Below are 50,500 nucleotides of genomic sequence, written 5' to 3'. Positions count from 1 at the left end.
TGTTAGATCCCCGGCGGGCTTTCGCCCGGCCGGGGATTTTTCGTATCCACCACCAACAGGCACCCCTGCTACATTGGCGTGGGAGAATTGGTGGAATCCGCCATCCAAGGTAAACGGAGGGCAGATACGCGGTTACCATTCGTGGTATGCATACGAAGAATAGGACCGCCGCTGTAGTGATCGCAACGGCCATACTGTGTGGCCTCGTACCGATGATCGGCATTACACTGCGGAATTCGGCAATCGTAACCACGCGTGAAACACGCGTGCTGCAGGCACTGTCCACATGGCCGGAATATTTACATGATTGCTCGACGGTACTGGCGTACATGTTTTCCACCATAGGGTGCATCATGTTGTTGGCCATTCTGGCAGCCATCGATATGCGCATCACCGGCAACAAAAGAATCGTCATCAGAGACATCGTGGTATCGGCCACGCCAATACTGTATGTGACCGGCATCAAGTGGATTGTCGAAAGACCTCGTCCCGTGACCTCTATCGGATCAGGCCTATTGCCGGGCGATCCCAGCTTTCCAAGTGGACATACGGCCGCGGCGGTCATCGTATCCGTCATGATGATTCTGACAGTACGCAATTGGGCCTGTAAACGCTTCTCAGACGCTGAATGGGATCGAGTGAGAGTGTTCCATCGCAGATCGGCAATCGGTGCCGTAGCGCTTGTTTTCGTGGTCGCCTGCTCGCGACTCCTTCTCGGCTTGCATTTTCCGACCGATGTGATTACTTCGGCGGTGATCTGTCCGCTGATCTCATACGCGGTTTGGTGCGTATGGGATGAGATGACTGCATGAGGAAGATTAAGAAGCATTGCAGATTATGCCCGGATAACGACAGGTTATCCGGGCTTTTTGTTGAAATGCCTGAACCGTGGCCGATCAAGAAAAGCTGGCAACGCTTGAAAATATTGAGTTAGATGGACTTGCGAGAAAATGTATCTGATTTTTGCATGATGATTCGTATGATTTTCAGATTGGTTTGCGATTTCCATTTTCCAGACAATGGAGCCATCAAGCCGTCCGCACTGTGGCGGAAGGCGTGGGAACAGAGAAACCTAGGAAGGAATCGCCATGCTGGAAATCAACATGGATGACGTCATCGCGGTAATTCAATCCATCACAGCGCAACTCATAGCTGTTGCCGTGGCGCTGATGCTCGGCATCATCGTGACCATCGCAATCAACAAGAAAACCGTAACGAATCAAGGCATGCGTAAGTTGGTGCGTTCGACCAGCTGGGTCGTTGTAGCGACTGCGGCAATCGTATCGATCTCCATGGCCCTGACCGGTCCGCTTAACAACATGTTGACCATGGCCACCGCTACCAAGCATGAGCTGACACAGGAAACCATCGACAAAACCAACAAGCTCGCCGTAGACATCGAACGAGAGGGCATCACCCTACTGCAGAACAATGACGGCATGCTGCCGATGAACGATGCCGGCAACATCAATGTATTCGGCTGGGCGTCCACCAACCCAATCTATGGCGGTACGGGCTCCGGTGCGCTGTCCGACGCCTACGACACCACGACGTTGCTTGCTGGTCTGCATGATGCCGGCTTCAAGACCAACGAAGAACTGACCAAGTTCTATACCGACTATTCCACCACCCGCGGCGTCATCGCCGTGACCTCAGCCGACTGGACCCTCCCCGAACCGGCGGCTGGCACCTACGCCGACGAACTCATCGGCAATGCGAAGAACTTCTCCGACACCGCAATGGTAGTTATCGGACGTGTGGGAGGCGAAGGGCTCGACCTGCCGACCGATATGAAGGCCGATGGCGTAACCTACAACGACAATTCCAAGGATTACGAGGACTTTCCAAAGGGTACGCATTATTTGGAACTCAGTCAGTCCGAGAAAGACATGATCGACTTGGTTACGAAGAACTTCGAGAAGGTTGTGCTGGTATACAACGGCGCCAACGCCTTCGAGTTGAACTTCGCGAAGGACTATCCGCAAATCAAGTCCGTGCTTTGGGTGCCGCATCCCGGACAGGCCGGATTCGAGGCACTCGGTGAAGTGCTTGCCGGCAAGACCAATCCATCCGGACGTACCGCGGACACGTTCCTGACCGACCTGACCGCCAATCCGACGTGGAACAACTTCGGCAATTTCGAATATGACAACGTCAAGGAATTCGAGGTCGACTCCGCTCGCGGCGTGCGTTTCCCGCACTTCGTGAACTACAACGAAGGCATCTATGTCGGCTACCGGTACTACGAGACCGCAGCGGACGAAGGCCTGATCGACTACGATTCCGTGGTACAGTATCCGTTTGGTCACGGGCTGAGCTACACCAGCTTTGATGAGAAGATGGGGAGCGTCGCGTACGATGCGGAATCCGGCACGATCAGTTTCGATGTGACGGTCACCAATACCGGTGATGTTGCCGGCAAAGACGTGGTTGAAGTCTACTACAATCCTCCATACACCAATGGCGGCATCGAAAAAGCCAGCGCGAACCTGGTTTCCTTCGAAAAAACCAAGGAACTCGAACCTGGTGAATCCGAAACCGTCTCCATCGAATTCGACGATGACGATATGGCGTCATACGATTACCGGAACGCCAAATCCTATGTGCTGGAATCAGGAGATTACCGAATCTCCGTACGTACCGACTCGCACAGCATCGTTGACGAAAAGACCGTGAACGTGGCTTCGACCATCACCTACAACAGTGAAGACAACACTCACAACGACGATGCCATCGTAGCCACCAACGTGTTCGACGATGCGAACGGTGGGCTCAACTATCTGAGCCGCGCCGACCACTTCGCCAATGCGAAGGAGGCGCTGGCAGGCCCGGTCAACTATTCCATGTCGGATAAGGATAAGTCCACCTTCTACAATGTCGGCAACTACGATCCGACCAAGTTCGACAACGACTCCGACGACATGCCAACTACCGGTGCAAGGAACGGTCTGCGACTTGTCGACTTGCGTGGCGTCGACTACAACGACGCCAAGTGGGACCGGTTGCTCGATCAGCTCACCTTCGATGACATGGACAACCTCATCGCCAACGCTGGCTATCAGAATGCGGCCATCAAGTCGATCGGCAAGGTGCGTCTGTCCGATGTGGATGGTCCGGCAGCCCTGAAGGACAACTTCACCGGCGTGAGCTCCATCGGCCTGCCGTCCAATATCGTGCTTGCCTGCTCCTGGAACAAGGACCTGGCCCGTGAATATGGTGAAACCATCGGCGACATGGCTCACGAAATGCAAGTCTCCGGTTGGTATGCGCCATCCGTGAACCTGCATCGCTCACCGTTTGCAGGCCGCAACTTCGAATACTTTTCCGAGGATCCGACCCTGTCGGGCGACCTGTCCGGCGAGCAGGTGCTCGGTGCCGCCGACCGTGGCGTATACGCGTTCATCAAGCACTTCGCGCTGAACGAGCAGGAAACCCAACGCAACGGCCAGCTATGCACTTGGGCCAACGAGCAGTCCATCCGCGAACTGTACCTGAAGCCGTTCGAAACCGTAATCAAGGCCGACGGCGACGCCCAGGCCGTGATGGGATCGTTCAACTACATCGGCAACACATATTCCAGCGCCCACACCGGACTCAACCAGACCGTCCTACGCGGCGAGTGGGGTTTCAGGGGCTTCGTGGAAACCGACTACTTCTCCGGCTCCAACTACTCCTATCAGACAGCCGATCAGGCGATCCGTGGCGGCACCGACGCAATGCTGGCCACCACCGAAACCACCAATCACATCACCGACCACAGCGCCACCTCCGTTAAGGCCATGCGTGCGGCTACGCACAACATCCTCTACACGGCGGTCAACAGCTGGCGCTACGCGGACGGCGAGCCAGCCGATCCGATGCCGGGTTGGAAGGTGACCATGATCGTGGTCGACGTGGTGCTGGGCGTCACTCTGGTAGGTCTCGAAACACTTGCTATCAAGCGTTTCCTCAGCCGACGTAAGACGGCAGCGGCCAAGTAGCCATCGCCATCCCCCTAGCCAAGACTTACAACCAACTGCCCCATGGCGACGCTTCACGACAAACGTGGGCGTCGCCTTTGTGATTGCACGTGAAAGGCACGTCCTCGACAACGGCGTTCCAGGGCAATGGGTGCAGTCCGCAGACTGATTGTGCGGGTAAAACGACAGGTTGTGTAATACGGGCTTCGCAGGCTGCCGGCGGCTGGTTCAATCAAACTAGCGGCGGATTTCGTATGCGGTGCAGCAGAAAGGATTCGCGAAGAGCGGCATGGCTCGGGAGAGAGCCAGGCGGTTTGCGTACGAGTTAGTGCAAGGGAGAACCAATGGAACTCGAAGAACTTTCGGTTGTCGAAAAGGCTGCGATGCTTTCCGGTGGGTCGGAATGGGATTCACGAGGCAACAGCAGGGCCGGCATCCCCAGCTTTGTAATGAGCGATGGCCCTCACGGTGTACGTCGACAACTCGGCGAAGGCGATCATCTCGGCATCGGGGCATCCAAGCCGGCCACCTGCTTCCCGACCGCTGGCACCGTGGCCAATTCCTGGGATCCGGCACTCGCCGAGGAAATGGGCGAAGCGCTCGGCAAGGAAGCGCACGATCTTGACGTAAACGTACTGCTCGGTCCGGGCATGAACATTAAACGCAACCCGTTGTGCGGTCGTAATTTCGAGTATTACTCCGAAGATCCGGTCGTCGCCGGTCGTATGGCGGCGGGCCTGATTCGAGGCATCCAAAGTAACGGCGTTTCCGCATGTCCGAAGCACTTCGCCGTCAATAGTCAGGAACTCCGCCGCCAGGCCAGCAATTCCGTAATCGACGAGCGTACCATGCGTGAACTGTACCTGACCGGCTTCGAAATCGCAGTGCGCGAAGCCGGGCCGATGACCATCATGACCTCCTACAACGAGATCAACGGCGTCTATGCGCACGAAAACAAGCATCTGCTACAGGAGATTCTACGCGACGAATGGGGATTCGACGGTATGGTCGTTTCCGACTGGGGCGGTTCCAACTCCGCGGTCGCAGCAGTCAAGGCCGGTGGGTCGCTGGAAATGCCGTCTCCGGGCTTCACTTCCGTGCGAGAGCTGGAAGGTGCCGTCAGAGCCGGAACACTGTCCGAAGCGGATCTTAACGCCCGTGCGGCGGAAGTCGCCAAAATCGCGGTTGCCACCAAACTGGTCGGCGTTGGGCGTGATGACCTGCTCAAAGACGATATCGCCGCCGCACATCACGAAGTGGCCCGCAAAGTCGCCGAAAACGCAAGCGTGCTGCTCAAGAACGACAATGCGGCCCTTCCGTTCAAACCGGGTACCCGCGTGGCCGTCATCGGCGATATGGCCGCCACGGCGCGCTATCAAGGCTCCGGCTCCTCCAAGGTGAACGCCACTAGGGAAGAAAACATTCTTGAGGAAGTCAAGAACGCAGAGGGTCTGCATCTTGCCGGCTATGAACCAGGCTATGACCGCCAAGGTGCGATTGATCGAGGACTTATTGAAGATGCCATCGCGCTCGCCGGCAAAGACAGTGTGGATGTGGTGCTTGCCGTGATCGGTCTCGACGAGCGTAGTGAATCCGAAGGTCTCGACCGTTCCACCATGGCGATTCCGCAGGTGCAGAATGACTTGATTGCCGCCCTAAAGGGAACGGGCAAGCCGATTGTGGTGGTGCTCGTCGCCGGTTCTCCGGTCGAATTGCCCTGGATGGATGACGTTGTCGCCGTACTGTATGTCGGCCTTTCCGGACAGGCAGGAGCCTCTGCGACCGTGCGTGCACTTACCGGCGAGGTCAATCCTTCCGGTCATCTGGCCGAAACATGGCCGCTCGTATACGGGGATTGCCCGAGCGCCGGCTGGTATCCGGCGATCGGACGTGATGCAATCTACCGCGAGGGTCCGTTTGTCGGTTACCGCTATTACGAGACCGCCGATGTTCCAGTGCGTTTCCCGTTCGGTTATGGTCTGAGCTACAGCGATTTCATGTTCTCCGATCTCAGCGCGGACGATAATGGTGTGACGTTCACCGTCACCAACGATTCCGATATCGCCGGTGCAACCGTTGCACAGCTCTACGTGCGCGGACCGCAGGGAGGCGTGTTGCGTCCGGATCGCGAACTCAAGGGTTTTGTCAAAGTGTGGCTTGACGCGCATGAAAGCAAGAAGGTCACCATTCCGTTCGACCGTTACACCTTCCGTCATTTCGACGTTGAGGCCAACGTATGGCGGACGGAATCCGGCACATGGACGCTGCTGGTCGGCGATAGCGCCGAACATCTGCCACTGTCCGTCGCATATGCCGTTGTGGGCGACATGGGGGTTACCCCGGCAAATCCTGCGCTTGGCGGTTATCTGACCGGTCATGTCAAGGATGTGACCGATATGGAGATGGCGGTTCTGTTCGGTCATGAGGTAATCGCCCCGGGCAAGCCGGTGACGTTCGGTGTGAATGATCCGATCATGTCTTGGGCGGGCTCCAAGGGTTTCGTCGCGCGCACCATCGCCAAAACGCTCACCAAGCAGGAAGCAAAAATCAGGCAGAAGACCGGTTCTCCGGATCTCAACACCTTGTTCGTGCTGAACATGCCACCGCGTGCCATGAGCAAGATGACCCAGGGCAGAATCGACTCGGCGATGGTCGACGCCATCGTAAAAATCGCCAACGGCCATACTTTCCGCGGATTGGGTGGCGTGATCGCCGGCTACTTCCGCAACCAATCCGCCAACAAGCGCACCGCAAAGGAGCTGAACAATGACTGACAACAACGCGATGCAGCCTGCCGAAAAGGTCGGCCCGATCCGCCGGTGGATCAAGGATCATCCGAACATCTGGGAGTTCATCCTGTTCAACGTGTTGTCGAACATCTCCACCATCACTCGTTTTGTGGTGACGTGGATCGGTACCGCCATCTTCATTTCCGGCATGGGACTCACGCAGCCGTTCCACTTCCTGATTTTCAACTACGACACCAAAGGCAACGGTTTGGGCGGATTTTTGACCTTCCTGCTCGCTGAGGTGCTCGCGCAGGTGGTGAACTTCTTCGTACAGATGAAGTGGGTGTTCAAGTCCGACTCCAGCTTCAGGGACGCCGCTTGGAAGTATGTGATTCTCGCCGTGATCATCGTGGTCGTGAATCTTGTACTGCCGGGCTATATAACCGGTCTGTGCCAGGGATGGGGTATGAATGCCGGCGTCGCGGGCACCATCGCCTCCGTGGTCAACACCTTGCTTGCCGTGGTCGTGAGCTATCCGTTGCTCAAGTTCTGGGTCATGCCGAAAAGCGAGTCCAAGGAGACGGCCAAGAGCGAGGAGGCCGCCAAGTAGCCCTATTCTGAATTCCTTTCTTCCTTCCTGCCCGTCCGGGTTTTCCGGGCGGGTTTTCCATGCCTGCTTCGCGCCTGATGTCGTTGGAAGGCGTAGCGTACCTTGCAAATAAGAAGGGTGGTGACTCAGTCGATGAGCCGCCACCCTTTGTCATGCCGTGCTATCTAGCGATCAGGCCGGGAAAACGACCTGGCAATTCACGCAGGTGATTACCATGGCCAAAATCGCGTTGATGATGCCACCGAGGTACGGATTGCGGGTCTTGGAATAGATGCCGCGAGCCGTCAGCGGAGTGATAAACAGCAGGAATACGGTGAGGAACATGCTGTCCGGAATGCGGGTGTAGGCCGCGCCGAACAGGTCATTGACACCGGTGAGCATGAACTTGGCCCAGCCTGCGCCGGACACCAGTGCCGGCACGGCGGCGGTGACGAGAGCGAGTACCAGGATGTTCACGATCTTGTTCTTGCCATAGGAAGTGTTGTAGTTCATGCAGTTGATGAAGATGGAGGAAATCACGTAGCCAATCAGGAAGATCGGGAGTACCTTAAGCATGTCCACGATCTTGAAGGAGCCGAATGGCATGATGCCCCAGTACAGGAACGAGAAGTTCGTCTTGAAGAAGTACTGCGCTCCCCAGACCAACAGCAGAGTGCCGCCGGTGACGGTGAGAGCCAGCATGATGGTCTTGAACACGCTGAAAGCAGATGTCTTCAAATCGATTTCATCGATGTTCATACCATTCTTCTTAGCGAAGCAGCGGTACCAGATGTAGGTGACAATGGCGGTGAACACGGAGGAAATCGCCAGCATGGAGCCTGCAAACAGTGCCTGCCCCTGCCTGAAGAACGTGCCGATATGGGTGTCGACGCCGTTGTAGTACAGGAACAATGTGCTGACGGTGGCGAACAGGGTGTTGACGATAAGGCAGCCCCATGCCCAAGCCTTGGTTCCCGGATGCGATTCCGCGATACGCATGACGGCATTGCCACGAGAAGTTCCCCTGAAGAGCGGCATCTGGGAGAGCCACAGAGCGAAGAACACGGCGAACATGAACATGCCGATGAAACCGATGGTGCTGCCGATCATACGCCACTGGTAGATCTGGTCGCCCGACTGCAACGAGGTGTTCACATTGAAGGCTTTGACCATGAACTCCATGGCAGCTGCGGTAGAAGACGACTGGAAGAGCTGCGAGGTGTGGAAGCCGTTTTCCAGATAGATGACACGGAATGCTTCCTTGCCATCGACCTTCTTCGTATAGTACTTGCCGCTGACGCCGTCGGCAGTCGAAGAGTCAGGCGTGATACCGAAGTTCAGGAACGATTTGGCGTTATTGTGCTTGAGATAGTCCGGATTCGGCAGCATCTTGCCGGTCGTCTTGTCGGTCTCCTTGAAGGAGTACTGGTCGAATTTGCCGGCGATGATGCCTACATTGCGATTGCCGTAATAATTGAAGTACTCGCCGTTATTCTTGGAGGCGGCCTGGGCTGAAGTGGTCTTGCCTGGCACATAGCCGAATGACTGAGTTTCGTTGTCTTTGTAGACGGCGTCGCGGCTGACGTACAGCACGGCCTTGATCAGCTGCTTCTTGGCCTTGTTGTCAAGAAGGATCGTCTCGTGAATGGTGTTGCCTCCGCGGGACTGGCCGGATACGGCGATCTGGTCCTTGTCCACGAATGGAAGTGTGGTCGCGTACTTTACCGTGTCATACAGGCCACGGCCGTTGACCAGCCATTCGGTGTTGTTCAGAATCTCGGAGTCGCCGTGTCCGTAAAGATCGAAGGAGAACACGACGAAGCCTCGACGTGCCCATTCGATCTGGTATAGATCCCACTTTTCCTTGAGACCGTTGCCGCCATGCGCGAACACGATGGTGGGTGCCGGCTTGTCGTTGGTGGCGGTCTTGGGCTTGAGCATGTTGACGCCGAGCCTATGTCCGGATGATGTTTCGATGGTCAGATTCTCTTTGGTGACGTTGCCGAAATCCGTCTGTGCCAGATTCGCGATGCAGCTGCCCAGAATGCACAACAACACCGTAACGATGGTGAGTGCGCCATACGCATGCTGCTTCAAGTATTGCCATACTTTCGACATGGTATTTTTTCTCCCTCTGTTCCTTCCGCGTCACCCGAAGATCACCCTTCGGTAACGCGGGGCCCGGTTCTTCCTTGAGCCGGTTATAGACTAATTTGAGGGTGAAATGGCATTGGGATGTGAATGAGAATATGTGCAGTTCGCCACACTGCTGGTTTACCGGAGTATCGGCTGATGATGGGCTCAAAACGTATGCTTATCGCGCATGTTCGTATGGGCGTTGGAGATAATATGCACATATGTTCAAAGATTCCGCGCTTGCGTCGATGCAGACCAGACAGCATATCGAAGAGCTGATTCGTGTATCGCAGATGTATTATGACGAGGGACTCAATCAATCACAGATTGCCGGAGAGGTCGGCTATTCGCGGTCATCGGTGTCACGCATGCTCACCGAAGCACGGGAAACCGGAATCGTACAGATTACCATCGGGCACCCATTGCAACGATTGCAATCCCTTGAGGAGAATCTTCGGAACAAATACGGATTGAAAACGGTACGCGTCGCATATTCATACGATGACAACATCGCATCGGCGCTAGTGCCTCAATGTGCGGCGCAGCTGCTGGTGGAAAACCTCAAACCGGATTCGTTGATCGTTACATCGACCGGGACGCCGATGGCGGCGACAATCAGAGCCTTGCCTCCCCTTGACTACCCTCGTGCGCATGTGACTCAGATGCTGGGTTCGTTGTCTTCCGCCAACTCGTTGACTGATTCTCCGGAAATCTGCCGAATGATGGCAGAACGTCTGGGATGCGCCTACTCGTTGCTTCCTGCGCCGCTGATCATGGGATCCGCGGAAGTTGCTCAGGCTGTGCGTTCGGAGAAACTGATCGCCATGACTTTGGCTTTGGGTAACCGAGCCGATATCGCCATTGTCGGTGTGGGGGCGATTCGGCAGGGGCATTCCGGAAGAATCTTCCATTCGTTCGAAGACGCTGCAGTGGCACGGGAGTTGCAGGAAAAGGGAGTGGTCGGGCATATTTGCGGACATCATATCGATATGCATGGCAATCATGTGCGAACCAGTCTGTGTGAGCGCACCATCAGCATCGATTTCGAACGGTTTCGTGACATTCCATTGGTCATTGGAGTCGCTTGGGAGACGTGGCGTGCGCGGGCACTGCACGCATGCCTGGTCGGTGGACTGATGTCGGCACTCGCTACCAATCAGGGAATGGCTGAGTTGTTATTGGATATGGACTAATCACCGTTAGGATGCCGGAAGGATTGGGTATGCCCGTGCGCCACCGTGATGATTGCAATTGCTGCCAGCACGTACAACAGCACGTTGAGCGTCAATGACGCTCCATATCCGCCGGTCATGTCGAAAATCAATCCATGAACTGTGGTAGCGATGGCTACGGTCAGCTGGCCGGTGGCGTTGATGACGGACAGCGCGCGGGCATAATCATCTCCCGGGAATACGCGGCGTATGCTCCAGGGAAGTGCAATCATGAGCAGGCATTGGCCGATTCCCGCCAGAAAACTTGCAGTGATCGCAACTTCCAGATTGGCTCCGAAAAGCAGACTGAACCATCCTGTGGTTCCGATGGCGGCAAACAGCGTGATTGCGAATTGCGGTCTGACACGGTCCAGCGTCGAACCTATGGCAAGTTTGCCGACGCTGGCTCCGATCATGCGGGCCGTGACCACCCAAGCGGCCTGTGTAAGCGTGAGTCCGATGGAAATCCCGTACGCGGGAATATGCTGATTGATGCCGGATACGATTTGCAACAAAATCATGGCGGCTGACAGCAGCAGAAACGCCGGTGAACGAAGCATGCCGATGAGATGCCCGCTCTTCGTCCGTGTATCATGCGCAGGTTTGGCGTTTGGTGCAGACGCAGTGTCGAGCTTGCCATGTGGATATGGTTTAAGCAGGTAGGAGCAGGGGAGTAGCAGCACCATCAGCATCACACCGGTCAGTAGATATGCCGATCGCCATCCATATGACGCGATGACGTGCGAAATCAGAGGATTGAATATGGCTCCTCCCAATCCTGACAAACAGCCGGTTATGCCAAGGACCGTGCCGAAATGAGTGGGAAACCATGCCGCAAGCAGAATGGGTGGCATCAGCGTTATCGGAATAACATAGGCGAGTCCCATCACAGCGAATGCGAGATAGAACTGCCAGAGGGCATACGCCCGACTGCAAAGCAGGAATCCCACGGCGCAGATACCAATGCAGCCGATAAGTGTGGGGCGCAAGCGAATGCGATGTGAAAAGCGACTGAACACGGCCATGGAGATGGCACTGCAAATCAATCGAATCGATACGGTTAGGCTGACCTTGGCTCGACCCACATGTAAATCACGGCTGATAGCGTCGAAATACAGCCCTGAAGTGTTGGTGATGAGAGCGAAGCCGATGAAGGACATGGCGCAGCAGCCTACGAATACTGCCAGTGAGGAGCGGGTGGAGCGAATCCGTTCTTCCATGGCGTCCTTTGCGTCCTTTCCTAGCTGGTCGTTAGGCGGTACCGTTTGAAGAACGTCGCCGCCTCTTTTACGATTTGCTGTGATTCCTCATTATGCTCCAGGCCGACCTCCTTGACTGCGAAGTCGTGTACGAGAGCGTGGTCAAGACCTTTCGGGAGTAATCGCAGTTCATAATCATGATGGCGGTATTGCAGGATTCTTGCGAATTCCAGAGTGTTGTCCGCGAGGTAATCCTCGGTGCTGGTCTGCAGATAGAAGGGCGGAAGATTGCCGTCAACTACAAGGCGATCGACATCAAGATAGGGGGAGATGCGAATTCGTTCCTTCAGCGTTGGAAAGTAGCCTTCCGCATAGTATCCCATCGCAGTTCCATGCACGCCGCCTTCGAAGCGATACATGCCGCTGCATCCTGCAATGGCAAGGATGTGGGCGGTTCCGTAGGCTTCCTTCATGCCAAGCTGTGACGCGACGACCGGTGAATGGAGTACGGCGGTGAGGTACAAGATAAGCAGGGTGGCCGCGGAATCTCCAATCAGAAACAGAGCATTCGTATCCATGCCATAGTCATGCGCGTGCTCATTCGTCCAGATAATTGCGTCAAGCGCATCGTGTAGTTGGTCTTGGAATCCAATTTGCGGGACCAGCCGATAGTTGGCATTGACCACGGCGAACCCATACTTCGCTAAATGCATATCGCGACACATGGTATTTTGTTTGTCGCCATGGTAGAGACCCCCGCCATGGAAGTCGATGATGACCGGAAGAGGTTCATGTTGCGTTTCCGGACGGTACAGGTCCAATTTGCGCAGTTGGTCCGGAATGCCATATGGGAGATCCGTCAGTATATGCACTCCGTTCGGCTTATGCTCTTTGGCGAGTCTGTCTGCGTCGCCGGCATGACGGGCGTTGGTGTTGGACTCAAATAATGCTTTCACTGGTTCGCTGAGCATATGTCACCACCTTGGTTGCGCATGATACGAATACTGTATGCCTGTATCTGGAGTGAACAGTCTAGGGGTTGCACATATGTGCAACCTACGGTTCAGACAAGTATCCCAACTATTTCGTCAGTACGTCGAACGGCGGATTGCCTATGCGCCCATGACAGTGTAGACGTTGTCATGGGCTCCGATTTCACGCGCCATTGTGCACGGCTGGTCATTCGAATAGCTGGGAGTCCATCCCCCGTCCAACGTGCCGCCGTTTCATCGTATGACTTTGTTGTGTATGTTTACGATTATACAAATCGTAAACATACACAACAAAGTGGGTGAACGCGACGAAGGATTGGCATGCACCTGACGGCGTCAGCGATTCCTCTCCGCAAAATCGCGCATACGACGCAGTCCCTCACGCAACTCATCCGCATCGCCGGCGTACGATAACCGCACAAAACCGCGTCCCTCCTCGCCGAATGCCTCGCCGGGCACCACGGCGACGTGCTTGTCCTGCAACAGTCCGCGGGAAAAATCGTCGGAATCCAAGCCGGTAGCTCGCACATCGATGAACGCGTAGAACGCGCCCTCCGGCTCGATCAGACTGAGTTTGGAACAACCGGCCAGCTCGTCGACGACAATCTGGCGTTTGACGAAATACTCCTGGCGCATGTCTTCGACCAGTTCCTGCGGGCCGGTCATTGCGGCCACGCCGGCATACTGGGATACCGAATTGACGGAGGAATGCACCATTTCTGCGATTTTGCTGGTCTGCTCGATGATGCATGTTGGTGCCAGAAGATAACCGATGCGCCACCCTGTCATGGCGTACGTTTTGGACAGGCTCTCGACGACGATGGTGCGTGCCTTCATACCCGGCACCGCCGCAATGGATGGTGCGGTGGCAGGTCGGCCATCCTTGCCCTCGCTGTAGACGATCGAATGGTAGACTTCGTCGGAAATCGCCCAAATATTGTGTTTCTTGCAAACTTCGGCAACCTGTGCCAGCTCTTCGGCTGTGGTGACGGCGCCACTCGGATTGCCGGGTGAGTTGATGATGATGGCGCGCGTTCGGTCGGTCACGGCCGCCTCAATGTCAGCGGCGTTGAGGTGCATGCCGTTTTCCGGACGCAGTGCGACGGGAATGGCTACGCCTCCGCACATCATGATGGACGATTTATATGATGCGAAATACGGTGATGGCACGATCACTTCGTCGCCGGGAGCCACCACCGTGTTGATGGCCAGAAACAGGCCGATGGTGGCACCGTCCACGGCTTGGATTTCGGTTTCCGGATCGTAGTCAAGCCCTTTTACGCGGCGTGAATAGTCCGCCGCGGCCTTGCGAAATTCCGAAATGCCGAGGATATTGCTATACCGAGTCTTGCCCTCCCGAGCTGCTTCGGCCGCGGCCTCCACGACATGAGGGGCGGCCGTTCTGCTAGGTTCGCCTACGCACAGTGAGATTACGTCGTCGATTCCAATCACACGGTCGAACACGTCGCGGATACCGGAACGTGGCACGGCCCGTACGTTCGCCGAAATCGGCATCATCGTATCGTCTCCCATGAAACACCTCTCTTTTGTATCGGGAAAACACTGACACAAAAGAGCTATCACCGAATTGCTAACGGGAAAATCCGAATATGACGAAACGGTTTCCGATTCGAGGAATTTCGTTGCGTAAAGGTTGCCTGATGTGCGTAGGCTCAACGTCGATTCGACTACTCCGGCAGTACGTCGAACGGCGGATTGATCTTGCGGTCGTGCCAATAGTAGACGTCGTCATGTTCGCCGATTTCACGCACCACCTTGCACGGTTGGCCATACGCCACCACGTTTGCGGGGATGTCCCTGGTGACGAGCGAACATGCGCCGATCACTGAATTCTCGCCAATCGTCACACCCGGCAGTATGGTCACGTTCGCACCGATCCATACGTTGCGGCCGATGGTGACCGGCAGCGAATACTGCGTCGCTCGCTCGCGCAGGTCCGGACGAATCGGGTGGCCGGTGGTGGTGATGGTTACGTTCGGACCGATCATCACCTTCTCTCCGATGTGTACTTCGCCATCATCGACAAGCGTGAGATTGAAATTTGCATATGCGTTACGTCCGAAATACGTGTTGCAACCCCAGTTGGCATGCAACGGCGGCTCGATCCACGCGCCCTCCTCGTACCCGCCAAGCAGTTTTTCCGCGATGGCGCGGCGATGTTCCGGCTCGCTCGGTCGACTGGCGTTGAACTCGTATAGCAACTCCATCTGATCAGCCTGCGCCTGCAGGATCTCCGGATCGTCGAAGGCATACACTTCACCGGAATTCATGATGTCCAACACCCGTTGTGGTACGGTCATGGTTCGCTCCTTGCCTTAATACTGTTATTATCTTTCTTTCATTCTGCCGTATGTCAGGTTTTTCCGTGGGAACGCGGGCGGAAGTTTTTTCAGCTGGCAAGGGCGCTGACGTCGTGTACGTCGGCAAGGTGTCTTTTCATAGCGTGTTCGGCACCCTCAGCGTTGTGTGCGGTAACCGCCTCGAAGATCAACTGGTGTCCCAGATGAGAGATCCGTCTGCCGGTGGCGGTCTGGTGGGAACGTTCGCGGACATGTTCGGTGCACTTGAAGGCGAACTGCAGCACTGTGAGCAGTAGTTTGTTGCCAGTGGCATGGGCGAGCAGTAGGTGGAATTGGATGTCGAGTTTCATCGATTTTTCTTGACTGAGAGATTCGTCGGTCTCTTTTTCGAGAATACTTTCCAAGGCCGCAACATGAGTTGGTAAGGCTCGTTCGGCTGCCAAGGCGGCGATGTGAGGTTCGACCGATTCTCGCAATTCCGTGGCATTCTGAAGCTCCATGTCTGAGGCCTCCAGCATCGTGGCCAGTTTCCTAGTGTTCGACATGGGATCCAGAATGGTACTACCGCGTCCCTGAACCCGTTCAATAAGATGTTTCGATTCCAGTTCGGACAACGCTTCGCGCACGGAAGTCCGAGATACTTTGAATTCCTCTGCGAGGCTACGTTCGGTAGGCAGCCGTGTTCCCGGAACCAGAGTGCCGGTCATGATGAGGTTCTCCAGATGGTCGGCTATTTGCGCGCTGATATTTCGACTAACCAATGCGAGCGGCGGTGTTGAGGCCTGCATGGAGTTTCTAGAAGTGTTTGTATCTGCTTGCTCGGTTCGCATATTGCTATTTTGGCACAATGGACATACCAATCTACTCAGCAGATAGCGGATTGGTCTGGTCAGTGTTGCCCTTTTGTTACAAGTGAGTAACCGACTATTTCCATATGGGAAACTGACATATCGCCAGTTTATTCTTACCTCAATATGAAATTGGTCATACCAAAAGGTGGTGTAGGGAATGAAGGATACGAAGGCTTTCGGACCGCTGTTGCAAGGGCTAGGGCTCGATGAGGCAGCGAGGCTGTCCGACCGCTATGTTCCCGCATCCGTGCAGAACACGTTTTGGGGTGTTCTCCCTTCTCGTTCCGACCGGCCGGTGCTGACCATAGAATCAGGTGAAAGCATCGTGATAGATACTGTCAGCCACGAAGGCATCATGCCGGATCAAGGCTCGGATCCAATCACTTATTTCGGCGCCTACGGTCTTGATCGTAGCGAATTGCTCGACGATACCGTTGCTATCCCAGCATGCAAAACACGAAATATGACGGATGGTTCGCACGTAATCACCGGACCAATCGAAGTTGTCGGAGCTCACCCCGGAGACCTGCTCATGGTTACCGTTGAAAAGTTGGAACGACGCGCTCCGTATGGAGTCATCTCAACCCGGCATGGCCGTGGAGTGATGACAGACACCGCATTGGAAGGTGACTACGGCACACTGTGCAAAGTAATCTCTGTGCATGGCGAAGCATACGGGCAACTAGTCCCTGAAGGCATGGACTTCCACGACCGGGCGTTGGACAACTGCAGTTATCCAAGCTTCCCTTTGCATCCTTTCATCGGCATTATGGGTGTTGCCCCGGATACGGACGCACATCTGTGCTCAATTCCCCCATATGATTTCGGGGGAAATATTGACGTCAATGACATGACCGAAGGTAGCGTACTCTTTCTACCCATCCAGGTTGAAGGTGCGAAATTCTTCGTGGGGGACCCGCATTACGCTCAAGGCGACGGAGAAGTGTCTTTGACTGCACTAGAGGCACCTCTTCGCGCGACATTAACCCTTTCCGTCATTCCGCAACAGCAAGCGGATGCGCTGTTTGGCGAACGGAAGGGACCATTTGGCTACGCGCATGGCAGACTCTTGGCCCTTGGCTTGCATGAGGACCTCGACGAGGCGCTACGCCGTAGCGTCGATTACTCCGTCAGCTTGCTTTCGTCACTATTCCATCTCCCCGCAAAGGTCATTTACCTGTATCTGTCTGCGGCAGCTGACTTTGACGTCTCTCAAGCTGTCGATCTAGTGCGAGGGGTGCATTCGCGGATTCTTCTCTCGCATTTTGAGGGATCCGCTGCTCAAGATTTCGTAAATTTTGTTACAGAAACGATGAGATGACGAAATTCAATAGATTTTTTCCTTCACTACAAGAGACAACAAGAGAGGAAAGGAAAGAAAAATGAATATGAACATGTTGAAAAAAGCCGCATCCATTATGGCTGTAGTGGCACTTTCCGCCACCGGAGCCGTTGGCCTGTCAGGATGCAGCACCGGAGAGCCAAGCCACGATTCCGCAGCTGGTGATTCATCCTCCAAAACTATCCGCGTAGCTACCCAACGCCAGCCACACCTGTTCGCCGCGTACGAATGGTCCAAGTACGTTCCCGATGGCTATGACGTTCAAGTTGTGCCGATGGACAACTCTAACGACGAGAAAGATGCCCTTCTTTCCGGAGATGTGGACTTCGCCCTGATGGGCGTCCCCACCGTCATCTCACAGGCTGCACAGGATGGCGGCATTAAGGTCATCGCTGGCGGTGCCGATGGAGGCTCTGGACTCATGGCTCAAAGTGATATCACTTCCGTAAAGCAGCTCAAAGGCAAGAAAATCGGATATGTACCAAATTCCTCCCAAGAAATGGCTTTGCGTCTGCTCCTCAAATCCGAAGGACTTGATCCTGACTCTGATGTCGAAATGGTGAATATTGGCTACTCCGAGATGTCCGAAGCTTTGGAAAGAGGTGACGTTGATGCCTTCGCGGGCGCAGAAATGGGTGTCTCTCTTGCCAAACTCGCCGGAGCGAGTGAAATCGACTCCATCTATAACACTGAGATCGGCAAGGTCAATATCGCGCTTGCGGCCAGCAGCGAGGTGATTGATGGCAATCCCGATTTAGTGAAGGTCGCCATCGAAGCACATAAGAAGGCCACGGAGTCGCTGTCCAAGGATAAGGCCACTTGGAAGTCAGGAGTGATGAAGCAGTTCACTTTTGACTCTGACGCCCTCGATAAGGCGCTTGACAATATGTGGTTGCACTGGGATCTCAGTGCCGATTATCAAAAGCAGTGCAAGGAGCTTGCCAATCAGATGGTCGAGATTGGCTCCATCGAGGCTGCGCCAGATGCGTCCAAGTATCTCGACGACCAGTTCGTCAAGTAATAGCAGCCAATTCGTCGGAAAGGATCGATGATCATGCCCCGCGTCAAAAAGATTGTCCCGAAAGTACTGCTTGCGTTGCCCGTTCCGGTTCTCGTCGTGATTCTGTGGAGTCAAGGTGTGAAATACGGCTGGACGCTCCCTTTTGACATCCGCTTGGCGCGGGTTCCCTCCCCAACGACAGTGATGAGGCGCATCGCTGACTTAGCGTTTGGCGGTTATTTTGATGATCCGTATTCTGCGATGTTGTGGAAGCATACGTACGCCAGTTTGGTACGTGTGTTTAGCGGCTTTGGCCTAGCCGCGCTCATCGGTGTTCCGTTGGGTGTGTTGATGGGCCGCTCGAAAATCGCTTCGGCGATGTTGGAGCCGACTATCAACCTGATTCGTCCGATTCCGGTCACGGCTTGGGTACCGTTGACGCTCATCATGATCGGCATTGGAGATCGTTCCACAATTTTCCTCGTTTTCCTTGCTGCTCTGTTTCCCATCATCCTGAATACCGTCACCGCTGTGGAACAGGTTCCGGAACGTCTTCTGGAGGCGGCTGCAATGCTCGGCACGTCAAAGGGAAAGGCGCTATGGAAAGTGGTGTTTCCGGCCGCTTTGCCAGGCATTATCGGAGGCTTGCGAGTCGCGGTCGGTTTGGCTTGGGCGCTGCTGGTCGTCGGCGAGATGACGGGTATCACGGTCGGTCTGGGTGCCATGATTACGGAGGCCAAGAACGTTTCGAAGACCGACTTGATCGTCGCCGGCATGTTCATCATTGGCATCCTCGGTTTTCTCAGCGATCGACTCATCGTCTGGATCGTCAAACTTGTGGCGCACGGTCGCCCGATCCTACCTACTGCCAAGTGACTGTTAAGGAGAGTGAACAATGCGCATCGGAACCATTCAGCGTCATGCCGGCATGATTGACATCCAAGGGGTCGGCAAACAGTATGGCAACGGAACCTATGCGGTCAAAGATGTCGACCTGCATATCGACTCCGGCGAATTCGTCGCCATTGTTGGGCCGTCCGGTTGCGGTAAGAGCACCCTGCTTCGTATGATTGCGGGCTTTGAAAACATAACCGAGGGCGAGATTAAGGTCGAAACACGACCGGTAACCGGCCCAGGGCCTGACCGAGGCGTCGTATTCCAGGATTATGGTCTTTTCCCTTGGCTAACAGTCGAGGAGAATATCGCCTATGGCCCCAAGGAGGCGGGATATCCACGCCCTGAAGTGGAAAGGCTGGTCGATAAGTACATTAATCTGGTCGGACTCAAGCTTTTCGCCAAGAAATTTCCTAAGGAGCTGTCCGGTGGTATGCAACAGCGCGTGGCGATTGCACGAGTACTGGCGAACACTCCTGCCGTGATGTTGATGGATGAGCCTTTTGGCGCGTTGGATGCTTTGACCCGTGAACAATTGCAGAACCAACTATCGAAGATCCAGAAGGAGCTAGGCATCACGGTGGTATTTGTGACGCATAGCATCGAAGAAGCGGTATATCTTGCCGATAGAGTTGTGGTCATGGCCGATGGCGCTGCCAGTGGTGTCGCTGGAAACATCAAGAAGATTGAGAGCATCGAACTGGAAGATCCAAGAGATAACACATCCGTTGCATTCAACCGATATCGTAGGGAGATTTCCGAGCTGATTCACGGTAAGACGGAGAAGGAGTTGGAGCACGCATGATATGTCACAGCCAGAAGGATGTTCCTCGGGAACTCATGGATGCGGTGGAGCGATATGAGGATGCGTTGATGCGTAATGCGACGGACATTCTTGCGGAATTATTCGCGGACGATCCGTCCGAATTGCCTGTGACTCGTGCCGATAATGCAGGTTTGCTGAATGGACATCAGCAGATTACCGAATATCGTGCGCAACGCGGAACGGCACCAAGTCGGGTTCTGCGTTCCCGCTCATACCGTATGCTTGCGAACTGTGCCGCGACTGTTGTTGCCACGTTTGATAAAGATTCTGGCGGTGTTGTAACGCAAACGCAGGTGTGGCAGTTGATTGACGGCTCATGGAAGATTGTGTCGGCTCACCTTACTTACCCCGTTCCTGCCATGGATTCCCGAATCTGGCGAGTAGTCGGTAGCCCTCTGAAGCAAGGGGCTCGTACTGAATCTTCGACGGATTTGCCCCTACGAGGATTAAGTGTGGCGGTGAAGGATCTCTATGGTGTGGAAGGATATGCCATAGGGGCTGGAAGTGAGGCCTTTCTGGCGGAAGGGATTCCGCAACAGCATAATTCCTGGCCTGTTCAGCGTCTGCTTGATGCGGGCGCTGATGTGCTAGGCATTTCAAGGACGGATGAGTTTGCCTATTCCCTTGCCGGTACGAATGCCCATTATGGGACTCCGCCGAATCCGCAGGCTCCGGGCCGGATTTCTGGAGGATCTTCATCGGGGTCCGCTTCCGCCACCGCTTTAGGTCAAGTTGATATAGGTTTGGGAAGCGATACGGGAGGTTCGGTGCGTGTGCCTTCCTCTTATCAACACTTATGGGGGATTCGAACCACATGCGGTTCGGTTCCGATGGAAGGCGTTCTTCCGCTCTCCCAGTCATTCGATACCGTGGGATGGATGACCAGAACCCCTGATTTGCTGGAGAAGGTCGCAAAGGTCCTGATAACACAGGAATCTGGTGTGGAATCAGCACTATCTGGGAAAGTTATCTGGTCTGAAGAGTTGATGTCATCCACAAACATCGATGTATCGGCAGGTTTGCATGCATGGATCAGTCGGCTGGAAGAGTCTGCCCGGAATGCAACGGATGTGAGTCTAGAACAAATTCGTCTCGATGGCATCCTAGGGCCACGTTTCGAGGGAGAGGGGCCGGACCGACTGTCAGACTGGCTTTCTTCCTACAAAATCGTGCAAGGATACGAGGCGTGGCGGAATCATGGTACTTGGTTTGCACGGCATTGGAACACTTTGGGTGCTGATATTGAGTCTCGCTTCAGAACGGCCAGCGAGCTGACGGCCGAAAACTACCGGAACGCCCGCGAACATATGGACTTTTGGAAGACTAATGTGCGGTCCATATTGGGGCAAAGCGTTTTATTGGTTCCTTCAGCTTCCAGTGTTGCCCCGAAAATCACTGATTCGGCGATTGGTGGCACTTCGATTGAAGATGAGAGAACTGCGACGATGCGTCTTACGTGCATCGCAGGTTTGACGGGATTGCCTGCCGTAAACATTCCAATTCGTACGGAAGATGGTCTTCCATGTGGTATTTGCGCAGTCGGCCCCGCCGGAAGCGATACTGAACTAATTGCCTTCGCCCGTAGGCTCAGTGAATTGGCTGCATAAGTAATCCACATGCCCCGTGAATCCAGAATTTGCAGAGAATGGGATGACGGTGCGACGATTGCGGAAGTGAGACGAACGGAGGAAACAAGTGCGGCAGGCATCCGATGAGGAACATGAGCTCGAGCGGCAAAAGCCGGGCGTGAAAGCAGTGGAAACAACGGAATCGCAGGAACAATCCAACAAAGTCGGACAATCGCAACAACCGCTACTCGGCCGGCTCCCGGCACTGGTCGCGGCGGTAATCTTCGTCGGCGTTGCCATCGGCGCGGCCGCCGGTCTGTTGACGCTCATGCTGTACGGCATCGAGCGTCTTGCGCTTGGCTATGTGGAGAGCACGCATGAATCCGGTCCGTTTAACGTGCCGCCATTGCGCCGTGCGATTTCCGTCATCGTCGGCGCGAGCGTCGCCGCCATCATCTGGTGGCTGCTGCGCACGCGCAGCACAAAGGTGCCGTCCGTCAAAAAAGCCGTGAATGGCGATGAGATGCCGATCTGGCAGACCGTCGTGCACGTGCTGCTGCAAATTTTCATCGTCGGCACAGGCATGTCGATCGGTCGAGAGGTCGCCCCACGTGAACTTGGCGCCATGTTCGGCCAGCGTTTCGCCCGCTGGGTACGCCTTGACGCGAAAGACACGCGCATGCTGGTCGCCATCACCGCGGCCGCCGGTCTGGCCGGCGTCTATAACGCGCCGCTCGCCGGCACGTTCTTCGCGGTGGAGATTCTGCTTGCCGATGTGACGTTGGAAACGGTCGCACTTGCCTTCTCCTGTTCCGCACTCGCCTCATGGGTGGCGTCGCTCGTCAAAGGCACTCACACGTTTTACGTACTCGGCAAGGCCGAGGGCCTGTTCACGCCGGATTATATGGCGTTCGCACTCGTTGCGGGCCTGATTCTCGGTGTGGCCGGTGCATTGTTCCGTCGCGGCTCGCAGTGGGCCGAGAAGAACAAGCCAGCCGGTAACGGGATCCTATGGATGATGCCGTTGGCTGGCACGCTTACTGCCGTCGTGGCGATTTGGGTGCCGCAGGTCATGGGTAACGGTCGTGCCACGGCACAGTTGAGCTTCTCCAGTAATGCCGATTTGGCCGTCATTCCGATTCTGCTGCTGTCTTTTGCCGCCAGAGCGATCGTCACATTGCTGACGATTCGTTCCGGCGCCTCTGGCGGCGTACTGCAACCGGGCATCGCATTGGGCGCTTCCGGTGGTGCGGTGCTTGGCATTCTATGGATGCAGATATTCCACACGAACTCAATCGGCATGTATGCGCTGCTGGGCGCGTGCGCATTGCTGGCGGCCTCGCAGCAGGCTCCGCTAATGGCCATCTGCCTGGTGATGGAGCTTGCAGATGCCCCGATTAACCTGTTCGTGCCGATAGGCTTCGCCGTTGCTGTCAGCGCCTTTACGGCTTCTCGTCTTTCCGGACCGCTTGCAAAGCTTCGAGTTGCCGCTCCAAAAGCGTCAGACGTTCATTGAGCATACGAATCTTCTCGTAATTGTCTTGAATCATTGTGTTGCGCAGGTCGGCGGAGAAGTCCGTTGTTTCCTGACGCATCTTGGCTTCCCGCATCAGGTTCGAATCTCGTTTCCAGCGGTTGATGGCACGTTCGATACGTTTATAGCCGATCAGCCTTGATGGCAGGCCGACGCTGGCGAAGATTACGGAAGGTTTTTCGCCATGGAGGTATCGGTGCATGCAATACAGCTGGAACTCGTGTGAATAGACGATTCGTGATGCGCTGGCATGCGCGACCGCAGGTAGCGCCTCGAGGTATTCGATTTCCTGTTCGGTGAACGTGCGGTGTGCCATATACTAAGCCCCCCAATCGTACGATAGTGGCTTTCATCATTTCGTGTCAGCGGGACCGGAACCTTTGGCCCCCGTTATTTCATGAGGTTTTACGCCGTTCCTTCGCGGCAGGGGTGCTGACGTCGGCGCGTCGACCCCCGAGGTTCCGTATCGGGATTCCGGATGCTCGTGATGTTACATGGCCATGAGACCGGTGCGGCGTGGAATGAGCACGGTCAACACGAACCAGTGGTCTTCGGTGCGGATCGTCACCTCGCCTCCATACTGCTGTGCAATGTGCCGGATCGACTTCACGCCGAAACCATGTCTGTGTCGGTCGTCTCGCTTCGTGGTGCGCAGGTTGCCGTCCGCATCCTTCTTGAGTCGGGAATCGTAATAATTCTCGATACGTATCACTGTGAATTGATTCTGCGCATATAGCGCCAGTTTGATGAGACGTTGGTCGGCGTTCGGCAGTTTCGACGTCGCTTCGATTGCATTGTCGAGCGCATTGCCGAACAGTGATGCGATATCCATCGACGACATGTTGTTCAGCAGCGAGCCGTCGGCGACGGCGGTGAACGTGATGCCGCGGTCGGCGCAAGTGCGCTCCTTCGTGGTCAGGATGACGTCCAGTACGGGATTGCCGGTATGCTGCTGCGCACTGTATCGCTGTACCGATTTTTCCAACTGTTCGAATCCTGCGGCCGCATGCTCCGGATCGACCTGTGCGCGCAGTGCCGTGATCTGATGCTTCAGATCATGCGCAAGACGGCCCAACGATTCGATATTTTCCTTGGACTGCAGATACTCCTGATGCTGGCTTTCCAGCTGCGCGTTGATTGATGCGAGCTCCGTGTTCGCCTCGATGCGCCGTACCTGCTCCTGTTGCGCATACAGAATCGCAAAACCGCAGAAATCCACCAAAGTGCGGATATAGAAGACCTCCTGGCCTACGGAGCCGGAGAATGGGGTGTTTGTCGAAACGAAACTCAGGTTGCTCATGGCGAACGTGACCACGGTGATGGCCACCGTCGCAATCGCGGCGGAAGTTGTCGGCAATGTCGGTGCGGTCTGACTGAAATTACCGCGTTCCACTAGCCAAGCCAATCCGAAGCAGATCGCATAAGTGCCTGTCAGCGAAAGGATCGACCGCCAATCGAAATCCAACGTGTTGTCACGCATGCCGGCAAAAGTCACGATCTGCCAATGCAACGACGCGACCAGCTCTCCCAACACGAAGGCGCGAGCCGTGATATACAGGCTTTCACGTTTGCCGGCGCCGGCGCCGAACAGAATCGTCGCATACATGCATCCGAACGCCAACGTCATGCCGACGATCCAAAACCAGATCGGCAGCATGCCGTCGAAATACTGCACCGCAATCAGCAGTACCAAGCCTGTCATGGCGGCGATTGTCGTACGGCGAGGTGATGCGCGACGATATAGCACGGCGATATAGACCATGCAGGCCAGCCACTCGCAGATTCCCGTATATACGCGGGGAATGTCAGGCAAAGCGTTGGTGATGCCGGTCATTGCCGGCATGGCGAACACGACGCCGGTCACCTTCCGCCTCCCATGAAGTCGGCCAATGCCGCCAGGAACGCCTTTTTACGCGGTCGACTTACGCGCAGGCGCTCGCCGTTCGACATCACGCAATCTTGGTCGGCCACGCCGGCGACGTGCCGAAGATTCACCAGATAGCAGGAATTCGAGCGGAAGAAATGGTGGTCGGCGAGCTTCGCCTCCATATCTTTGAGCGTGCCATTGATCGACAATTTGCCATCAAGCGTGTGGATCACGATCGTGTGGCGAATCGATTCGAGGTATACGATGTCCGTCAATTCAAGACGCATCTGGCCGTTGCTGGTCTCGATCAGCATCGAATCGTCGCCGTTGCGGCGCAGAGCATCGATGGAACGCTTGAGTTCCTGCGAAAACGCAAACCACGGTACGGGTTTGAGCAGATATGACAGCGCACGTACCTCATAGCCGCTGATGGCATACTGCGGAGCCGCGGTGATGAACACGATTACCACATGGTCGTCGCGCTCGCGTATGCGTCGGGCCGCCTCCATGCCGTCCATCTCCTTCATCTCGATGTCGAGGAGCAGGATGTCGTAGACAGGGGTGTACTTCTCGACGATTCGAGCGCCGTCGTCGAATACGGAGACGGTGAATCGTTCATCATTCTCGCTTTGATAGCGATTGAGATAGTCGAGTACGCGCTGGCAGCTTGCGGGGTCGTCTTCGACTACTCCGATTCGTATGTTGCGCATGCCTGAAAACCTTCCCTTTCGTGGTTCCTCATTCATTGTCTCGCGCCCGCATGATAAAAACTACGCTGTAATCCGTGATTCAGAGAATAATTCCCTTTCCGGCTCTGTGTGTCGAGTGCGCGACACGCGTTGCCTAATCGGGTGAAGTGTGTATTATGGAACGTGGCTCAACGAAGAGATCTTCGCTAAACCAAGTACATAAATTAACGCTTTGAATTGTGGCTTTGTCGAAGTCGTAAGCTGCAAGGCGAGGCACAGGAAAGAAATCCCTTTACAACGGATCGTGAGGCACGTACCTGCCTCTGAAAGGATGACAAATCATGGCAGAAGTCGTATTCGACCATGTTACTCGTATCTACCCGGGCAACGATAAGCCGTCGGTGGATGATCTGAACCTGGATATCAAGGACGGCGAGTTCCTTGTGCTGGTTGGCCCGTCTGGCTGCGGCAAGTCCACTACCCTGCGTATGCTCGCGGGCCTCGAAGAGGTCAACAAGGGCCGTATCCTCATCGGTGGCAAGGATGTCACTACGATGCAGCCGAAGGATCGCGACATCGCAATGGTGTTCCAGAACTACGCTCTGTACCCGCACATGACCGTTGCGGATAACATGGGCTTCGCTCTGAAGATCGCCGGCACCCCGAAGGAAGAGATCCGCAAGCGTGTCGAGAAGGCCGCTGAGATCCTCGACCTGACCGAGTACCTCGATCGTAAGCCGAAGGCTCTGTCCGGTGGTCAGCGTCAGCGTGTGGCCATGGGCCGTGCAATCGTCCGTGAGCCGAAGGTCTTCCTCATGGATGAGCCGCTGTCCAACCTCGACGCCAAGCTCCGCGTGCAGACCCGTACCCAGATCGCTGCCCTGCAGCGCCAGCTGGGTGTCACCACCCTGTACGTGACCCACGATCAGACCGAAGCTCTGACCATGGGTGACCGCATCGCCGTCATCAAGCTCGGCCTTCTGCAGCAGGTCGGTGCTCCGACCGAGCTGTACGATCGCCCGGCCAATGTCTTCGTCGCTGGCTTCATCGGCTCCCCGTCGATGAACATCAACACCCATCCGGTGGTCAACGGCAAGGCGAAGATCGGCGAGGACACCGTGGATCTGCCGGCTGAGGCCGTCAACAAGCTGACCGCTGAGGACAACAACCAGATCGTCGTCGGCTTCCGTCCGGAAGACGCTTCCCTGGCTGCTCCGGATGATGCCAACGCCTTCTCCCTCAAGGTCATGAACGTTGAGGATCTGGGCTCCGATGGCTACATCTACGGCAACATCCTCACCGATGGTTCCTCTGCCGAGGCATCCACCATGATGTCCGATCAGAACAAGCTCACCACGATTCGCGTGAACCCGCGTGCTCTTCCGAAGGTCGGCGATACCGTCAAGATCAAGATCGACCCGTCCAAGATGCACCTGTTCGCTCCGTCGACCGAGCTGCGCCTGAACTGAGCAGATAGGAGTAACCAACCGTTGGAAGTCTTCTCGTAAGGCATTCCGGCGGGTGGCTGAATAAACTTGGCGGAAGTTCCACTTCCGTCAACCATTAAACGAGACATTCTCTTCCTCTCTTATTGTCTCGTTGGAGAAGCCCCGCGTAGGTGCGGGGCTTCTTTTTTGCGTGCCCGCCGCTGAAGGCCTCCCCGTGGGTAGGTCAAAGGGTAGATTGGTGAGTTATGGAATCTATTGAACTGCCCCAGATGGATCCCCGTGTGCTTAAGGCCACTTCCGTGAAGGCCGAGGATCCAGCTGCACAATCTCCGGAACCGCAGGCGCTGAAGATCACCGCCGCAAGCTCGAATCCGAAGATGTTCACCCTGCCGTGGGAAAAGCCGCTGGCGACCTGGCCCGAAGACCTGCTGGCCAATCTGCCGCGAGGCATCTCGAGGCACGTGGTGCGTTTCGTGCACGTAGGCGACGAAGTTTATGCGATGAAGGAAATCACCCGCAATGTGGCCGAGCGAGAATATGAGCTGCTGCGCCGGTTGCAGAAGCTGGAACTGCCGACTGTGCAGCCGATCGCCGTGGTGACGGGTCGTCATAGCCGTGATGGTGAGCCTTTGGAGGCCATTTTGGTCACCAAGCATCTGAAGTTCTCGCTGCCGTACCGTGCGTTGTTCGCACGCAACCTGCGTCCCGATACCGCCGAACGACTGATTGACGCACTGGCCGTACTGATGGTGCGTCTGCACCTGGCGGGCTTCTACTGGGGCGACGTGTCTCTGTCGAACGTGTTGTTCCTGCGCGATGCCGACGCTTTCTCGGCATTCCTGGTCGACGCTGAAACCGGTGACCTGCAGATCAACCTGACTGAAGGCCAGCGCGAATACGATGTGGATCTGGCCCGTACGAACATCATCGGCGAACTGATGGATCTTTCCTCCGGTTCGCTGTTGCCGAGCGGCGTGGACGAGATCGAGATTGGCGATCGTCTGGTTGACCGCTATCATTCGCTGTGGAGCGCCCTGACCGACACCGATGATTTCGGCCCGGACGAGATGTGGAAGATCGAAAAGCGCGTCAACAAGCTCAATGAACTCGGCTTTGACGTGGACGAGCTGGAAATGAAGACCGCAGAGGACGGCAAGCGTGTGCTGGTACGCCCGCGCGTGGTCGATGCGGGCTATGCCAATCGCAAGCTGCTGCGTCTGACCGGTCTGGACGTGCAGGAGAATCAGGCCCGCCGTCTGCTCAACGATCTGGACGCCTATCGTGCCTCCACCTGGCGTGAAGGGGAGGATCTCGAAATCGTGGCGACCGATTGGATGCGCGAGGTATTCGAGCCGACCGTACGCATGATTCCGCGGGAATACCGGTCGCAGATCGAGCCGGCGCAGTTCTTCCATGAAGTGCTTGACCATCGCTGGTTCCTGGCTGAAAAGGCCGGTCATGATGTGCCGATGGCCGAAGCGGTGCAGAGTTATGTGGAAAACGTGTTGCCGCAGTACAAGCTTGAGCAGAAGGACGTGGACGCGTTGAACGTAGAAGCCGACTCCGGCGTGATTGATGACGAATACACCTACAACGACCCCGATGACGACGGCTATAATCCGGATGATGATCCGGATGCCGCGGTGTGGAGCCATTAGGCGTTGACCTGAAGCTGTAATACGAAAGTGGCTGGGCTACATATGTAACCCCAGCCACTTTCGTTATGCATCGTATTTAGTTGTTGGCGGCTTCCCGACGGGCGCGGGCCACTGCATACAGCGTGATGCCGGCTGCGACGGACGCGTTGAGCGACTCGACCATGCTCGACATCGGAATACCGGCGATGACGTCGCATGTGCTGCGCACCAGACGGCTCAGGCCATTGCCTTCGGACCCAAGCACGACGACGAGCGGATCGGTTTCAAAACCGGTTTCGCCGACGAGCGCATCGCCGCCGCCGTCAAGACCGATGCTGTAATAACCGCGTTCCTTCAGGCTTTCGATCGCCTTGGTCAGATTCACTACACGGGCGACCGGCATATGTGCGGCCGCGCCGGCGGACACCTTCCAGGCGGCGGCCGTAACCGAAGCGGAACGGCGCTCCGGCAGAATCACGCCATTGGCGCCGAATGCCGCTGCGGAACGGATGACCGCGCCCAGATTCTGCGGGTCGGTGACGCCGTCGAGCGCGATGAACAGCGGACGGGCCGCGATGCGCGCGGCTGCCGAGTTTGCGGCTTCCATGGCGCGGGACTTCTTGTCCGCGCGTTCCACGAGTTCAGCCAATGACGAATACTGGAACGGCTGTGCCTTCATCACTATGCCCTGGTGATTGGAAGAGCGTGCGATGCGATCCATCTCCAAACGGTCCGCCTCCATGAGGTGCAGGCCGTGAATGCCGGCGAGACGCACGATTTCGCGTGTGCGATCATCATGTTCGATGCGTGCCGCGATATACAGCGTCGAAGCCGGAACGCCACAGCGCAGCGCCTCGAGCACCGCGTTGCGACCGATGACCAGATCGTCGGATTCCGAAGCGAACTTTGCCGCGCGACGGCGTGCAGCCAGTCGCGGATCGGCCATTTTACGGCGATCGGCGACTTTTTTGGCCTTATAGGCCTTGTGATATACGCGATTCTCGGCCTTGGGAGTCGGTCCCTTGCCCCTTAGCGCATTACGATGTTTTCCGCCCGACCCCTTGGTCGGTCCTTTTTTCATTGCCATAGTTGCCTATTGTCCCAGCACCCCGGGAAATGCGATGGCATCAGGGGTTCGTGGTCGCTGCAAGGTTCCGAGATCGTGACCAACGGCTTCGATGCGATGCGGGATCCTCGCGTACGCGCCTCCGACTGTAATATGCAGACCGAGGCGGTGTGATTTTTCGAGTGTGATTATCTTCAGATGCAAAAGGGCCTGCGATCCGTTGGGATCGCAGGCCCCTAGCCGTTTACGTGTTAAGGATTCGCGCCTTACTTGTTGAGAACCTTCTTGAACAGGTCAGAGGAGGCCTTGGCGAGGGCGAACTGGCCGAAGCCCGGGTCGATGGAGGCGAGGTTGGCGCTGATGATCTGGTCGAAAGTGTTGTTCTTCATGATGTTTCCTTCCTTCGCGGCCGTTACCGTTGTCCTTTGTCTTGTTTCCGCTGGCCGCGGTCCGTGTTGCTTGTTGTGTTTCTGTGTGCTCTATCTTTCGTTGTGACTTCATCATAGGCAGGGTGCTTGGGGAAAGTCATGCGATTATCGTTGATTCTTTTGTATAATCATCGGTTCATCTTGAAGAAAACGTAATCGTTGGCTGTGAAAACAATGACAAAACTGTTTCACGATATGTTTCACGAATTTGCGGAATCTTGACATTTGCGGGTGCGTCGCCTCGTTACGAAACAGTCACTGTGTGCAATAATGGCATGAATGCGTTGCCGGCAATCGCCGTAGCGCCCACAACCGCGCAGCTTCGCCGTATCAGGTGAAACTGACTACTCCGCGGCGCTCCCAAGGAGATCATCATGGTTGATCACAAGAACGATCAAGCCATTCAGTCCCACCGCTCTGTCTCAGGCGAGTCCGAACGTCCCATGGACGTCAATGCCATACAGGACGTTCTGCCTCACGGTGTGGATCCGTCACTGACCGATGCGCAGGCCGTGGCGGACGCGCTCAATGTCGATCCGAATATGGGCCTGAGCCAGGCGGAGGCCGAACGGAGGCTTGCGAAATTCGGGCCGAACGAACTCGCCTCCGCACCTCCCGTACCGAAATGGAAGAAATTCCTGGCCCAATTCCGAGACCCGCTCGTATACCTGCTGCTGGCCGCCACCGCCATCTCGCTGATCGCATGGTTCATCGAACGGGCCAATGCGGCACCCGGAACGGAAAGCGGTGAAATACTGCCGTTCGACGCCATCGTCATCGTGCTCATACTCATCGTCAACGCGGTGCTCGGCTACATTCAGGAATCTAAGGCGGAACAGGCCGTCGAAGCGCTTTCGCAAATGACCGCGCCGCAGACCAATGTGCTACGCGACGGCAGGATCATCCGCATCAACACCGTCGACGTGGTGCCGGGCGACATCATCGTGCTCGGCGAAGGCGACTCCGTCTCCGCCGACGGTCGACTGTGCGTCGCCGCATCCCTGAGAATCGCGGAAGCCAGCCTGACCGGCGAAAGCGTGGCGGTCGGCAAGAAGGCGGATACGCTCGAACAGGCGAAGGCTCTCGGCGACCGCGCCAACATGGTATTCAACGGCACCTCCGTAACGCAAGGTACCGGCCGTGCCATCGTGACCGGTACCGGCATGAACACCCAGGTCGGCAAGATAGCCGACCTGTTGCAAGCCACCGAAGATGACGAAAGCCCGTTGCAGAAGGAGATGAACTACGTCTCCAAGGTTCTGGGCATTGCGGTGTGCATCATCGCGGCCGTCGTACTCGTGGCGCTTGCGATCACCGAAGGATTCAACGACATCCACGACGTGATCGACTCGCTGCTACTGGCCGTCTCATTGGCCGTGGCGGCCGTACCGGAAGGATTGGCCGCGATTCTAACGGTGGTGCTCGCCCTCGGCGTGCAGCGCATGGCCATGCACCATGCGATCGTCAAGAAGCTGCATTCCGTGGAAACACTTGGCTCCGCATCGGTGATCTGCTCCGACAAGACCGGAACGCTCACCCGCAACGAGATGACCGTGGAACGCGTGGTCACCCCCAGCGGTGAAGTGCAGATTACCGGCACGGGCTATGCGCCGGAAGGCCGCATGGTGATAGTGGACCAACGAACGCCGGAACGTGCCGCAATCGAGATGGAAGCGGTGGCGACATTGGGTGTCGGTGCGTTAGCCAATGACGGCGACCTGCGGGAACACACAGAATCCGGCATATGGGAAGCCGTCGGCGATCCCACGGAAGTTTCCTTGATCGTCGGTGCACGCAAGGTGAAGGCCGACCGGAGATATGCGCACTACGGTCGCGTCGGCGAGATCCCGTTCACTTCCGAACGAAAGCGCATGTCGATAGTTGCGCAGGATAATGCGGATGCCGGCAGACTGACGGTCTTTTCGAAAGGTGCGCCGGATGTGCTGCTTGGCTATTGCAACAGGATCGCCGTCGACGGTGCCGTCCGTCCACTCACGGAAGGTGATCGTCAACAGATTCTGGCGACGGTCGAACGCCTTTCCAGCGAAGCCTATCGTACGCTGGGACAGGCCTATCGCCCGCTCGGTACGGCATCGCTTGCCGACGTGCCCGGCGTAACGATCAACGCCGCAGGCCATGTCGCCGATATCGCGGAACAAAGCGACGTGCTGGAGTCCGAACTGATCTGGGTCGGCATGGTCGGCATCATCGATCCTCCGCGCACCGAAGTGCGTGCCTCCGTCTCCGAAGCGCATCGGGCCGGCATCCGTACCGTCATGATCACCGGCGACCATCCGCTCACCGCGGCTCGCATCGCCACCGACTTGGGCATCATCGAACAGGGCGGCAAGGCGTTGACCGGCGACCAACTGGACGCGCTGCCCGGCGACGATGCATTCGACAAAGCGACGGCGGAAGTCTCCGTCTACGCTCGCGTGGCGCCGGAACACAAGTTGAAGATCGTGAAGTCCCTGCAACGCCAAGGCAACATCGTGGCCATGACCGGCGACGGCGTGAACGACGCTCCGGCCGTGAAAACCGCCGACATCGGCGTCGCCATGGGCATCACCGGCACCGAAGTGACCAAGCAGAGCGCAAAGATGATCCTCGCCGACGACAACTTCAGCACCATCGTCGCCGCCGTGCGCGAAGGCCGTGGAATCTTCGACAACATCAGGAAATTCCTACGCTATCTGTTGAGCTCCAACGTAGGTGAGGTGTTCACCGTGTTCGGTGGCGTGATCTTCGCCGGATTCCTTGGCATCACCCAGCCGGGTACGCAAGGTGTGACCGTGCCGTTGCTCGCCACGCAGCTGCTGTGGATTAACCTGCTCACCGACGCGGCTCCGGCACTCGCCATGGGCGTTGACCCGTCCACCGACGACGTGATGGCCCGCAAGCCACGCCGCCTGACCGACCGCGTGATCGACGGCGAAATGTGGGGCGACATCATCTTCATCGGCGTGATCATGGCCGCCGTGACGCTGATCGGCATGGACATGCACCTGGCTGGGGGCCTGTTTACGGACCGTTCCGTCGCGGCCGTCGGGCATGAGGCGCAGATGATCGAGGCCCGTACGATGGGCTTTACGATTCTCGTGTTCGCGCAGATGTTCAATGCGCTCGCCTCGCGCTCGCACCTGCAGTCGGTATTCGTCGGATTGTTCGCCAACAAGTGGCTGTGGGGCGCGATCGGTGTTTCCGTGGCATTGCAGTTGGCGGTGATCTATGTGCCGTTCCTCAACACCGCGTTCGGCACCGTGCCGTTGAGTGCCGGAGCATGGCTCGAATGCGTCGGTCTGGCACTGATCGTGCTCATCGCCTCCGAACTGCGCAAGTGCGTACTGCGTGCCATGCGCCGATAACGCCGGGAGGTACGCAGCGTTCCCTCTGACGAGGGGATGCCGGCTGACGGTTGAAGGCCGACTAGGGGAGAAGAGCGGCCAGAGCAAGAGGTGCTCGTCGGGTATTCCGACGAGCACCTCCATGGTTGCGAAGCCAAACGGCTTAAGGGCCGATCAGTCTTGGATCTCGGCCTTGTAAAAATTCACATACGAGCGGCTCGGTGTCGGCCCGCGCTGGCCCTGATAATGCGAGCCGGTGCCCTGCGAGCCGTATGGGTGCTCGGCTGGCGAACTCAACCGGAAGAAGCACATCTGGCCGATTTTCATGCCCGGCCACAGCTTCACCGGCAACGTGGACACGTTGGATAGCTCCAATGTGATATGCCCCTCGAAGCCCGGGTCGATGAATCCCGCGGTGGAATGGGTCAGAATGCCCAAGCGACCCAGAGAGCTCTTGCCTTCCAATCGTGCCGCGACGGTCGAATCCAGCTTCACGTACTCCCAAGTGGAGCCCAGTGCGAACTCGCCCGGGTGCAGGATCCACGGCTCGTCCGCAGCGACCTCGAACTGTTCGGTCAGCTCGCCCTGATTCTCCGCCGGATCGACATACGTGTACGCATGATTGTTGAACAGGCGGAAGAAGCGGTCCAAACGTACATCGATCGAAGCCGGCTGCACCATTTCCGGAGTCCACGGATCAAGTGAGATATGACCGTCGGCCTGAGCGGCGAGAATGTCGCGATCGGACAGCAGCATCAAAACTCCTTCAAGTCGTAACCGCGCACTCTTCGCGCGCAAAAACCACACTGTCCATCAGTCTAGCGCGTTGCCGCTATAACGCGGGGCGGCCCTGCCACCTCGCCGGACTACAGCACGCCTGGTGCGATGTCGTGCATGGCCAGCCAGTCTCGCAGATCGCTGAACTCATCGAGGCTGACGGCATGGTCGAGGCCACGGTAGCCTTTCGCAGTCAGGAACGTGTGTTCGTCCAGCCAGGCGGCGGTGGCGAAGATCTCCGGCTTGGGAATCACGGTATCGCTGTTGCCGTACCCATAGAAAACCGGTACGTTGAGCGCGGCCAGACGATCATCGGCGGGCGCGGTACCGGCAACGGACCCCGGCGAGAGGAAACCGGACAACGAAACCGACGCAAGATAGCGTTCCGGGTGGACCCGCAGCAGATGAATCGCAAGCAGGCCTCCCTGCGAAAAGCCAATCGGCACGACGGCACGGTCTTCGGGAACGTTCTCAGCGACCCAGTCATCAATCGCGCTCGCCGCAGCGAACGCATCGCGGTCCAAATCATCGCCGGAAGGTACGCAATCATGGAACCAGGAATAGGCGCCCTGGCCGAAGCCGAATTCGCCCGAACCGGCCTCTTGCAACACGAGCGGCGCACGCAGCGAGGCGAAATCGTTATATGGGGCGACGTAGCGCATCATATCGGCAAGATCGGCCTCATTCGAACCCCAGCCATGCAGGCATAGGAACAGTGGCCGCCGTGGGGCCGCACAGCCGCCGCCAGGTGAATACTGCGCGTATGCTACCTGCAACGGCTCGCCGAAACGGCCCGGTACCACATTCGATTCGCGTCCGATCAGATTGCCTTCGAGTGCTTCGTTCATGCCTCTCAATATAGCGCGCGACGCGATGGCTGAATGTTGCCGGTGGAAAAAAGAAGACCCCGGTGGGATCGCCACCGGGGAGAGAAAGGAGAGAGAAGAAGAAAGGGTTCAATTTTCGGGAACTGATGTGGCTCCTGACCAGCTGCTGTTTGCTGATGCTTCTTATATAAGCAGTCCTTTCTGAGTGCATGGCTGAGGTTTTCTGTGAACTTTCTGGGAATTGCGAATCTCGGATATCGTTGTGGATTTTTCGACTCGGATTCGTCTCGCTCGCTGTAGTGCAGAATTCAGATCTGGGCATCGGCGTCGACGCTCATCACGTAGACGTTGCGGCGCAGCTGCTTGGACTGTGCGCGGGTGATGTCGCCTGCTTCGTACATGTCCTGAATCACACCGAGCTCGATGCCGTAGCTCTCGCGTTTGACCTCTTCGGCCTGCGCCTGTGCTTCGGCGCTGTCGCCCACATTCGGGCGTGCGCGCAGCGCGGCCTCGCCTCGACGGTAATCCAGCAACAGGCCGGAACAATGCTCGGTGTTGTACGTATCCTTGCCCATCTCCTCATACAGTCGATCGATCACGTGCTCGATCGCGTCCACCTGCACGGTGCGCGTATGGGCGAATAGCTCGTCGTCGCTGAACAACGGCGTGGTGCGGCGAATCTTGCTGTTCACGCGGCGTACGAACATGCCCGTACGGCGTTGCAGCGCCCTGAACCGGCCTTTCAGCTGCCAGATGGTGCGTCCGGAATCATGGGCGGTCTCGATATGGCGCAACGAGTTCATGATCTGATCGAGCAGACGTTCGCAGGCTTCGGCTTCCAAGTCGTTGGCCGCCTTGTTCTCGCTCGGATGCGCCTTCACGTCGGCCAATCGCGCCTTCACATACTCTTTCTCCCAGTTGAGCGCGGCAATCTGCAGTTGCATGTAGCCCTGCGGGTCGGTTTCGCCGATGCGCTGCTTAAGCCGTGTGATGCGCTTCGTGTAGGAATCGATGATCATGAGCACGGCCTTGCGATTGTCGGGCGTGACTCGCCCCGTCAGCTCCTCTACGGTTCGACGCAGCACCTCGATGGTGATTTCGCTCATCTCCACGGAAGCGTCTTTATTGCGGTTCGGCGCGAGCAACGGCAGCAGGAAGTTGGCGAGCAGCAGCGTCACCACGATTACGCCACCCGCGATGAAGATCAGCTCGTCACGCATCGGGAACCATTCGCCGCTGCTGACGGTGTAGGGGATGGTGAACATCAACGATAGCGTGATGGTGCCTTTCGGTCCGCCGAACGTCATGACGGCGGCCGATCGCCAACGTGCCAACGTCATCTTGCGACGCTTGTGCGTGGTCGTATCACGGGCGACGCGCAGCATGAGCGAAATCCATAGGAAACGCATGACGATCACCACTGCGGAAACGGTCAGGATGGCCATCAGCAGCCGCCAGTTGCTGACCGTCGGATCATCCCAGCTGGCGCTCATCGCATCCGGGAGCAGCATGCCGAGCAGAATGAACACGGTACCGTTCAGCGTGAACGACAGTACGCCCCATACGCTTGACGATACGATGTTCGTGCGTGCCACGTTCGGTCCGATGCCGGTATGGTCGAAGCGGATGGTCAGACCGGCGGCGACGACTGCGAGAATGCCGGAGACATGCGCCGCTTCCGCACCCAGATACAGCAGGAACGGTAGGAAAAGCTCCATGAGGATTCTGCTGGTAGTCGTCTCCCAACCGACGGAACGCAGCGATTCGAACAGCACATCGGCAATCATGCCCATGGCCAGGCCGAAAATGGCTCCACCAAAGAACGACACGACGAATTGCGTTGCCGACTGACCGATTTCAAAGACTCCGCTGATGGCCGCCGCTATGGCGAACTGGAAGCCGACGATGCCGGAAGCGTCATTGAACAGGGATTCACCCTTCAGCACGCCAGCCTGACGCTGTGTCAGTGCGGCCTCCTTGCCAAGAGACGATACCGCCACCGCATCGGTAGGTCCCAGTGCGGCACCAAGTGCAAGGGCCGCGGCGAGAGTGATCGAAGGCCATATGGAGTGGAGGACGAAACCGACCGCCACCATGGTGGCGATGGCCAATCCGATGGCTAGGGACAACGACAATTTGACTGAGCGCAGCAGCTCGCGTTTGTCGATTTCATGCGCCTCGAGATACAGCAGCGGCGCAATGAACAACACCATGAACAGTTCCGGGTCGAGCGTGACGTCCGGAAAGAACGGCATTTGCGTGGCCAATGCCCCCAATGCGATCTGCACGAGCGGGGTGGAGACCTTGGGAATAAAGCGGCTGAGGAATGAGGACAATACGACGGCAGCGATAATGCATAGGATGAGTTCGAATACTGCCAACGTGCCTCCTTCGCGCGTGATTTCCCCGCCGAATCCAGACTACCAAGGGGTATTAATGTGCGTGTTTCGTACACTGGAGGCATGGCATGGGATGCAGGTATGGAAGTCGCGCTTCGGTTGGCACGTGAAGCGGCCGCCGAAGGGGAGGTACCCGTCGGGGCCGTGGTATTGGATGCCGCCGGACAGGTGATCGGCCGGGGTCGCAACCTGCGGGAGGCCGACCGCGATCCGTTGGCCCATGCCGAGGTCAAGGCCATGACTGAGGCCGCGCATGCACTCGGTACTTGGAACCTTGCCGATTGCACGCTTATCGTCACGCTCGAACCTTGCCCGATGTGCGCAGGCGCCTGCTTGCAGACGCATATCGGCCGCATCGTCTTCGGGGCGTGGGATGCCAAGCTTGGTGCATGCGGCTCGGTTTGGGATATTCCCCGTGATCCGCATATCGGCAGCGTCCCGGAAGTCATCGGCGGCATGCACGAATCGGAATGTGCGCGGATCCTCACGGATTTTTTCACCGACAAACGAATCCGCTGACAGGAATCGTCCCCACGGAATGCCGTATGGAATCGTAGCGAACGTTCGAATTACTTTCCGAAAATAAGAAACACGCTGCGGTGGGTCAAGGAAAAACGGTTGCCGTAGCATCGAAAACGTCATATAAGGAATCACTCGCATATCAAAGGATGTTGCAATGACGCTCATTCAATCGTTTCAAGGATCCGCTTCCGACGGTACTGCACTGACCGCCGTCTATGCTGAACAGTCGGCCAGCGGCGTGGCCCTTGCCATCGTGTTCCCCGGTAGCGAGCTGCCGCGACTGGTGTATTGGGGTCGTCCGCTGTCCGCCCCTGAAACCGTGATCGGACTATACGACGCCCTGCATCCGCAACGCGTCTCCGGTGCGCTCGACTACACCGCATGGCCGAGCGTGCTACCGACCCAATCCGAATCCTGGATCGGCGCCAAGCGTTTTGAAATCCGTCGCGACGGCCGCGAGCTGTTCTGCAAGTTCGCCGTCACCGACATCAAGGCCGAAACCGTGGAAGACGGCAACGTCTACGAGATGACCGTGAAGAACGGCTATCCACAGTGGAACGTAGCCTCCGAACCAAAGCGGACGCCGACCATCACCGCCACCGCCGAAGACGTGGAACAGGGTGTGAAACTCATCTGGACCTGCGAAATCGACGTGAGCGGTCTCGTACGCCAGCAGGCTACCGTAATCAACACCGGCGACGGCCTGCTCGAAGTCGGCAAGGTGGAACTTGGCTTCCCCGTGCCGGCCGACGCCACCGAAATCCTCACCACCACCGGCCATCATCTGCGTGAGCGCTCGCCGCAACGTCAGCCGCTGACCGTCGGTCGTTTCGAAAAGGTCTCGATGACCGGTCGCCCTGATTTCGATGCAACCCTGCTGCTTTCCCTCGGCGAAACCGGCTTTGGATTCACCCGTGGCAACGTCTATTCCGCACATGTCGCATGGAGCGGCAACAGCGTGCTCTCCGCGGAGCGACTGCCTTACACCACCGGTATGCTCGGCGGCGGCGAAATGCTTTTCGGCGGTGAAATCACGCTGGCCGGCGGCGAAGAATACACGACCCCATGGGTGTGTGGATCCTTTGGCGAGGGACTCAACGAAGTCGCCTCCCGATTCCATTCGTTCATCCGCAACGCGCATCGCGACTGGAACGCCAAGCACGGCATTGCCCCCAAGCCGCGTCCGGTCATCCTCAACACTTGGGAGGCCGTCTATTTCAACCACGACTACGACACCCTCACCGCACTGGCCGACAAGGCCGTGGAAAGCGGTGTGGAACGCTTTGTGGTGGATGACGGTTGGTTCGGCTCCCGCCGTGATGACACTTCCGGCCTCGGCGACTGGGAGATTTCGCAGGATGTGTGGCCTGACGGCGACAAGTCGCTGAAGGCGCTCGCCGACTATGTGCACGGCAAGGGTCTTGAGTTCGGCCTGTGGTTCGAGCCGGAAATGGTCAACCCCGATTCCGACATGTTCCGCGCGCATCCGGATTGGGTCCTGAAGCCCACCGCCGGTCGTCTGCCGATGCAGGGGCGCACCCAGCAGGTCGTCGACCTGACCAATCCCGACGCCTATGCCTATGTGTATGGCGCCATGAACAAGCTCGTCGGCGAACTTGGCATCGATTACATCAAATGGGATCACAACAAGCTCGTCACCGAAGCCGTTTCGCCGTATTCCGGCCGTCCGGCGGTGCATGAGCAGACGCTTGCCGTCTATAGGATCTTCACCGATCTGAAGGCCGCTCACCCGGGGCTCGAAATCGAAAGCTGCTCCTCTGGCGGTGGCCGTGTGGATCTCGGCATCCTCGAAGTGGCCGACCGTATCTGGGGCTCCGACTGTGTCGATCCGGTGGAACGCGCCGATATTCAACGCTACACCTCGCTGCTCGTGCCTCCGGAGATGATCGGTGAACATGTGGGCGCTTCCCCCGCACATTCCACGCACCGTGCCACTTCGCAGGAGTTGCGCATGGCCATGGCGTTCTTCGGGCACATGGGCATCGAATGGAACCTGCTTAAGGAGCCGCAGGCCGACATCGACAAGCTTGCCGAATGGGTCGCCGAGTTCAAAAAGCATCGTGAATGGTTCGCCGTCGATACGGTGGTGCATTCCGATGCCGCCGATCCGGCCGTACGCGTGGATGGTTGCGTCATGCCGAACAAGGCCGCCGCAATCTACCGCTTCACGCAACTGACCACTTCGCAGACCTACCCAGCCGCACCGGTGCGTCTGCCAGGCCTCGATCCGGACAAGGTGTACGAGGTGTCACCGCTTGACGTGAGTCTCGATCTGATCAAGCAGGACATCACCAATGGCCAGAGCCCGCTCGGCTGGTGGAATCCTGAAGGCGTGAAGATGACCGGCCGTGCGCTCGAGACCTACGGCATTCGCCCGCCGTCCCTCCACCCCGCTCAGGCCGTCCTGTTCAAGGTCGTGGAAATCTGACGGCCTAAAGTTGCTTAACGGCTTCTTTCGAAGATTGCGCCGCGCTGATTGTCGGATTGAGGATGATCGATGGAGTGCGGTTCGATTCGGAGGAAGCCGTTTTGCATGATATCCATGGATGCAAGAGAGTACTTCCGTTCGGTTGCGGCGATTCATGCAAACACGATCCGCGAATAGGAACTTTGTGACGAATCGGGCATGGTACCTAGGTCGATACGGTCTGAACTGCTCATAAAAACCGCCATTTTCCAAGGGTATGGGTTTAGGAAATCCGGCTCGAAGGAAGTTGCTGGACGCACGACCCGCTAAAAGCACCTCACATGGCAAGCGTGCACGGCCATATCGTTACGAGTACACCGTGCAGGCTCGGCATCAGCCAGGTATGTCGACTTGAGATTTTGCGGTGCGGCATTTTTCGCCACGATTCTCCCCCCGAACGGGAATCACGTTAGCTTACATACTGACGGATGGCCTGAGCGGCTGCGGCCTTGGCCCATAGCGCCCAGTCGTGGTCGGGAATCTCGAAATCCACCGGTGCGGCCTGGCTGTGCCGATAGTTGTTGATGCCGTTGCGCAGGTCATCGATGCCAAGCTGGGCGATGAACGACGATTCGCCTGCAATCATGATTTTCTCCGGCATGGCGATGTTCGCAATCGTCGCCACCAGCGTTCCCAGCCGGAAGCATGTACGGTTCACGAGTTTCGTGGCCTGCGGCACATTCGCTTTGGCGTCGCGGGCGAAATCGGCGAATGTGACCACGTGGCCGATGGCATGGGAGTATTCCTCCACGATGGAGTCGTCGCTCAAACATTGCGCGCATCCCTTGTGGCCGGATACGCAGCGTGGACCTTCCGGATCAACCAGAATATGCCCCACCAGACCGTAGGATTTGTCCGGGCAGTTCACCAGTTCGCCGTTCAGCGCCAGCGAATAGCCCACGCCCACCCCGACCGTGAGCACGGCGAAGCTGCTCAGTCCCACTCCCGAGCCGAACCAGCAGGCATCCACCAGCAACGAATCGATGTCGTTGTAGATGCCGGTCGGCAGTCCGGTGGCCGCATGTACCATCTGCGAAAGATGCACTGGTTGCGACCAGTGCATGAACGGCGCGAACGTTACCACCGAATCATTCACCACGTGGCCGCCGATCGAAATGCCGGCCGCGCAAGGCTTCGGCCATCCGGCCATTGCGGCCTCGCTGGAGCAGTCTGTGATCAGCCGTTTGATGATCTGCACCACGACTTCCGGCGAGGCATCGTCAATCGCTTGCTCGTGGCAGCCGGTGATGATATGCCCGCCTGCGTTCACGGCCACGGCGGAAGCGAGCGAGGCGTTCAATTTGATGCCCACGAACGTGCGTGCATTCGTGATGATGCGCAGTCCCGTCTGCGGACGGCCACGACGCTCGCCGTTCTCTTTCGTCGTGAATCCTCTCGGTAATTTGCCCGTCTGATCGGCGGCCATCGGAGTCTCTTCGACAACGCCGGCGTAAATCAGATCGCTGGTGATGCGCGAGATTGCTCCCTGCGAAAGACCGAGGATCTGCGCTAGCGTGATGCGTGCGATCGGCCCGTATTTCATGATGCTGGCCGCCACTTTGTGGGTATAGCTCGAGCCGTCGAACCACTGTGGAAGAGGAGAATCTGCCATGTGTACGTTCCTTCGTGCCGATTTACTTTCTCAGAATAACAAAATCTCGACGTTTAGTTTCCGCTGGCCGAGGGCACGCAGGCGCTGGGAATGAAAACCGTCTCCATCTAGCATCCTAGATAACGGCGGCGTGGTAAAGATGCCGCGATTGCCGCAAACAAGGAAGTAGCAAGGAGTCGAGAATGAAACCTGATTCCACAACCAGTGTAGGCAAGATCAGGAGGATTGCATACCGTGCGCTTACCGCTGCATGTGCAGTTGCGATTACGGCCGGCCTCGCCGGCTGCGGCAACAGCACCGCGGGAACCGTTACGTTGGATTTCTTCCAATTCAAAGCCGAGGCTGCGGATTGGTTCACGGCGAAGGCCCGCGAATTCGAGAAGACCCATCCCAACATCAAGATCAACGTCAACAATTCCTCTGATGCAACCACCGATTTGCGTACGCGCTTGGTGAAAAACCGTGAACCTGACGTCATCACCATCAACGGCGACATCAATTACGGCATGCTGGCTGAGGCGGGCGTGTTCCATGACTTCACCGATGACGAAATCGTCGATAAGCTTAATCCGGGCATGGTGAAGATCGCCAAGAGCCTGGTGCAGACGGAGGACCAGTCCAAGAAGCGTCTGTACGCCATTCCGTATGCCGGCAACGCAAGCGGCTATATCATCAACGCCGACGTGTGGGAGGCTGCCGGCGAGGACCCCGACAATCCTCCGCAGACCTGGAGCGAATTCATCGCACTGCTCAAGCGGTTCAAGGCGAAGGGCCTCACGCCTATCGAAGCGAGTACCGCCGATCCGTGGACACTGCAGGCCCCGCTGTCTTCCCTCAACTCCACGCTGGTGCCGGAGTCGGAATACAGCAAGCTCAAAGATGGCTCCAAGACGTTCTCCGACCTGTGGAGCACGGTCAGCGACGAGTTGATTGAAATCTATCAGAACTACACGCAGAAGAATCCGGCCGTCACCTACCAGCAGGCCACGCAGGATCTGGCAGGCGGCAAGGCGGCAATTCTGCCGCTGGGTACATATGCGATTCCACAGGTGCGCCTGATCAACAAGAAGGCCAACCTCCGCTTCGCGCAGATGCCGGCCACCGACAATGTCAAGGAGCAGCAGCTCACCGCCGGCGATGACGTGATGCTGACCATGGGCGCACACACCAAGCATGAGAAAGAGGCGCGCGAATTCGTGGACTTCCTCATGAGCGAGGAGAACGTGAAGGACTACTCCAAGCAGCAGTCCGCATTCACTCCGTACAAGGACACCTACGTGGGTGATGACGCGTTGAACGGCGTGCTGAGCTTCTACAAGGCAGGCAAGCTGACCGACTTCTGCGACCACTATGTGCCGGCCAGCATCAACATCGCAGGCTTCCTGCAGACGTTGATCCAGACGGGAAACAAAGACAAATTCCTGAACAGCATGCAGTCCGAATACGACAAGATCGAAGCTAGGAACTTCAGGTGAGAGGAGGCACGGACATGACTGGCAATACTGCAATGAAGCCTGCGAAGAAAAAGGTTTCGAAATTCTCCAAGCGCAAGGTCGATCCGGCGTTCTACTGGATGACCATACCGGCCGCGATTCTGGTGGCGATCTTCCTGTACTGGCCGTTCCTGCAGGGCGCGGCGTATTCGTTCACCAACTCGCAGGGCTATGGCGATTTCAAGTTCATTGGCTTCAAGAACTACATCGCGATGTTCCAGGATGCGCGTGTGGGCAACGCCTACATGTTCACGATTTTCATCGCGGTGCTGATCACGATTGGCACGAACTTCATCGGCATGTTCCTGGCGGTGCTTCTGAATTCCAGGATCGCCTTCAAGAACGGCTTCCGTGCGATCTTCTTCATTCCGTACACCCTGTCGGTGCTGGTCATCGGCTACGTGTTCAAGTACATCTTCATGACTCCGCTGCCGGAGCTCGGCCAGGCGTTGCATATCGACTGGCTGTCCACATCGATGATCTCCAATCCTGATCTGGCGTGGTTCCCGATCGTGTTCCTGTCAATCTGGCAGGGCGTGGCCTACTCCACCCTGCTGTATCTGGCGGGTCTGCAGACCATCGACAACGAGATCTATGAAGCGGCGTCCATCGACGGCGTGAACGCTTGGCAGAACTTCTGGCAGATCACCTTCCCGCTGATCGGCCCCTTCTTCACGATCAACATGGTTCTGAGCCTCAAGAACTCGCTCGGCGCGTTCGACCAGATCATGGCGTTGACCAAGGGCGGCCCGGATTCCAAGACCGAAACCGTGTCGTACTTGATCTTCCAGAACGGCTTGGGCAATGGCGAATACTCCTATCAGATGGCGAACGCGGTCACGTTCTTCATCGTGCTGGCAATCCTCGCATTCGTGCAGCTGAAGTTCTTCAGCGGCAAGGAAAAGGTCTGAGAGAGTAAGGGGAAGCAATCATGACTAGCGCAACTGTTGCGGCAAAGACCGCCGCGTCCTCCGGCAAGCCGGAGAAGATCCGCAAGGACCACAACATCAACTGGTGGCTTACCGCGGCCGTGGCCGTGCTCAGCCTGACCGTGCTGGTGCCGCTGTACTTCACCGTGGTCACCGCGTTGAAGACTCCGGGCGAGGCGGGCACGTTCACCCTGCCGACCTCCTGGGAATGGCATAACTTCGCCGATGCATGGAACAAGGTGAACTATCCGAAGGCAGCGCTCAATTCCGCGATCATCACCGTGTGCGCGGTGGTGCTGACGCTGCTGACCAACACCTTCGTGGCGTACGCGGTCGCAAGAAATATGGATAAGCGATTCTTCCGCTTCCTGTATTACTTCTTCCTGGCGATGATGTTCGTGCCGTTCACCGTGATCATGCTGCCGATCGCCAAGGAGATGGGTTCGCTGCACCTTGACAACCAGCTCGGCCTGATCGTGCTGTACACGATTCTCGGCATCGGCACCAACCTGTTCATCGCGATCGGCTTCATCCGTTCGATTCCGGTGTCGTTGGAAGAGGCGGCGCGCATCGACGGCGCTTCGACCTGGCGCATTTTCTGGACGATCATCTTCCCGTTGATGGGACCGATCAACGCCACCATTGCGATTCTGACCGCACTGTGGGCATGGAATGACTTCCTGCTGCCGTTGATCACCCTGACCGATCAGAGCAACCAGACCATTCCGCTCGCACAGTACGTGTTCCAGAGCCAGTTCACCTCGAACTATCCGATGGCCTTCGCCTCCTACCTGATGGCTATGGCTCCGGTGCTCATCGTCTACGTCTTCGCCCAGAAGTGGGTTGTCGGCGGCGTGATGAGGGGCGCTGTGAAGTAACACTTCACAGCGCCGAGCGGGACGAGCCGTGAAACGGAGAGCCCTGTGGGCTCTCCGTAGGCGAACCGAGCAGTCGTGCTGCGAGGTGGAGTCCCGTGAGGTAGACACTGAGTCCGCGCGAAGCGTGGTCCTTAGTTGCAGGACGCTGTGAAGTAACACTTCACAGCGCCGAGCGGGAATCCTCGTTTTCGGGGATTCCCGCTTTTGCATATCAGGGCATGGCATGCCTATTCGTGATGCCGCGCGACCTGATGGAGGCCGCCACCATCGATGGCGCCGGCCAATATCAGACCGACGTAGCGCTGTTCAACGCGGACGTCGGCGGCGAAGATGTTGCTGTGCTCACGAGCCGACGATAACCATAATGCCGATTCGCATCAAGTGCCGCCGGAATCCACCGTCTGGTATATCTGCCGCTGAAAAACATTCATTTCCTGCATTGCGAAACGCGCCGTGGGCAAGAAAGAAAAAATGACTTACTTACCATGGAGTAGTTAGGAATTCTGCCCCGACACAGTAGCAAAGGAGCTCACGAACATGACTGATTTCAATCGTTCCACCCTTCCCGACGCCGTCCGTTCCAACGGCGCCACCCCGAACCCATGGTGGGCGAACGCGGTGGTCTACCAAATCTATCCGCGCTCCTTCCAAGACACCAACGGCGATGGCATCGGCGACCTGAAGGGCATCACCGGCCGGCTCGATTATCTCGCCGACCTCGGCGTGGATGTGCTGTGGCTGTCTCCGGTCTTCAAATCCCCGCAGGACGACAACGGCTACGACATCTCCGACTATCAGGACATCGATCCGCTGTTCGGCACATTGGAAGATATGGACGAGTTGCTCGCCGAAGCCCATAAGCGCGGGCTGAAGGTCATCATGGATCTGGTCGTCAACCACACCTCCGACGAGCATGCTTGGTTCCAGGCTTCGCGAGACAAGAGCGACCCACATGCCGACTGGTACTGGTGGCGTCCCGCCAAGCCGGGGCACGAGCCAGGCACGCCGGGAGCCGAACCGAACCAGTGGGGCTCCTACTTCGGCGGTTCCGCATGGCAGTACGATCCGAAGCGCGGCGAATACTTCCTCCACCAGTATTCCAAGAAGCAGCCCGACCTCAACTGGGAGAATCCGGAGGTTCGCAAGGCCGTCTACAAGATGATGAACTGGTGGATGGATCGCGGCATCGACGGCTTCCGCATGGATGTGATCACGCAGATCTCCAAAACCATCGACGCCAACGGCAAACTACCCGGTGAGGAAGGCTCCGAAATCGCCGATAATCCAGTCGGCGAGGAAGGCTACTCCAGCCCGTTCCCGTTCTGCTCCGACGGTCCGCGCATCGATGAATTCCTCGCCGAAATGCGTCGCGAGGTCTTCGAGGGCCGTGAAGGTTTCATGAACGTGGGCGAAGCTCCGGGCGTCACCCCGGCTCGCAACGAGCACATCACCGATCCAAAGAACGGCGAACTCGACATGCTGTTCCTGTTCGACCACGTCGGCGTGGATCAGGCGGTCTCCAAATGGGATGTCGTACCGTTCGAGGTCAGGAACCTGCGAGCCCGTATGGCCGACCAGCAGGCTGCCGTAAAAAACGCCGGCTGGGCCAGCCTGTTCTTCTGCAACCACGATCAGCCACGCGTCGTGTCCCGCTGGGGCAACGACTCCGACCGTGAATCACGCGAACTGAGCGCCAAGGCGTTCGGCATGCTGCTGCATATGCACCGTGGCACCCCATACATCTACGAAGGCGAGGAACTGGGCATGACCAACGCCCACTTCACCGAGCTTGGCCAGTATCGCGATCTGGAGGCAATCAACGCCTACCGTCAGCGCGTGGAGGAAGCCAAATGCCAATCGTCTGAATCCATGATGGCGGCCCTCGCATTAATCGGCCGCGACAACGCACGCACGCCGATGCAGTGGGATGCGTCCAAATATGCCGGTTTCACCGCCGCTGACGCCGCGACCGAGCCGTGGATCAGCGTCAATCCGAACCGTGTGGAAATCAACGCCGCCGAAGAGTTCGACGACCCGGAGTCCGTGTACAGCTTCTACAAGAAGCTCATCGCCATGCGCCACAACAACGCGACCATCGCAACCGGCGAATGGAATCTACTGGACGCCGACGATGACCAGGTGTATGCCTTCACCCGCACCAGCGGTGACGACACGATTCTCGTAATCGTCAATGTCTCTGACAAGTCGTCCGACGTTCCAACACAAGTCGCCGACCTGCTTGCGGGCGGCATAAACGAATCACAAGTACTGCTGAGCACCTATGATGCTATGCGTAGTGTGAAGTCGATCGCTCGCGGCGAGCTTGCTCGTTGGGAGGGAGTCGTGATTCAGCTCTGATCGATCTTTCCCTATAACTCTCTGCAAAGTCACCCGGCAGGTTCATCACGGAACCTCCCGGGTGTTCTTATTCATCCGGCATCCACTGGCGGGGGGTATGACGCAACGTCACCCATATGCCGGCCCATGACCCGCAACTTCGGCAGACGTCCGCCTACAATTGCGCTCATGGAACAAAAAGAGGTTCTCAAAGCATTGCAGCGCGATCACGCAGCTGAACTGAAACTGGCCGCCGAACGACTCGCGGGCACCGCACGCCATACGGAAATCATTCCGTCTCCGACGTTGTCCGAAATGACCGGACATGAGATTCTGCTCAAGCCTGAGAATCTTCAGGTCACCGGATCGTTCAAGATCCGCGGCGCCTACAACAAGATCGCCTCCCTGACCGACGAGGAGCTGGCTCGAGGCATCGTCACCGCGTCCGCGGGCAATCACGCCCAAGGTGTGGCCTATGCGGCCCGTGAGCGTGGGGCCAAGGCCACCATCTGCATGCCGACCATCACTCCGCCGCTTAAGGTTGACGCCACCAAGGCATACGGCGCCGATGTGGTGCTGCACGGTGATGTGTTCGACGAGGCGGCGGCATATGCCGCCAAGCTCTCCGAAGAGCAGGGCATGATTTTCGTGCCGCCGTTCGACGATTACGAAGTGATTTGCGGCCAAGGTACCATCGCCCTTGAGATTCTTGAGGACGTACCGAACGTCACTGACATCGTCGTGCCGCTCGGCGGCGGTGGTCTGGGTGCGGGCGTTGCGCTCGCCGTCAAGACCTTCAAACCGGAAGTGCGCGTGATTGGCGCCATCCCGGAAGGCTCTCCGGCCTACAAGAATTCGCTGGCGGCCGGTCGTGTGATGTCCGCCGACCAGGTGGTCACTTCCGCGGAAGGCGTCGCGGTAAAGCGCCCGGGCGACCTGCCGTTCGCATTGCTTAACGAGTTCCTCGATGACATCGTCACCGTTTCCGAACGCGACATCAACGAGATGATTCTGCTGATGCTCGAAAAGCACAAACTTGTCGTCGAAGCGGCCGGTGCCGTGTCACTGGCTGCGTTGGAGCATCTAAATCTGCGCTCGCGCAAATTCGCCTCAGCTGAGGGGCCTCATGTGGTCGTGCCGATCATGTCGGGTGGCAATATCGATACTGTGACCATGGGCGCCGTGATTCAGAAGGGCATGATCGCCCGCGGCCGCATCATGAATTTCGAGGTCGAGCTGCCGGATACCCCGGGCCAGCTCGTCAAGGTGGCCACGCTACTGGCCAAGGAGCGCGCCAACGTCATCGCGTTGGACCATGACCAGTTCAAGGCGTCCGGTCACTACACCAATGCGGTGTCATTGGGCGTGACCGTCGAGACCAATGGTCCTGACCACATCGACCGCATTCTTGAGGCGTTGAAGGAAGCCGGTTTCCAGCCCAAGCGCATTTACTGATCGTTGAGGCTCGTGGTTCGGCGAATTTGCCGGGTATTACGTTGGTGGCCCCGATCCGTCTGCGGATCGGGGCCACCAACGTGTAGAGAGCCGAGCAAAATGCCCCCTAACTCGCCGTCTGACAGTCGTGTGAGCACGCTCGAAGATTCTCTCGTTGCCGATGCTGAAAAATGGCCATACTTCCAGTGTGGCCTTTGGCGATTCGGGCGGGAGTGCTCACACGACTGCCAGATGGCGAGTTAGGGGGTATTTGGTACATTCGCTACCATGCTTTGTGCGTAGGGCCGTGGGGTGGTGCTCAAACGTGATGTTCTGCGATTCGCTCGAGTTACTGCCTGTTGCGCTCTGCCGTGATGGTTTCGTCGACGAGGCGAGGTAGCGCCACCGCGATGTCGTCACGGATCAGGCGGTCGGCCAAGCGGTCATACTGCGTGTGCCCCATGTTCATGATGGTGATCGGCACGCCTGCCTGTGCGGCTACCGGCACGATGCTGGCCGCTGGCATCACTTCCAGAGTGGAGCCGATGACCCACAGTTCGTCGGCCTGCGTAGCCAGTCGATATGACTTTTCCATGGCTCCGTCCGGCAACGCCTCGCCGAAGTAGACCACATCGGTTTTGATAAGGCCGTTGCAAGGCATACTGCCACTGTACGGTAGTTTGCGGTGACAGTGCGGGTCTGGCTCGTTGTCAAGATTCGCCATGATGTCGGCGGTGTCGTACTTGGCATGGCATTTCATGCAGTGCGATGTGCCGATGGTGCCGTGCAGATTCACGATGACGTTGTCGCTATTGCCGGCCTTCTCGTGTAGGGCATCAAAGTTTTGCGTGGCCAGAAGCGTCAGCATGCCCGCCTGTTCCAGTTTGACCAACGCCTTGTGCGCCTCGCCTGGTTGTGCGTTCCACACTGGCGATTCTTTTTGCCAGCGCCAGGAATATTCGCGGTCTTCCTCATTGGCGAGGAATGCGTCGATGTCGTAGACGTTCATCTGCTCAGGATGCTTGGTCCAAACGCCGTCCGGACCACGGAAGTCGGGAATGCCTGCGGATGTGGAAATACCCGCGCCTGTCAGTACTGCGATTTTCTTGCTCATACCCAATACATACCACCGCTGGGTTTCCTGTATTGGGTGGTTGGTTCTTGTTGTGTGGTT

Annotated in this window: 38 protein-coding genes; 22 read left to right on the top strand and 16 right to left on the bottom strand. The window is 57.2% G+C overall.

Annotated elements, in window-relative coordinates; all coding sequences use genetic code 11:
* Positions 1–146 precede the first annotated feature (146 nt).
* The 4 genes from HMPREF1494_RS04485 to HMPREF1494_RS04470 all read left to right on the top strand — a co-directional run bounded on the left by HMPREF1494_RS04485 (position 147) and on the right by HMPREF1494_RS04470 (position 7,298).
* Positions 147–812, top strand: coding sequence for a phosphatase PAP2 family protein (locus HMPREF1494_RS04485; RefSeq protein ID WP_034520124.1), 666 nt, complete (start codon positions 147–149; stop codon positions 810–812).
* A 276-nt stretch (positions 813–1,088) separates the two neighbouring features.
* Positions 1,089–3,980, top strand: coding sequence for a glycoside hydrolase family 3 protein (locus HMPREF1494_RS04480; protein WP_034520121.1), 2,892 nt, complete (start codon positions 1,089–1,091; stop codon positions 3,978–3,980).
* A 323-nt stretch (positions 3,981–4,303) separates the two neighbouring features.
* Positions 4,304–6,733 (top strand): beta-glucosidase GluB, encoded by a 2,430-nt coding sequence (gluB, locus tag HMPREF1494_RS04475; RefSeq protein ID WP_034520119.1) that lies wholly within the window; start codon positions 4,304–4,306, stop codon positions 6,731–6,733.
* The gene (locus HMPREF1494_RS04470) at positions 6,726–7,298 is read left to right on the top strand and encodes a GtrA family protein (RefSeq protein ID WP_003843050.1); all 573 of its coding nucleotides are present in this window, start codon (positions 6,726–6,728) and stop codon (positions 7,296–7,298) included. Before gluB ends, HMPREF1494_RS04470 begins: the two co-directional genes overlap by 8 nt.
* Before the next feature lie 171 nt (positions 7,299–7,469).
* Here HMPREF1494_RS04470 and HMPREF1494_RS04465 read toward each other — a convergent pair whose 3' ends face one another.
* Entirely contained in the window at positions 7,470–9,395 is a 1,926-nt protein-coding gene (locus HMPREF1494_RS04465; RefSeq protein WP_034520116.1) for an alpha/beta hydrolase, read from the bottom strand.
* Between the two features lie 239 nt (positions 9,396–9,634).
* Here HMPREF1494_RS04465 and HMPREF1494_RS04460 point away from each other — a divergent pair, with 239 nt between their 5' ends.
* Positions 9,635–10,606, top strand: a complete 972-nt coding sequence (locus HMPREF1494_RS04460; RefSeq protein WP_034520114.1) for a sugar-binding transcriptional regulator — start codon at positions 9,635–9,637, stop codon at positions 10,604–10,606.
* Here the strand turns inward: HMPREF1494_RS04460 and HMPREF1494_RS04455 are convergent.
* From HMPREF1494_RS04455 to HMPREF1494_RS04435, 5 genes are all read right to left on the bottom strand, one after another.
* Positions 10,603–11,844 carry an MFS transporter gene (locus tag HMPREF1494_RS04455; RefSeq protein ID WP_229059313.1) on the bottom strand — a complete coding sequence of 414 codons (1,242 nt, stop codon included), beginning with the start codon at positions 11,842–11,844 and terminating at the stop codon, positions 10,603–10,605. The genes HMPREF1494_RS04460 and HMPREF1494_RS04455 overlap by 4 nt on opposite strands.
* Before the next feature lie 20 nt (positions 11,845–11,864).
* Positions 11,865–12,794, bottom strand: coding sequence for an alpha/beta hydrolase (locus tag HMPREF1494_RS04450; RefSeq protein ID WP_034520113.1), 930 nt, complete (start codon positions 12,792–12,794; stop codon positions 11,865–11,867).
* Positions 12,795–13,151: 357 nt separating this feature from the next.
* The gene (locus HMPREF1494_RS04445; RefSeq protein ID WP_034520111.1) at positions 13,152–14,348 is read right to left on the bottom strand and encodes a pyridoxal phosphate-dependent aminotransferase; all 1,197 of its coding nucleotides are present in this window, start codon (positions 14,346–14,348) and stop codon (positions 13,152–13,154) included.
* A 155-nt stretch (positions 14,349–14,503) separates the two neighbouring features.
* Entirely contained in the window at positions 14,504–15,136 is a 633-nt protein-coding gene (locus HMPREF1494_RS04440) for a sugar O-acetyltransferase (RefSeq protein ID WP_012902615.1), read from the bottom strand.
* A gap of 89 nt (positions 15,137–15,225) precedes the next feature.
* On the bottom strand, positions 15,226–15,924 hold the full coding sequence (locus HMPREF1494_RS04435; protein WP_034520109.1) for a FadR/GntR family transcriptional regulator: 699 nt from the start codon (positions 15,922–15,924) through the stop codon (positions 15,226–15,228).
* 220 nt (positions 15,925–16,144) lie between these two features.
* Between HMPREF1494_RS04435 and HMPREF1494_RS04430 the strand changes: the two genes are divergently transcribed.
* The 6 genes from HMPREF1494_RS04430 to HMPREF1494_RS04405 all read left to right on the top strand — a co-directional run bounded on the left by HMPREF1494_RS04430 (position 16,145) and on the right by HMPREF1494_RS04405 (position 23,133).
* The gene (locus tag HMPREF1494_RS04430; protein WP_034520107.1) at positions 16,145–17,308 is read left to right on the top strand and encodes an acetamidase/formamidase family protein; all 1,164 of its coding nucleotides are present in this window, start codon (positions 16,145–16,147) and stop codon (positions 17,306–17,308) included.
* A 61-nt stretch (positions 17,309–17,369) separates the two neighbouring features.
* Positions 17,370–18,350: an ABC transporter substrate-binding protein gene (locus tag HMPREF1494_RS04425; protein WP_034520105.1), complete on the top strand. Its 981-nt coding sequence runs from the start codon at positions 17,370–17,372 to the stop codon at positions 18,348–18,350.
* A gap of 33 nt (positions 18,351–18,383) precedes the next feature.
* Positions 18,384–19,205, top strand: coding sequence for an ABC transporter permease (locus HMPREF1494_RS04420; protein ID WP_228369721.1), 822 nt, complete (start codon positions 18,384–18,386; stop codon positions 19,203–19,205).
* Positions 19,206–19,224: 19 nt separating this feature from the next.
* Positions 19,225–20,028, top strand: coding sequence for an ABC transporter ATP-binding protein (locus HMPREF1494_RS04415; protein WP_003843061.1), 804 nt, complete (start codon positions 19,225–19,227; stop codon positions 20,026–20,028).
* Positions 20,025–21,656, top strand: a complete 1,632-nt coding sequence (locus HMPREF1494_RS04410) for an AtzH-like domain-containing protein (protein WP_034520101.1) — start codon at positions 20,025–20,027, stop codon at positions 21,654–21,656. Before HMPREF1494_RS04415 ends, HMPREF1494_RS04410 begins: the two co-directional genes overlap by 4 nt.
* A gap of 88 nt (positions 21,657–21,744) precedes the next feature.
* On the top strand, positions 21,745–23,133 hold the full coding sequence (locus HMPREF1494_RS04405; protein ID WP_034520098.1) for a chloride channel protein: 1,389 nt from the start codon (positions 21,745–21,747) through the stop codon (positions 23,131–23,133).
* Here HMPREF1494_RS04405 and HMPREF1494_RS04400 read toward each other — a convergent pair.
* From HMPREF1494_RS04400 to HMPREF1494_RS04390, 3 genes are all read right to left on the bottom strand, one after another.
* Entirely contained in the window at positions 23,060–23,467 is a 408-nt protein-coding gene (locus tag HMPREF1494_RS04400) for an HTH domain-containing protein (protein WP_003843065.1), read from the bottom strand. The genes HMPREF1494_RS04405 and HMPREF1494_RS04400 overlap by 74 nt on opposite strands.
* A gap of 174 nt (positions 23,468–23,641) precedes the next feature.
* Positions 23,642–24,985 (bottom strand): sensor histidine kinase, encoded by a 1,344-nt coding sequence (locus HMPREF1494_RS04395; protein ID WP_171843682.1) that lies wholly within the window; start codon positions 24,983–24,985, stop codon positions 23,642–23,644.
* A gap of 26 nt (positions 24,986–25,011) precedes the next feature.
* Positions 25,012–25,728, bottom strand: a complete 717-nt coding sequence (locus HMPREF1494_RS04390) for a LytR/AlgR family response regulator transcription factor (RefSeq protein WP_034520092.1) — start codon at positions 25,726–25,728, stop codon at positions 25,012–25,014.
* A 320-nt stretch (positions 25,729–26,048) separates the two neighbouring features.
* On the opposite strand from HMPREF1494_RS04390, the gene HMPREF1494_RS04385 reads away from it, so the two are divergent.
* Positions 26,049–27,176: an ABC transporter ATP-binding protein gene (locus HMPREF1494_RS04385; protein ID WP_003843069.1), complete on the top strand. Its 1,128-nt coding sequence runs from the start codon at positions 26,049–26,051 to the stop codon at positions 27,174–27,176.
* 224 nt (positions 27,177–27,400) lie between these two features.
* Positions 27,401–28,813, top strand: a complete 1,413-nt coding sequence (locus tag HMPREF1494_RS04380) for a DUF4032 domain-containing protein (RefSeq protein WP_034520081.1) — start codon at positions 27,401–27,403, stop codon at positions 28,811–28,813.
* 76 nt (positions 28,814–28,889) lie between these two features.
* On the opposite strand, the gene rlmB is transcribed toward HMPREF1494_RS04380, so the two are convergent.
* Both rlmB and HMPREF1494_RS11875 read right to left on the bottom strand, forming a co-directional pair.
* Entirely contained in the window at positions 28,890–29,879 is a 990-nt protein-coding gene (gene rlmB, locus HMPREF1494_RS04375; RefSeq protein ID WP_003843071.1) for a 23S rRNA (guanosine(2251)-2'-O)-methyltransferase RlmB, read from the bottom strand.
* Between the two features lie 245 nt (positions 29,880–30,124).
* The gene (locus HMPREF1494_RS11875; protein ID WP_003843072.1) at positions 30,125–30,247 is read right to left on the bottom strand and encodes a hypothetical protein; all 123 of its coding nucleotides are present in this window, start codon (positions 30,245–30,247) and stop codon (positions 30,125–30,127) included.
* Positions 30,248–30,660: 413 nt separating this feature from the next.
* On the opposite strand from HMPREF1494_RS11875, the gene HMPREF1494_RS04370 reads away from it, so the two are divergent.
* Positions 30,661–33,651: a cation-translocating P-type ATPase gene (locus tag HMPREF1494_RS04370; protein WP_034520071.1), complete on the top strand. Its 2,991-nt coding sequence runs from the start codon at positions 30,661–30,663 to the stop codon at positions 33,649–33,651.
* A gap of 153 nt (positions 33,652–33,804) precedes the next feature.
* On the opposite strand, the gene dcd is transcribed toward HMPREF1494_RS04370, so the two are convergent.
* The 3 genes from dcd to HMPREF1494_RS04355 all read right to left on the bottom strand — a co-directional run bounded on the left by dcd (position 33,805) and on the right by HMPREF1494_RS04355 (position 37,615).
* Positions 33,805–34,386: a dCTP deaminase gene (dcd, locus tag HMPREF1494_RS04365; protein WP_003838455.1), complete on the bottom strand. Its 582-nt coding sequence runs from the start codon at positions 34,384–34,386 to the stop codon at positions 33,805–33,807.
* Positions 34,387–34,496: 110 nt separating this feature from the next.
* The gene (locus HMPREF1494_RS04360; protein ID WP_034520068.1) at positions 34,497–35,255 is read right to left on the bottom strand and encodes an alpha/beta hydrolase; all 759 of its coding nucleotides are present in this window, start codon (positions 35,253–35,255) and stop codon (positions 34,497–34,499) included.
* Positions 35,256–35,542: 287 nt separating this feature from the next.
* Positions 35,543–37,615, bottom strand: coding sequence for a Na+/H+ antiporter (locus tag HMPREF1494_RS04355; protein WP_003838459.1), 2,073 nt, complete (start codon positions 37,613–37,615; stop codon positions 35,543–35,545).
* A gap of 81 nt (positions 37,616–37,696) precedes the next feature.
* On the opposite strand from HMPREF1494_RS04355, the gene HMPREF1494_RS04350 reads away from it, so the two are divergent.
* Together HMPREF1494_RS04350 and HMPREF1494_RS04345 are read left to right on the top strand one after the other, a co-directional pair.
* A complete protein-coding gene (locus tag HMPREF1494_RS04350; protein WP_003838461.1) occupies positions 37,697–38,152 on the top strand; it encodes a nucleoside deaminase in 456 nt (151 codons plus the stop codon).
* Between the two features lie 157 nt (positions 38,153–38,309).
* The gene (locus tag HMPREF1494_RS04345) at positions 38,310–40,604 is read left to right on the top strand and encodes an alpha-galactosidase (protein ID WP_034520059.1); all 2,295 of its coding nucleotides are present in this window, start codon (positions 38,310–38,312) and stop codon (positions 40,602–40,604) included.
* 448 nt (positions 40,605–41,052) lie between these two features.
* Here HMPREF1494_RS04345 and HMPREF1494_RS04340 read toward each other — a convergent pair whose 3' ends face one another.
* A complete protein-coding gene (locus HMPREF1494_RS04340) occupies positions 41,053–42,255 on the bottom strand; it encodes an ROK family protein (RefSeq protein ID WP_034520055.1) in 1,203 nt (400 codons plus the stop codon).
* Between the two features lie 182 nt (positions 42,256–42,437).
* On the opposite strand from HMPREF1494_RS04340, the gene HMPREF1494_RS04335 reads away from it, so the two are divergent.
* The 6 genes from HMPREF1494_RS04335 (at position 42,438) to ilvA (ending at position 49,347) form a co-directional block, all read left to right on the top strand.
* Positions 42,438–43,730, top strand: a complete 1,293-nt coding sequence (locus HMPREF1494_RS04335; RefSeq protein WP_034520053.1) for an ABC transporter substrate-binding protein — start codon at positions 42,438–42,440, stop codon at positions 43,728–43,730.
* A 14-nt stretch (positions 43,731–43,744) separates the two neighbouring features.
* Positions 43,745–44,659 carry a carbohydrate ABC transporter permease gene (locus tag HMPREF1494_RS04330; protein ID WP_012902605.1) on the top strand — a complete coding sequence of 305 codons (915 nt, stop codon included), beginning with the start codon at positions 43,745–43,747 and terminating at the stop codon, positions 44,657–44,659.
* Between the two features lie 20 nt (positions 44,660–44,679).
* Positions 44,680–45,555, top strand: a complete 876-nt coding sequence (locus HMPREF1494_RS04325; RefSeq protein WP_003843078.1) for a carbohydrate ABC transporter permease — start codon at positions 44,680–44,682, stop codon at positions 45,553–45,555.
* Positions 45,556–45,773: 218 nt separating this feature from the next.
* Entirely contained in the window at positions 45,774–45,914 is a 141-nt protein-coding gene (locus tag HMPREF1494_RS11435; protein ID WP_155807150.1) for a hypothetical protein, read from the top strand.
* A gap of 178 nt (positions 45,915–46,092) precedes the next feature.
* A complete protein-coding gene (locus tag HMPREF1494_RS04320) occupies positions 46,093–47,913 on the top strand; it encodes a glycoside hydrolase family 13 protein (RefSeq protein WP_034520047.1) in 1,821 nt (606 codons plus the stop codon).
* A 168-nt stretch (positions 47,914–48,081) separates the two neighbouring features.
* Positions 48,082–49,347 carry a threonine ammonia-lyase gene (gene ilvA / locus HMPREF1494_RS04315; protein WP_003838478.1) on the top strand — a complete coding sequence of 422 codons (1,266 nt, stop codon included), beginning with the start codon at positions 48,082–48,084 and terminating at the stop codon, positions 49,345–49,347.
* A 328-nt stretch (positions 49,348–49,675) separates the two neighbouring features.
* On the opposite strand, the gene HMPREF1494_RS04310 is transcribed toward ilvA, so the two are convergent.
* Positions 49,676–50,440 carry a Sir2 family NAD-dependent protein deacetylase gene (locus HMPREF1494_RS04310; protein ID WP_034520044.1) on the bottom strand — a complete coding sequence of 255 codons (765 nt, stop codon included), beginning with the start codon at positions 50,438–50,440 and terminating at the stop codon, positions 49,676–49,678.
* Positions 50,441–50,500 lie beyond the last annotated feature (60 nt).

Source organism: Bifidobacterium sp. MSTE12 (assembly GCF_000513015.1).
Taxonomy (GTDB): domain Bacteria; phylum Actinomycetota; class Actinomycetes; order Actinomycetales; family Bifidobacteriaceae; genus Bifidobacterium; species Bifidobacterium dentium.
Note: the sequence above shows the minus strand (reverse complement) of the source record. Positions and strands in the feature narration are given on the sequence as shown.

Excerpts from the sequence above, each read along its gene's own strand:
- HMPREF1494_RS04485 (WP_034520124.1), top strand. The coding sequence starts at position 147 with ATGCATACGAAGAATAGGACCGCCGCTGTAGTGATCGCAACGGCCATA.
- HMPREF1494_RS04480 (WP_034520121.1), top strand. The coding sequence starts at position 1,089 with ATGCTGGAAATCAACATGGATGACGTCATCGCGGTAATTCAATCCATC.
- gluB (WP_034520119.1), top strand. The coding sequence starts at position 4,304 with ATGGAACTCGAAGAACTTTCGGTTGTCGAAAAGGCTGCGATGCTTTCC.
- HMPREF1494_RS04470 (WP_003843050.1), top strand. The coding sequence starts at position 6,726 with ATGACTGACAACAACGCGATGCAGCCTGCCGAAAAGGTCGGCCCGATC.
- HMPREF1494_RS04465 (WP_034520116.1), bottom strand. The coding sequence starts at position 9,395 with ATGTCGAAAGTATGGCAATACTTGAAGCAGCATGCGTATGGCGCACTC.
- HMPREF1494_RS04460 (WP_034520114.1), top strand. The coding sequence starts at position 9,635 with ATGTTCAAAGATTCCGCGCTTGCGTCGATGCAGACCAGACAGCATATC.
- HMPREF1494_RS04455 (WP_229059313.1), bottom strand. The coding sequence starts at position 11,844 with ATGGAAGAACGGATTCGCTCCACCCGCTCCTCACTGGCAGTATTCGTA.
- HMPREF1494_RS04450 (WP_034520113.1), bottom strand. The coding sequence starts at position 12,794 with ATGCTCAGCGAACCAGTGAAAGCATTATTTGAGTCCAACACCAACGCC.
- HMPREF1494_RS04445 (WP_034520111.1), bottom strand. The coding sequence starts at position 14,348 with ATGGGAGACGATACGATGATGCCGATTTCGGCGAACGTACGGGCCGTG.
- HMPREF1494_RS04440 (WP_012902615.1), bottom strand. The coding sequence starts at position 15,136 with ATGACCGTACCACAACGGGTGTTGGACATCATGAATTCCGGTGAAGTG.
- HMPREF1494_RS04435 (WP_034520109.1), bottom strand. The coding sequence starts at position 15,924 with ATGCAGGCCTCAACACCGCCGCTCGCATTGGTTAGTCGAAATATCAGC.
- HMPREF1494_RS04430 (WP_034520107.1), top strand. The coding sequence starts at position 16,145 with ATGAAGGATACGAAGGCTTTCGGACCGCTGTTGCAAGGGCTAGGGCTC.
- HMPREF1494_RS04425 (WP_034520105.1), top strand. The coding sequence starts at position 17,370 with ATGAATATGAACATGTTGAAAAAAGCCGCATCCATTATGGCTGTAGTG.
- HMPREF1494_RS04420 (WP_228369721.1), top strand. The coding sequence starts at position 18,384 with ATGCCCCGCGTCAAAAAGATTGTCCCGAAAGTACTGCTTGCGTTGCCC.
- HMPREF1494_RS04415 (WP_003843061.1), top strand. The coding sequence starts at position 19,225 with ATGCGCATCGGAACCATTCAGCGTCATGCCGGCATGATTGACATCCAA.
- HMPREF1494_RS04410 (WP_034520101.1), top strand. The coding sequence starts at position 20,025 with ATGATATGTCACAGCCAGAAGGATGTTCCTCGGGAACTCATGGATGCG.
- HMPREF1494_RS04400 (WP_003843065.1), bottom strand. The coding sequence starts at position 23,467 with ATGGCACACCGCACGTTCACCGAACAGGAAATCGAATACCTCGAGGCG.
- HMPREF1494_RS04395 (WP_171843682.1), bottom strand. The coding sequence starts at position 24,985 with ATGACCGGCATCACCAACGCTTTGCCTGACATTCCCCGCGTATATACG.
- HMPREF1494_RS04390 (WP_034520092.1), bottom strand. The coding sequence starts at position 25,728 with ATGCGCAACATACGAATCGGAGTAGTCGAAGACGACCCCGCAAGCTGC.
- HMPREF1494_RS04385 (WP_003843069.1), top strand. The coding sequence starts at position 26,049 with ATGGCAGAAGTCGTATTCGACCATGTTACTCGTATCTACCCGGGCAAC.
- HMPREF1494_RS04380 (WP_034520081.1), top strand. The coding sequence starts at position 27,401 with ATGGAATCTATTGAACTGCCCCAGATGGATCCCCGTGTGCTTAAGGCC.
- rlmB (WP_003843071.1), bottom strand. The coding sequence starts at position 29,879 with ATGGCAATGAAAAAAGGACCGACCAAGGGGTCGGGCGGAAAACATCGT.
- HMPREF1494_RS11875 (WP_003843072.1), bottom strand. The coding sequence starts at position 30,247 with ATGAAGAACAACACTTTCGACCAGATCATCAGCGCCAACCTCGCCTCC.
- HMPREF1494_RS04370 (WP_034520071.1), top strand. The coding sequence starts at position 30,661 with ATGGTTGATCACAAGAACGATCAAGCCATTCAGTCCCACCGCTCTGTC.
- dcd (WP_003838455.1), bottom strand. The coding sequence starts at position 34,386 with ATGCTGCTGTCCGATCGCGACATTCTCGCCGCTCAGGCCGACGGTCAT.
- HMPREF1494_RS04360 (WP_034520068.1), bottom strand. The coding sequence starts at position 35,255 with ATGAACGAAGCACTCGAAGGCAATCTGATCGGACGCGAATCGAATGTG.
- HMPREF1494_RS04350 (WP_003838461.1), top strand. The coding sequence starts at position 37,697 with ATGGCATGGGATGCAGGTATGGAAGTCGCGCTTCGGTTGGCACGTGAA.
- HMPREF1494_RS04345 (WP_034520059.1), top strand. The coding sequence starts at position 38,310 with ATGACGCTCATTCAATCGTTTCAAGGATCCGCTTCCGACGGTACTGCA.
- HMPREF1494_RS04340 (WP_034520055.1), bottom strand. The coding sequence starts at position 42,255 with ATGGCAGATTCTCCTCTTCCACAGTGGTTCGACGGCTCGAGCTATACC.
- HMPREF1494_RS04335 (WP_034520053.1), top strand. The coding sequence starts at position 42,438 with ATGAAACCTGATTCCACAACCAGTGTAGGCAAGATCAGGAGGATTGCA.
- HMPREF1494_RS04330 (WP_012902605.1), top strand. The coding sequence starts at position 43,745 with ATGACTGGCAATACTGCAATGAAGCCTGCGAAGAAAAAGGTTTCGAAA.
- HMPREF1494_RS04325 (WP_003843078.1), top strand. The coding sequence starts at position 44,680 with ATGACTAGCGCAACTGTTGCGGCAAAGACCGCCGCGTCCTCCGGCAAG.
- HMPREF1494_RS11435 (WP_155807150.1), top strand. The coding sequence starts at position 45,774 with ATGGCATGCCTATTCGTGATGCCGCGCGACCTGATGGAGGCCGCCACC.
- HMPREF1494_RS04320 (WP_034520047.1), top strand. The coding sequence starts at position 46,093 with ATGACTGATTTCAATCGTTCCACCCTTCCCGACGCCGTCCGTTCCAAC.
- ilvA (WP_003838478.1), top strand. The coding sequence starts at position 48,082 with ATGGAACAAAAAGAGGTTCTCAAAGCATTGCAGCGCGATCACGCAGCT.
- HMPREF1494_RS04310 (WP_034520044.1), bottom strand. The coding sequence starts at position 50,440 with ATGAGCAAGAAAATCGCAGTACTGACAGGCGCGGGTATTTCCACATCC.